The following is a 52,012-nucleotide window of genomic DNA, read 5'->3' as shown; positions in this document are numbered from 1 at the left end:
TGGATCAACAGCTTGAAATGATTCAGTTGAAGCAAGATTTAGGACAAGAGCTAACACCAGAAGAAGGGGACTTGCTGGAGGAGCACAGCTCCACGTATAGCTTGTTGGAGATAGCTCAGGTGAAACATGACTTAGGACAAGTTTTAACCCTAGAGGAACAAGAATGTTTGCGTCAACAGAACCAGTTAAAAGACACAGCTTCCTAACTTTTGAATAGAAATCTCTTAGAAGCTGATGTTTTAATACATTCTGTTTATTTAGAACTGTGTTCTAAATAAACAATAACTAATCATCTACGTAGGAGGAGACTATTATGCCACATAAAATTACCTTAACTGGATCAGCTACAGGACCCTTACGAGAATATGATCGCTACGTTGCTTTTGATATGCGTGAAAAAGGGTCACCATCTGCGCCTAAGGGATTAAAGAAGAGTACCTTTATTTCGTATACAGTGTTTGTTGCGAAGAAAGCCTTTAATAAAACTGGACTCACGAAGAAAAGCATCATGCATGAAAAGATTTTAATTCAAGGGGAACCAACGCTGGATATTCCGATTGATGAATGTCCTGGTGAGGTAGGGGTGATTTGTTTTCAAATTACTGTTCTCCCGAACAAAAATGATAAAGAAAAGAATCAGTCAGATGCGAAAAAAGAACCTAAACAAGAGGCTTCTACGGCTTCTGAAGTGCCACAGAACACAGAATCTAAAAAACAGGAAGAAGAGCAAGTACCTGTTTCTCAACCTGTAACAAAGGAAGAGAAGAAAGAAATAAAGACTATTCAGCCAGAAGTACAACAAGCGCCTACAGAAGAGAAAAAGGCTGTGGAAAAAAAGACAACACTATCCAACCAACCGAAGGGAACTCAAGATCTATTGAACTTTGATGATATTATCGTTCCTGAAGAGTTCTTAAAGACACGCCCAAACCCTGAGAAAACGCAAAAGGTTATCGATTTTGTGAAGCGTACAGGGCGTTTAGATGAGCCGTTGACGATTGAAAAAGGATCGAAGATCTTAAAAGATGGATACCGTCGTTATGTGGTGGCTAAAACAGTCAAAATGGATCAAGTTCCTGTTGTCTATGAATATCAAAAGTAAATAAATTGAGAGTAGAATGGTGTAGAGGGAGAACATCTTGACTTAAGATGAAAAAGAGAGCCAAAATATCAAGACATGGACTTGAATTATCCCATGGCTATGAGAATATAGGGCTGTCAATTATTAACGGTAAAACATGAATTTAAAAAATGTGAACGAAGATGAAAAGTGGTTACGGAAAGAAGCTAATGCAGGAGAAACCATTGCAATGAGGAAGTGTGGCACTCGTTTTTTTCATGAATTAAATAGGTGAACGCACTATCTTATCTGCAGCTAAAACTGTTCCTTAGTGCATTAACGGCAAAAAGACAAAATATCAAATATGGTCCTCTTATTATTTGAAGGTTTTTATGTATATACCTAGAATAGTTCTCTTGATAAGAGGAGGTGATCATATGTTGAGAGTCATAACCGCAGAAGCAGCATATACCACCGAAGAATTAGCCGATATACTTGGTTTGCCCATATCAACTATCCGAAAGTACAACTTCCATTTTGCCAAAATTGGTGTGCAATTTACTAAAAAACAAGGCAGATTAGCTTATACAAATGATGACGTTACCATCTTTCATGAACTAAAAAGAATTTATGCCTATCCTGAAATGACCTTAGAAAAAGCCGTTATAACCGTTGCAAAAAAATTTAACCTATTACAAATACCAGACACTCCACCTAACATTTCAACTGAAAAGCAAACCCTCAGCCTAGAACCACGTGAGATGCAAATGAAAGAGATACAAAGCTATATCGATGCAAAATTTGAGGAACGCGAACGTCAATTAATTTCAATGGCTCGTGAAATTCGGGCGTTAAAAAAAGCACAACAACAAAAGAAGAGTTTTTATAAGTGGCTAAAAACCTTTTTTGAAAAATGATTTGCTAGAATGGTTGTATCTTGTTATCTAATATTTACACAAAAAAACCTTTTCCTCCGCCTAGAGGGAGAGGTTTTTTTTGTGCGAAGTTTAATTTTAAAGAATATCGATAACAAAGACCGCCCAGTATGTATCAGTGTATAAGGCGGTCTTAACTGTATTCATGCTATATGATTATGACAAAAATCTCGACAAGATACATGAAAAGCTTATATTTCTTCTATTCTATGTATAAATTGCCTCTTTATGCTCATTTTCTCTCCAAGTTTGATTAGATTTGATAAGAAATGGACAGGCTAATAAAAAAGGAGAGTGATAGCAGTGTTTTGGTGGAAGAATCCTAAAAGAAGTAAATTTGGACGCTGGCTAGATCAAGAGGGGATAACTCAGGTGGAATTTGCAGAGAGAAGTAAAGTGTCAAGTAATACAATTTGGAGAATTTGCAACAAAAAAGACTATATACCATCGCCTGCAGTTTTGAAGAAACTTATGGATGCAGTAAAGAAAATGGATAAAAATAAGCAAATTCAAGATTTCTTTGATTTATAAACCCCATGTAAATGTTAAATAACATGGGGTTTATTGTTATATGGAAATGTAAATTATGTTGCAATATTCCAATTAAGGATGTTTTCAATAGCTCGCCTTCTTTTCGACTAGAACTACTTAATAAAATTTAATTAAATTAATCTAGAGCTCCTTTTAGAAAGAACTTGTTTATAAATTCTTATCTTTCAAGTTAATGTCCCCATATAATTGTTTTAGAGAAGAAACCTCATTTTCTATCAAATTAACTATCTTCAAGCCGGTATTCCTCCTTCTCCATGCTCAAGGTAAATGCTTTTTCCATTATATATTACATTGGCCATGTCCAGTGAATCTGCAATTTCTTGTGCTCTTTGTGCATCCACCTTTATCTAGACTCCTTTTTATTTATAAAAATGATAATATTGGTTTTTGATTAATTTTTATACATTTAATCTTCTATTTCAAAAAAGAAGGATGATCAATCTCCAATAAATACCTTATATGCTAGGAGCTTAAGTATTATATATACTTATATAATAAAAGCAGGAATTATCCAGATTTAGTTTTTAAAATTTATCTTTCAAGTAAATAGCTAAGTCTAATTATTCCCTATTAAATTCTAGGAGGATAGAGCAATGCGAATAATAATTGCCGATAGAGACTCTACAGAAAGAGTAGGTATTAAATGGTTAATAAATTCTTATTCTATGAAATTTAATGAAGTATGTTTAGTTGAAGATGCAAGGGAGTTTATTAAAGAATTTGAGAAAAGTGAACCAGATATATTGATTTTAGAGTTAGAAATGTTTTCGACTAACAGTTGGGAGATTATCCTAAGAAAAGTGGAAAATTACCAAGGGATTATAATAGCTATCACTACTGAGGCGATTTTTGAACGTGCCTGGCAAGCAATTCAACTTCAAGCTGTTAATTTATTAGTAAAACCATTGTTACCTGAGAAACTAAAAGAATCATTAGAAAAGAGTATGAAAAAGCTATCAAATTTTAAAGGAAAGCCTATTGATTTAGAAAATAAAGATGAAAATTATAGATATTACCAATCATTGATGATAGAAACTGATGTAAAGTTTTCCAAAGATTATAAAGGAATAATGATAATAAAACCAGAATATCCAGACGATTTAAAAGAACTTTATAAGTATATTAATGAGTATATATTTATGGAAACACCCGTTGTTTTATTATTTAGTGATTACATAGTATGTCTTTTTTCTATTTTTGAAATGGACAAGTTGTACATAGATTCTACTAGATTCATAAGTCATTCAATCAAATTACTGAACGGGGGAGTTTTTATTAGCATTGACTCCATAAATAAAGTTGAAGATTCTTTACATGCCTGTTATATGAGATGTATCCAGACGTTAAAAATGGTATTTTACAAGGGATATACACAAGTTATGAAAGCTTCTGAATTCCCGAGCTTTGAAGAATTTGATCCTTTATTAAATTCTGAAGAACAACGAATATGGATTAAAATGTTAGAGGGAGAAAACCTAATACCTATAAAAAATTGGCTTTATGATAAATTCACTAATTTTCCAAACGGATACCCTGAACCTGAGTTAATCCGTATTAGCCTTACTAGTATTCTTGCACAGATACGGAGGCATATGAAATCCTATCGATTAGAAAAAAATCCAGCATTAGAGGAACAATATAGGAACATTTTTAACATTGTTCTTAATTCTCCAGTACTTTTTAAAGTTGTACAAGAATTATTACTTTTTATTGATAAAATTCTAGAACAAGTTAAAACTCAGCAAAAAAATACTCAAAATGACTTTATTGAACTTGGTTTGAGGTTTATTGATGAACACTTCAGTCGGACAGATTTAAACCTCATAGTAGTAGCTGATTATGTTAATAAAAGCCCAAGTTATTTTAGTTATGTATTATCTCAGAGAACATCACAAACGTTTCAGCAATACCTTACGAATGTTCGGATAAATAAAGCTAAACATCTATTATCTACAACATCACTGTCAATTCAGCAAATTTCCTTTTCTATAGGTTTTTCAGACCCAAATTATTTCAGTAGGGTATTTAAAAATCAGACCGGTGTATCACCTTCCAGCTGGAAAAATCAAATATTTATCTAGATATCTAGTTATTTTACTATAATTAATGAAGAATTTGGCAATATTAAAGATTTCTATAGTTTTAATATTACTTATATTCTGATTATTATCTTCTGTTTCTGTTAGTTTTTTTAAAATAAAATATTAATTAACAGAAAGGGGACTATATGATGAATACTCAATCAGTTAACTTGCGCAAATACTGCGCTCCTAAAGGAATTGAATTAAATACAAAAGGTTGGGTCCAAGAGGCTGTTCTTCGTATGTTAATGAATAACCTCGACCCACAAGTAGCCGAACACCCAGAGAAATTAGTAGTATATGGAGGAATAGGGAAAGCAGCACGAAATTGGGATGCCTTTGATCGTATTGTAGCGACTTTAAAAGATTTAGAAGAAGATGAAACACTATTAGTACAGTCTGGAAAACCAGTAGCTGTTTTCAAAACTCATAAAGATGCACCACGTGTGCTTTTAGCTAACTCCAATATTGTTCCAGCCTTTGCTAACTGGGAAAAATTCCATGAACTCGATAAAAAAGGATTGATGATGTATGGGCAAATGACAGCCGGTAGCTGGATTTATATCGGAAGTCAAGGAATTGTACAAGGTACATACGAAACATTTGCTGAATGTGCGAAACAACACTTTAATGGTAGCTTAGCAGGTACCATAACTGTAACGGCAGGATTAGGCGGGATGGGTGGAGCACAGCCATTAGCTGTTACAATGGCAGGTGGCGTAGTCATTGGCATTGATGTTGACCGAACACGCATCGAAAAACGAATTGAAACACGTTATTGTGACATTGTGGTAGAAAGTTTGGACGAGGCAATTAAAATAGCTAAAGAAGCAAAAAAAGAAAAGAAAGCGCTTTCTATTGGGTTGGTTGGAAATGCAGCTGAAGTGCTTCCTCAAATGATTAAACGCGGCTTTATTCCAGACATTGTAACGGATCAGACATCCGCGCATGATCCATTAAATGGATACCTTCCAGTAGGCTTTACCTTAGAGCAAGGGGAAATATTACGTACCGAAAATCCTGAAGAATATGTAAGGAAATCTAAGGCTAGTATGGCTGTTCATGTTCAGGCTATGTTAGATATGCAGAAAGAAGGAGCCATTGCTTTCGATTACGGAAATAATATTCGTCAAGTAGCATTAGATGAAGGCGTAAAAGACGCGTTCAACTTCCCAGGTTTTGTACCTGCTTATATCCGGCCTCAATTCTGTGAAGGAAAAGGACCTTTCCGTTGGGTAGCTTTATCAGGTGATCCAGAAGATATTTATAAAACAGACGAAGTTATTTTACGTGAATTCTCATATAATACTCATCTTTGTAACTGGATTAAAATGGCGAGAGAAAAGATTGAATTTCAAGGATTACCGGCACGTATTTGTTGGTTAGGATATGGAGAACGTGCACGATTTGGAAAAATTATCAATGAAATGGTTGCATCTGGAGAACTTTCAGCACCTATTGTTATTGGTAGAGATCATTTAGACGCGGGATCTGTTGCTTCGCCAAACCGCGAAACAGAAGCAATGAGAGATGGCAGTGATGCTGTAGCAGATTGGCCTATTTTAAATGCACTAGTTAATACAGCTGCAGGGGCAAGTTGGGTATCCGTTCACCATGGTGGTGGCGTAGGTATGGGATATTCTCTTCATGCAGGTATGGTTGTAGTAGCAGATGGCACGGAAGATGCGGCTAAACGTCTTGAACGCGTATTAACAACGGATCCTGGTATGGGGGTTGTTCGCCATTTAGATGCAGGCTATGAGTTAGCCATTCAAACAGCCAAGGAAAAAGGCATGAACATTCCAACATTAGACTAAAGGAAACGGAGTGAATAGTATGTCATCTATTACGTATATTAAACGTGCCTCACAACTGATTACAGTTAGAGGTGGAAGTAAAGAACCAAAACGTGCTCAAGATATGTCCGATATCGGTATTATCGAACACGGCAGTGTTGTAGTGGAAAATGGGCTGATTACATTTGTTGGATCAGATGTTGAAGCAGAACGCTATGTTCATAAGTTGAATGGACATGTCAATACGATTGATGCTTCAGGAAAAATTGTTACTCCAGGTCTAATCGATGCCCATACTCACATTGTGTTTGGGGGAAGTCGTGAAAAAGAGCTAGAGATGCGATTAAACGGAGCTAAATATATTGATATCCTAAAGGCAGGCGGAGGAATTCTCCAAACAACGACAAGTACAAGAGAAGCTACAGAAGAACAATTGATTCAAGAAACCTCCAAACGTCTGAATCGTTTTCTACAATATGGAGTTACAACGGTTGAAGCGAAAAGTGGATATGGTTTGACACTGGAGGATGAATTGAAACAGTTACGAGCAGCCAAAAGGCTGGACGAAAGACACCCTATTGATATAGTTTCTACCTTCATGGGAGCTCATGCTGTTCCAGTTGAATATAAAGAAAATCCAGACGAATTTGTTCGTTTAGTGATAGAGGAAATGATTCCAAGAGTTGCAAAAGAAAATTTGGCTGATTTTTGCGATGTTTTTTGTGAAGAAGGAGTTTTTACAATTGAACAGTCGGAGCAAATTCTTGAGGCAGGAAAAAGGTATGGTTTAAAACCAAAAATACATGCAGATGAAATTGTTCAATTTGGCGGTGCAGAGCTTGCAGCCAAGGTGGGAGCTGTTTCGGCCGATCATTTATTACAAGCATCGGATGAAGGTATTAAACAAATGGCTAAAAGTGGCGTTATTGCAGTCTTATTACCAGGTACAGCGTTCTTTTTAATGGAGAAGCCTGCGAATGCAAGGAAGATGATTGAAGCTGGGGTGCCGGTTGCTCTTTCTACAGATCGGAATCCAGGGTCATCACCTACTGAATCGTTACCTTTCATTATGAATCTAGCATGTCTTACGATGAAGATGACGCCAGCTGAAGTTCTGACAGCATGTACAATTAATGCAGCTCATGCCATTGGAAAAGCTGATGAAGTGGGAAGTATCGAAGTAGGAAAGAAGGGGGATCTTGTTTTATTTGATGCACCGAATTATCAAACGTTGCAGTATAACTATGCAGTGAACCTCGTAGATACTGTCATTAAAAAAGGACAAGTGATTGTGGAAGGTGGGGCTTTACGTGACGTACCCGTACCCACAACTTAATCGTCCCTCTTTTCATTGGGAAAGACAGCGTTCAACTGAACCTAAGGTAAGTGATTGGATCGAGACTTTTGAGGTTCAAGATGAAATAGATTTTCAAGCTGTAGATGTAACCATTTTGGGAGTCCCTCTTTCCAGATCTTCTATTAGTGCATCAGGAGCAAGTGAAACTCCCCTTGCTATGAGACAACTATGGAAATCGTTTAATCCGTATCATATCGAATATGATACGGATTTGACCCCCTTATCGGTTTTAGATTTAGGCGATGTCAAACAGCATGTAACAGATATTTCACTTTCTCATCAGTATATTAAAGAAGCAATGATTTCAATGCGGAAATATCACCCTCATACACTGCCTATCGTGTTAGGGGGAGATCATTCGATTACGGCTATGTTAGTAAAAGGCTGGAAAGAGTCGCATCCAGAACAACGTATAGGGATTCTTCAATTTGATACACATTTCGATTTACGCAGTTTAAAAGATAACGGACCATCAAATGGAACACCCATTCGAAACTTGATTGAGAGTGGTACGGTTGAAGGGAAAAACGTTTGGAATATTGGCCTGCATGGGTTTTATAACTCAAAATCGCTCAAAGAGTATGCAGATACCCACAATATTAATTACGTGACCTTACTTCAAGCTAGAAAAACAGGAATCTCTAATACAGTTGAAAAAGCATTAGACGATTTAGCTAAGAAAGTGGATGTCATCTATCTTACAGTAGATATGGATGTTCTTGATGTTGCTTATGCCCCTGGTGTACCAGCAGGGACTACAGGAGGAATGAGAACGGATGAATTGTTCGAGGCAATATACATTGCGGGCTCACATTCATTAGTCCAAGCGATGGATATTGTATGTTTAGATCCCTTACGCGATAAATCAGGAATCACTGTTAAAGCAGGAGTTCATGTATTCTTGAATTTTTTAACAGGCTTTGCAAATAGAAAATAAACTATTAATTTTCTTATCCTTTTGAAAGTGACAAATCTCTGGCGATTTGTTATGAAACTTTCTTTCCCAGGAAGAAAAGTGACAAATGAGAGAGGAGAGAAGTAATTGATGAAAAACAATTATCGCTACTTTATTATTTTTATGATTGTTATTATAACCATCATAAATTACATAGATAGAGGAGCACTTTCATACGCTCAGGCTGAAATTATTCAAGAATTCAACTTAAATCCGGTAAGCTGGGGAGCAATTTTGGGGTATTTTGGATATGGTTATATTTTCGGTGCACTATTCGGAGGAGCGTTGGCAGATAAGAAAGGTCCTAAGTTTATGTGGATTCTTGCTGGAACCACATGGTCTATATTTGAAATTGGGACAATATTTGCTGGTCACATAGGTGCAGCGTTCTTTGGGGGTTCTGCATTAGCCGGTTTTGCGGTATTTCGTGTGTTATTTGGGCTGGCAGAAGGGCCTACCTTATCTACAATGAACCGAACGATGGCAAATTGGGTGTCCCCAAAAGAAAAAGGTTTTTCTGTAGCACTTGGCTTAGTTGGAACGCCAATTGGAGCATTGGTCACCGCCCCCATCGTAGTGGGTCTTCTCACATTCACTAATTGGAAGGTAACATTTATTATTCTTGGCTTATTAGGTTTTATTTGGATATTAATATGGAGAAAAATATTTACAAATTTACCTGAAGATCATCCAAGAGTTTCACAAATTGAACTTCAAAAAATTCGAAGCACAGATAATTTAATAAAGGGTGAATTACAATTAGATAAAACAAATCCCCAAAATGTTCCTTGGTATTATTTTTTTAAAAACCCAACATTAGTAATGAATGCTATTGGGTACTTTGCATTTTTGTATGTCAATATCTTATTACTAACTTGGACTCCAAAATATCTGCAAGATGAATTTAATTATTCTTTAGCGTCTCTTTCTTATATAGGTATGATTCCATGGGTAGGTGCTATTGTGACAGGATTAGTAGGAGGGAAAATTTCGGATAAGTTACGTGAGAAAACTGGAAATTTACGTATAGCTAGATCCGGGTTCACAGTAGTCTGCTTATTTTTTACAGCTATTTGTTTTATGCTAATCCCCACGGTTGGAAGTGCGACCTCAGTACTTTTATTAATGTGTATAGGTAATGCCTTTAATTACCTACCCAATTCGATCTATTGGACAGTTGTTCTTGATACAGAGCCCAATAAAGCAGGAACTTTTGGGGGAGTAACTCATTTCATTGCGAACCTGGCTACTATTATTGCGCCTACACTAACAGGAAGCCTTGTTGCCACACATGGATATAATGCTATGTTTACTGCTGCTGCCATTGCCGTAATAATTGGAATGGTATCTATGATATTTGTAAAACCAGGACAACGAAGTCATATATCGGATATGCATAATGAGGAAAATATCATATTATAGTAACCATTATTCTTCTATAGGATAAAGAGCTTCTATCAAAAAGAGATACCTAATTTGAGGACGAAGGAATATAAAACCATGAAAATAAATAGCTGTCAACAAACATGCTTCTTAATAAAACAATAGTTTTGTTCTACCCTACTACTCAGGTATCGATCTACTTTATTGTATGCTTTTAAACATATATTTTCTTATATCAAATTATTACTATAGGATAGCCAAGCTTTTCATTTACCAATATAACAAAAATTTTTGAAACATAAGAAAAAGCCAAGGCTTTCTCAAAAAAGCGCTTGGCTACTTATTTATTCCTTCATTTATTTTGAACTTTGGTTAAAATCTTACTTAGTTAGATTTTCTGAGGATAAGTAAATGGAGAATACAATCAATACAAGCTCCTTTTCAAGGTATTACCAATAAAATTATTAGAATATTACTCCAGTTGAAGGAGAGGTAAATTTCTTATGGCGGAACACAAATTTAAAATGGATGATGCTCCACTTAATAAGTTTCATTTAAAGATTACTGCACTTACTTTTGGGTCTAATTTTACCGATGGTTATGCTCTTGGTATTATTGGTATAGCTCTTGCTCTAATTGGACCAGAAATGAAACTTAATTCCATGTGGGAAGGACTAATAGGCAGTTCAGCTTTAATTGGCCTCTTTTTAGGAAGTCTAGTGCTTGGAGGGTTATCCGATCGTGTAGGTAGACAGAAAATATATTTGTTTAATTTTCTAGTAGTTGCTATTGCCTCTGTTCTACAGTTATTCGTAAATGGTCCAGTAGAGCTATTTATTTTACGTCTAATAATAGGATTTGCTCTAGGAGGTGATTATGCCGTAGGCTCAACCTTACTTGCAGAATTTGCGCCTAGAAAATATCGGGGTATCTTACTAGCTTCTTTAAATGTGCTCTGGACAGTTGGGTATGTTGCTGCGACCATAGTCGGCCACTATTTAGGCTCAAATGACAACGAATCATGGCGATGGATGCTTGCTACATCGGCAATTCCTGCAGTTATCGTACTGCTATTAAGAATTGGTACACCTGAATCACCAAGATGGCTTATTAGTATGGGACGTAATGAAGAGGCACGCCAGATTGTTAAAAAATACATTGGGGTGAATGCGGAAATTGATGAAAAGGTAACAGAACATCAGCAAAACCAAGGATACCTATCACTTTTTAACAAAGAAATTTGGAAGCGCACTACTTTTGGTGGGATATTTTATGTTTGCATTGTTATTCCTTATTTCGCTATTTATACCTTTTTACCTTCAATATTAAAAAGCATGGGGTTATCTGAAAATTTTACAGTAGATCTTTGGCTAAATGTATTTCTAATTGTTGGATCGTTGGTTGGACTTTGGCTTATGGAAAAACTTTCTCGGAGAAGTTTCACCATTGCAACGTTTGCATTGATGACCATAAGTTTATTTATGTTGAGTATTTTACAACGGCCTGATATTTTACTTATCACTTTGTTTTTAATGTTTACTTTCATTATATCAGCAGCTTCGAATCTAACATTGACATATCCTGCGGAACTATTCCCAACTGAAATACGCGGGTCGGGAGTAGGTTTTTTGACAGCTTTCAGCCGGATTGGATCGGCTGTCGGAACATTTCTTTTGCCTTTGAGCTTAAATAATATGGGATTAGGTGCAACAATGATTGGAATGTCTGCGATTTTATTATTAGGTACTATTGTTTCAATTATGTGGGCGCCTGAAACAAAATCTCTTTCTCTAAGTGAAGCAAGTAACCCTTTAGAAGATAACCCTTTACATGTAGAAGATAAGACAACCCTAAACTCTATGAATCGTAAAGCTTAAACAAAATAAGGTCAGCTTTTGCTCTCTTATATAGACATTAGATTCTAAAAAGTTAGCACTGTAGAGAGGGAAAGCTGACTACAGAAATTTACTATTAAAAATTAATTTCAGATTAAATACCATCACATTGAGGAGGAGTAACCTTGATTGAAGTAAGAGAAAAGAAAGTAGTAATTGAAGACAACCTTACCATTAAGGATCTGGTAGCAGTAGCTAGGCATCATGCTTCTCTAGAACTCTCTGAGAAAAGGAAGAAGCGTATTATTCAAGCAAGGAAATTAGTGGAGAGATTTGTAGAAGAGAATCAAGTTATCTATGGAATTACGACAGGTGTAGGAGAAAATTCAAAAGTTAGAATTTCAACAACCGAGTCTAAAAAAATGCAAAAAAAATTAATCATGAGCCATGCTTGTGGGGTAGGCGAGCCTTTAAAAACAGAACAGGTCAGAGCTATTATGGTTATGATGATTCAAAACTTTTCACAAGGTTATTCAGGTATAAGACTAGAAACAGTGGAGGCTTTAATTAAACTATTAAATAAAGGAGTTACACCGATTGTTCCTAAAGAAGGATCTTTAGGTTATTTAAATCATCAGGCCCATATTAGTTTAGTTCTTCTTGGAATGGGTGAGGCGAAATACAAAGGGATAGTCATGAGTGGAAAAGAAGCTCTTCAGTCCATAGGTATTTCTGAACTTGAATTGCATGAAAAGGAGGGACTTTCTCTTATTAATGGAACGGTTGATATGACAGGGATTGGAGCCTTAGCAATTTACGATGCTATGAATTTGCTCAAATCTGCCGACATTATATCTATGATGAGTTTTGAGGCTTTGCGCGGAACTTACTATGCGTTCGATCCAAGAATTAGCCAAGTGAAGCTTCATCCAGGACAACAAAAAACAACTTCAAATATACATAAAATTATTAATGGAAGTAAAATTGCTGAGACATTTAAGGAGTATAGAACCCAAGATGCTTTAAGTATTCGATCAATTCCTCAAGTGCATGGAGCCTGTAAAGATGCTATGAATTATGCAAAGGAAGTGGTGGAAAGGGAAATGAATTCAGCAACTGATAATCCTCTGATTTTTCATGAAGGGGAAAAAGGGATTGCTATATCTTCTTCTAATTGTCATGGCGAAGCAGTAGCTTTAGCTATGGACTTTTTAACAATTGCTATCTCAGAGTTAGCAAATATTTCTGAAAGAAGAGTTTTTCGACTTTTATCCCCCCAGCTTAGTGAATTGCCTGCTTTCTTGGTTGAGAAGAGTGGGGTGAATTCAGGGTATATGATCTCACAATATGTGGCAGCAGCATTAGTCTCTGATAATAAGGTATATTCCCATCCATCTTCAGTCGATTCGATCCCTACAACAGCAGGACAGGAAGACCATGTAAGTATGGGAACATCTGCTGCTTTGAAAGCGTTGAAGGTTATTTCGAATACAGAGAAAGTCCTTGGAATTGAGTTGATGTGCAGTGCCCAAGGTTTAGATTTTCTAAAGCCTTTAGAATCAGGAATGGGTACAGAAGCTGCATATCAATTACTTCGACAACACGTTTCGCCACTAGAAGATGACCGAGTCATATCAGAAGATATAAACCAAGCGGAAAATTTAGTCCATACAGGAGCACTGGTTAAACAGGTAGAGATACAAATAGGAGAGTTGCAAGTCTAAAAAAGAATTGATATGAACTATTTCTCTACTTAATATAATATCTCTTAACTGAATCTATGTAATGAAGAATCCTTGGGGTAGTGAATTTCCACCAAGGGTTCTTTTTCCATGTATATGTTAGTTCCTATAAAAAAGTAGGATACTGTATCTTTTTTATCTATATACCCTATAAAAAACCCCTTTGTAAGGCTTCTTATATCTAGATAAAACAATCTTCCTAGAATTAAGATAATAATTCATAAAAACTAAGTTACTCTTCATAGTAGTATCCATGACAACTTTCATTAAATTAATACTTGTCTTAATCAATTATTAAACTTCCCCTCTATATATTTTTAAATTACAAAAAGTAAAAATATATTTATATATATGCTGTAACCTACCTGACATAGTATCGTTATAAAAAGAAACACTACTGCCCCTTTATTGTTATAAAGATATGGTATGATTCATTAGGTCGGTATGGCATGTTTCATCATGCATTTCAGCTCGTAAAAAGATTCTTCTTTCCCCGTCAGGAGTAGGGAGAAATCTTTTTGTATTTACCAATTTCACTCACTATCTATCCATACCGATCTATATGCAAAACATAACGTAGAGGTTTACTTTCATACATGTTAGAATCTATCTTTTGTTTGCGCATATTTTTATATGTGTCTTTTTCTTTCTCCTATCTGACTTCCTATTCCATTTGCTTAAAATTAGATAGGAGCTTTTTTTGTGAGCCACATTTTTAGCATTCTAGGTTAGGTTGATTCTAACCCCACCAGAAGAAGAGGACTGTGTTATTGTTTTTGCTTCCCTCTGTTGTTTAGTAGAACTTTTATATTTCTTCATAAGTTCATGAATACTCGCTACTTGAATAATCCGTATATGCTCTGAAGACACTGCATAACGAACAGGTGTAATCAAAATGACGGAAGGGAAGAGGGCTGGTCGATCTTCTGGCTGCCAATGCAAAGATCTCCACTCATCCGAAAAGAAAAACTCTTCATAGAAGTTAACCTTCGCTTGCATTTTCTGCTCAGTATACTGATTACGTTGAATTTCAATCCAAAAAGGAGATCCTTTAAAAATACAAAAGAGATCCGGTTCAATTCCTCCTTTTCTTCCTGTTGGTTTATCTTCCACAATGACGTGTTTAGGTACACTATACGTATACATTTGCTTATAGACATCCAAAATAGAAAGGAAATGTAATATTTTTTGAGAGTTCTTTTTGATCTTTGCATCTACAGGCAAATAGACGGTCGGAGAGTACTGCTGTGTACGTTCAATTAGCCCTAATCGATATAAACGCACCATCACACTATTACACGCATTTATGGGCGATTTCAGCTGTTTAAAGAATAGGTCAACTAATGAGTCTCGATCCACGGCTCTAAATTGATTGATAAACGCTATGATGGCTTTATCACGTTGAGATAAACGGAAGCTCATCGCTGCTCCTCCGTCTCTAATAACCCAAAGATGGATTGGGATGCCACTTCTAGTTCTGGTTCAGGATCTTTCACAAGCTTTTTATAAGGAGTAAGTATTTCCTTACAAGCTTCTTCATCTAAAAAATAGGCTTGAAACTCTTTTACCTCATCAATTTTAATCTTCATGCGTCCTCTGGCTGCAGCATCAATTTCTTCTGCACCGATGACTCCGGCTACTTTCGCATTTATCGCATCAGCCTGCCTTCCAGAGATCCGAACCCGTAAGTTTGCTTTTAGTGCTGAATTTAACAAATCGGCATCCGGACGCTGCATCGCAATAATCGTATGAACACCTAGTGCACGGCCTTGGCTGGCAAACTGTTGAATCATCTCTACAAGATCGGTTTCTCTCTTCACGATGGACATTTCATCAATGACCACAACAATACGAGGCAGCTTAAAAGGTAGTCTCCTGATATGCGTTACACCATGCTCTAACAACAAATCGCCTCTTCGATACATTTCAGCTCGTAATAAAGCAAAAGGTTTTCTCATATCCTTTGCCTCAAAACAAAGCGCATCCACATGCTCAATCCCATGAAATAACCCCAAATCAGCTCGTTTGAGGTCGACTAATACTAATCGCAGGTCATCAGGCAATGTATATTTCACCCATGTTGTGAGGATTACACGCATGAGACTGCTTTTTCCGGCTCCAATTTCGCCAGATATCAATAAGGTTTCTAAATCCGCAAAATCCCATGAAACGGGATTTCCATAGATATCTTGACCAATGCATACGGGAAGCTCCATTTTCTCAAGATGAGAATAAATGACTTCATAACTATAGTTGAGCATCTTAGGTAGGCTCTTATGATGAACAGTAATACTAAAGTTCTTTAAGCTGCCATTTATCTCGATATTGCTGCCTAATACTTGGCGTAATGCCCATCTTTTTTTATTTAAAAGTTCAGGATCAATGCCATTCAGTAAGGAAAAAGCATACCGAGTGTAGGTGTGCTGATGATCGATCCGATGGATCTTCGGAAATTGATAGGAGGTACGATCCCCACGCTTTATGACCCGATAAATCTCTGCCGTACGAAACGCTTTAATAAGCTTTCCACGCAATTTTAGTTTCTCAAACATCTAAAACCCTCCTCAAAACATAAAGGTCGCAAAAAAGTAAATCAACGCGCTATAGAAGGTGACAGGTAAGATAAACCGCATGACCTTTGCGAACTGATCCACAAGATCAATTACACCCCATCGCTCTAATACCCGTTCGATGATAGCAATTCCTAAGACAATGCCTCCTAGGGTCAGAATAGTGGGGTTAAGCATGGCAAGTGGACTAAAAGGAACAAACGAATAAGCGTTATAAGGACGAGGTTTTATTGAAGAGGTTAAAGAAGGTTTATGAAAGAAGTTTCGAAAGTTAAACCATTGTGTTTTTCTCATGCTGGTACCTACTTTCTTCTTTTTATTTTTTCGTCTTTCATGTCTCAGTTATTTCAGCTCAACACATCCGGTCGCCCCCTTCGCCTCTTCGGCTCAGCTCCCTTACAGATTCTGTGAAGGGCGTCATTATGCATATAAAGCTTGTATAACCGAGGTAACGATACTGAACTAGATACTAATTAGGGAATGGAGTTACAATTCTTTAGATACTATGTAGCGACTGCAGTAAGCTTGCCTGTCCACTCAAAAAATAACAAAGAATCCTTACCGCAGTAGGTAAGGGGTAGTTAATTATGTATGAAATTATGGGATTTTATATATTAGGAGTTGTCCTAATAGCTTATTCTTCTTATGAAATGGACGAGACATTTGAGGTCGTCCAAGAGAACAAAAATAGAGGGCAAGCAAAACTACATGATCTTATGACATAATCAATGGATTTTAGTTGGGGGTAAAGTCAACTAACTATTTTGAGAGGAGAGAATAATGTATGAGTGTTATATGGACACTAATTGTAGGTGGAATCATTGAATGGCTTGCTGGTTTACTTACAGGACGTGACGTTCCTGGAGGTATTATTGGTAATATTATCGCTGGTTTTATAGGTTCTTGGTTAGGTGGTCTGATCTAATGTAGTTAATTCAGCAATTAGTGTTGATATTGATAAATAATTGATATCAAAAAACCTTCTACTCCTGTCAGGTAGAAGGCTTTTTGTGTGATGGAAATGTCATTATATACCCTGCGAGAAAGGTAACACATTTATTCATTACCAATAAAATCATAATTTAAACAGATTACATAGGAAAACCTTCTATCCTATAGATAGAAGGCAAGATAGAAACATACTATAAGCAAAGGTAGATGACTTAGATAACTTTACCTTTATTTTTATACCCAGAAGGAAAGAACTTAAACAAATAAAAAACCCTTCTACTCATAGAGAGTAGAAGGTCACATGGATGACATCTTGCTAAAATCTAGGGTATTACAAATAGCATAAATGAATCCATTTATATAAACCATTTTATATACTAAAAGGAGGAACTACCCTTGACAAAAAATGTAATAGATACGTATGATAATGAGGAAGCAATTGTCAGAGCTATTCAAAACTTAAAAACACAAGGATTTCAGGCGAAGGACCTTTCCCTGGTCACTATCAAAATATTGATAAAGAGGACTATTTAGAAGTAGAAAAAGTGACCATATCAAAAGAACTGGTCGTAACAAAAGAAGTAGTTGTAGGTAAACGACGAAAAGTTCAATAAATAGGCTAAGAATAAAATTCAAGTTTGTGAGCATACTAAGAACATAGGAACCCCAATTCCTGATATTCCCTTAAGTATGTATTTTTAGAAAAGCTACTCATTTGAGTAGCTCTTTTTTAAAAAAGCCAAAGGGAACATGAATGAGCTTACTTAATCTCATTTTATTTTTTAACTCAAATAATCCATCGATAAAAATAAAGGGAAACCTAAAGGGGAACAAACTATGAATAAAATGACTCAAGAATTACATGCTTTTTTATTGCAGCATGTGAATGAAATGGCTCAAGAGTGGCTAGATTCTCGAGAGATAGAAGAGCATTCTGTTTACACAGCTGATGCTTCTTCAGAGGTAACGGAATATCTTCGAGAACAAAATCACTATTTTACCCGTGCGATAGTGCAGGCCCTAGAAGATGGATCTTTTAAAAATCTTAGTGGCTGGGTTCAAAAAATTACGACCAAACGAGCTTGCTTAGGGAATCCTCTGTATCTGAGTATCCGCCATTTTAAAATGTTTCGTTTCATTTTTCTTAACAAGGTTGAAGCATTTGTAAGTCTCCATCAATCTAGTATTATACAAAGAGATATTCTTTTATGGAACAGAACTTTAAACGAAGCCTTTGATCGGATGATTGAACTCTTTACCATGTATTATGGGCAAGTAGCAGAGGCGCAAGCATATGCTCAAAAAATGCTAATTTCAGAACTTAGTACACCGGTTATCAGTATTTCAGATACAGTTGGTGTCCTTCCTCTGATTGGTCAGATTGATGATTATAAGAGCAATGACTTTGTAGAGAGAATTATGGTGCAAGCAAAAGACCTTGAATTATCCTGCCTAATCATTGATTTATCAGGCGTACCTTCCATTGATACAATGATGACCAATGAATTGTTTCAAGTGGTAAATATATTAGAATTGCTAGGAATCGATACAACGATCACAGGTATCCGTCCAGAGATCGCTTTAACAGCCGTTCAATTGGGTATAGACTTTAGTAAAATAAGAACCTATGGAAAACTAAAGGAAGCAGTAAGTAACCTTTGCCATGTAAGGTAAAAGAATTATAGTCTTCTTGTTGTTGGATAGAAAACAGAATGTTTAACATATCACAGCTTAACTAACTTTTGAAAGACCTTCGTGTAAAGAATTGATTATAGATGGCTATTCTGTACGAACATAAATAAAATTTGATTCATAAAGACTTAGCCTTGCCGTGGGTAGGCTTGCGATTAAATACGATGGAAAACAGTATCATTCTCTAATAGCGAAAAAAGCACATGATTGAAAGAAAGGTGCTTTTTGGAGGAAACAATAATATAAATTAATGCGAATCAGTGGCAGCAGTATTATAAACCGTATACCTTAATTTCTAAAGAGAGTTAGAAAAATATTAAATAAAAAAGAGAAGGGGTAAAACCCTTCTCTTTTTACTCTATAACGACCTGGGCCTAGCATAGGGTGACGTCTGTCCAAAAAATTAAAAAATTCATCCATCAACTGTTTGGATTAGTTTCATAAGCTAGTAACTTAAAGGGAACAGGATCTCTATGTTTCTAGTGAATGTTTTTGCACCAGAACCTTACAAATTAACACTGCTCATATCCGGATAACGTTCTCCTGCTGCCACACCTTTTGGGGCTACTTCATTAATACGATAAAGTTCTTCTTTGGATAATTGAATTTTAAGGGCTCCAATATTTTCTTCTAGATATTGAATTCGTTTTGTTCCTGGAATCGGGACAATATCATCTCCTTGAGACAGAATCCAAGCAAGTGCCAGCTGTGAAGGCTGACAGTCTTTTTCTCTTGCAAATTCTCTAATTTGATTCACAAGATCTAAATTTTTTGTGAAGTTTTCTCCTTGAAAGCGAGGAGAAAAGCGACGATAATCATCTTCTGCCAAGTCTTCAAATGTTTGAATTTGCCCTGTTAAAAAGCCTCTTCCTAAAGGACTGTAGGCTACAAATCCAATTCCAAGCTCACGGATAACAGGTAAAATTTCGTCTTCGACATCTCGGCTCCATAGTGAATATTCCGTCTGAATAGCTGTTATTTCATGTACTGTATAAGCACGGCGGATCGTTTGAGGAGCTGCCTCAGACATGCCAAGGTAGCGTACTTTTCCCTCTTGAACTAATTCAGACATCGCACCAATTGTTTCTTCAATTGGAACATTAGGATCTACTCTATGCTGATAATAAAGATCAATATAATCTACTCCTAAGCGGGATAGACTTGCATCACAAGCTTGTTTTACATAGTCTGGATGGCCATTAACTCCTAAAAATGATCCATCTTCCCCTCTTACATTCCCAAACTTTGTAGCAATAATAACTTGATCACGTCGATCTTTAATAGCTTGACCAACTAATTTTTCATTTTGGCCAACGCCATACATATCTGCTGTATCAAGAAAATTGATACCCAGTTCGATGGCACGATGAATGGTTTTTACTGATTGGTCATCATTTCGTCCGCTGTAAAAATCAGACATGCCCATACAGCCTAAACCAAGAGATGAAACCTCTAAATCGGATTTTCCAAGTGTTCTTTTCTTCATATTAATCATCCTTCCTGCTTAAATTAAGGTTTATAATAGTTAAAATTATCTGAATATAACTGATTTTATTATAATCTAGGATTAAGAAATGAGTAAAGAATAAGGGTTTTGGCGCAAAGATAAGTGGTAACATTAAAGGAATAGATACTGATTCATGAATGGATTAGTGATTCCTTAGATACTATGTAGCTACTTCAATAAGCTTGTTTGTCTACTCTCAGAAATAAAAAAGAAACGATACCGCAGAAGGTGATCGTTAGATGGTAATGGAATATGTGCTCTTTTTTCATGCTTGGGATTGACCTAGTGGCTTATATTTTTCATGAAATGGACGAGAGATCTAAAGATGTCCCAAGGACTAAAGTTAAACGTAATAATAAAAAAGGAACTGACAATTGAATGTCAGTTCCTTTGTATTGTATAAATGTAGTCATTCTTCATCTTCATAAATAAATAAGCCATTTACGAATGTTTCGAAATCAGGAGCTAATTCCAAAATAAGTGTGTCTTCTCCCCATTCTAGATCCATATAAATTATAGGAGGAGTATCTTTTGTATGCCGATAATCAAATGCAATCCACCAATGTCCCTCTCCACATAGTAGAACAATATCTTTAGGTAAGTCCCATTCTTCTATATAATAATCACTGGATAAGATGCCTTCTTTTCCTATTCCATAAATTTCAGGAACGTTTACATGATCGTTTGCCCAATTTGTTGGAACAGAGGTAGGATAGTCACAATACTTTAAATTGCCCCCATTCTGTATTTTACATAACTCAATATAGGATTTTGGTAACTTCACACCCAACTTCTTTTCTGCTTCGTTGACCATTTCTTCTGTTAATTTTTTTGATTGACTGTATCCATCATCCCAAATATCTCTCATTTCCCCATCCCTTTCAACCCTTACCAACTAAATGCTTTTCTTCATGCCACATTCCCTGCATTCACGTAAGAAAACGCCACCTTTTACGGAACTTTTGAAGTAAGCTGAGTTGCAGTGATCGCATCTTCCACTAACTTTATCCGGAAATTCATCGTATTCATACACTTTATCAAGATCTATTTCTTGCCGCTCTTTCTCTTCCATGTTGATCACTCTTTTCTAATTGACTGTTATTAGATTACCACAAATAGTGAAGATGAAATTATTTTATGTAAAACGAACATCAATTAGCTCACTTAACTCCATTTTATTCTTCAATTCGAATACTTCATCTTTAAGAATAAATGAACCTCCAAGAGAATAAATAAACTGAACGAAACCCATTTCTGTCATGCACTGTCCTTGCTTATAGTATGTAAAATAGACTTTTAAGTTGAGATTTGCTTATTGACTTTATAAAAAGAATGGAATAAACTAACCTAGTACTCAAATTAAAGTACTTTAATTTAATTACTATGATAAAAGTATTTTAACTAAAAGATATTGCGTTTAAGAAAGGATGCAAACATATGAAATTTACTCAATTCTTAAAAACAAAAGGAGCAATTGGTGCAATTGTAATGGGGATTTTCTACGCGATTGCTATGTTAGGTATTTTCTTACCTGGTTATACAGCTATTCCAGGAAATGTTGATAAACTTCCTATTGCTATTGTTAACGATGATGCTGGTCAATACGGAGAAAAGATCTCCGGTCAATTAAAAGAAAATTTACCATTTAAAGATATCGAGACGGATTTAACTAATAAACAAGCCTTGAAAAATTTAGAAAAGAATGATTTAGCTCTAGTGGTCCATATCCCAGAAACATTCTCTGCGGATATGCAAAAAGGTGAAGTGTCATCAAGTATAGACTTTACAATTAACGAAGCAGGGGCCACGACTGTTTCTTCTACGATGAAATCGGTTGTTGCAGAAATTAACAACCAGTTAAGTGCACAATTCTCGCAGCAAACAGCTGAAGGTGTATTAATGAATTTTAATGTACCGAAAGAACAAGCTGCTGAACTAGCCAAAAAGATTGAAACAGCTTATACAGGAAATGTAGTGACAATTAACGAAATTCCAGACGGTATGAATCAACAAAATCTACCTATGTTCTTAACAATGGCTGGTTATGTTGGTGCTATGATCGGAGGAATGCAATTAGTAAGTGCATTTAAAGCTAGTCGCGGAAGAGCAAGTAAAACACGTTTATTCACTTATGTACAAGTAACTGCATTAATGATTGCCGTTGTTTCATCACTAGCTGCTACAGGGATCACTTACTTAGTGAATGAGCCAAGTGGTAATTTATTCTTGAGTATAGTAGGACAACAAATTTTAAACTATATGGTATGTTTCAACTTCACAGCAATTTTAATATTCCTAGTTGGTGAAGGCGGTATGATTTTAAACTTACCAATTTTATTAACACAAACATTAGCAAACGGTGCAATCATGACACGTGATATGATGCCATTACCATATGAATGGATGAGTCACATCTCACCAATGTATTATTCCGTACAAGCGTATTTTGCAAACCTATATGGCAACATAAGTCCAAGTCCATATATTTGGTCAATGGTTGCAGTTGGTGCTGGAGCGATGTTAATTAACATTGTCATCGTTGCGTTTTTCCACAAGCCAATGCCAGTAGAAGGATTAGACACTACTGAAACTACAAATGTAGAGAAAGCTGCTGAAGCCACAGCGTAGTTTTGCTAAAATAAGAAGATAATTCTTTTTGAAGGAGAATAAAGAATGTCTATTCAAATTTTTATATTAAGCAAACTGATGGAGGATAATACCTATCCTTATAAATTAAAAAAACAGCTTTCAGAACCCATTCCATTAGATCAATTAAGTGGGTTAACAGAAAGTAAACTGTATTACCACTTTGATTCGTTAGCAAAAAAAGGGTTAATCGAGACAGTCGAAATCATAAAAGAAGAACACCGACCTGATAAGCAAATGTTTAGGATTACAGATAAAGGTCGTGAAGAATTACCCAAAAAGATCTACAAGTTGTTTGAAAGTGCGGATGCTATTAGTGATATGGTAGTAGGTTTAGCAAACCTAAAATATGTAGATCGTAATAATGTAGTTGGAATTTTAGAAAAAAAATTAAAGGATTTTACGGATCGTTGGGATTATATTAAGGGTTATGAAAAGCATATTCAGAAAGACAAAGAGAAGGAGAAGTTTGTGGAATTTATGAATGGATATTTTTCAACGAGATCAGAGCATACCATTCATTGGCTTGAAGAGTTAATTAAGGGTATTAAGCAAGGAGAAATATAAGTACTATATACTCTCTAGAGTACATTAATTCTTCACCGTAGCAAAAAGCTCGTAATCGCAAGTAAGATTCTATTCAAGAAAACAAGGATATAACGTAATGAGAATCAATGACAGTAGCATTGAAAAACGTATGCCTAAAGTTCTGAAAAGAGTAAGGATACGGTTAAATTAAAAGAAGAGAAGGTGTAAAAAACCTTCTCTTTTTCTTATATAATCGTCTATACTTAAATACTCTTCTTCATACCACATTCTCTGCATTCACGTAAAAAAACGCCACCTTTTACGGAACTTTTGAAGTAAGATGAATTGCAGTTGTTATATCTGCCACTGACCTTATTATCAAGACCCAAATCGAAAAAAACATAGAAAATAAAGGTTGATACATATTGCACATGAATAATAGGTATTAACCTTTTAATCTTTGCTCAACAACCACGACCGATTGATGAACTTCCTTAAACATCTACGGGCCTAACATCTGAAAACAATATCTAAGCTATCGTTGTAATTATTGGTTGATCCCTTGTAATAATTATTGTGTGCTCATATTGTGCACAAAGACTATTATCGGGCACACATAAAGTCCACCCATCCGAACTTACAACTGTATACTCTGCTCCAGTTGATAAAAAAGGCTCGACAGTAATAACCATACCTTCTTTCAATACCCGTTTATCACCCTTGTCATAGATATGTAAAATATCTTCAGGGGCCTCATGTAAAGACCTTCCAATGCCGTGACTGCAAAGATCCGTAATTACCTTATAACCACCTTTTTGGGCCTCATTTTGAATAATTCTTCCGATTTCATTCAATCTCACCCCATGTTTAAGTGAAGAAATAACTTTCATCATGGTAGTGTGTGTGTATTGACAGAGACGTGTTACAGAAGGGTTATATAAAGGGATCTGAAAGGAATGACCTGCATCGGCAAAGTAACCATTTAACTCAGCAGAGACATCAATATTTATTAGGTCACCTTCTTGAATCTTCCGATTCCCCGGTATTCCGTGAGCAACCTCATGGTTAATGCTAATGCATGTGTTACCGGGAAAATTGTAGGTTATCTTTGGTGCAGAGACCGCACCATATTTTCTTAAAAAACGTCCCCCGATTTCATCCAATTCTTTGGTCGTCATTCCGGCACGTGTCTGATTTTTCATTTCACTTATTGTTAAAGCAACGATTTTGCCGATTTCCTTAAGCCCATCAATATCATCCTTACCTCCAACTGTCATGTATGAACCCTCCAATTTTTTTGATATTTTCATTTTATCCAAAGTAATGTTTCCGATTCTGCATAAACTGGTCCGATTGCTTAATATCACTTATTACAAAGTTACAAAACTCATACCACTCACCCCCTTAATCATGTTAACGCTCGATCTGAAGACCTCATCACGCCTCCATTTGCAACAAACTTAAGATCCTTTATAATCTATACATATTAAACTATATGTATAGTATCTAAATAACGAATCTAATACTTATAAGAAAAGAGGATATATGCTCTTATATTGAACATAATATCCTCTTATTAGTTTAGTCTATTTAATGTTTATCTGGATATTCGGCATAATCATATACTTTAGTGAGATCTATTTCTTGCTCTTTTATTTCTTCCAGGTTGATCACTCTTATCTATTTGGCTTTTATTGAACTAACACAATTACAGCCATATAAAAGGAGCTTGCTAAAACTACTCTGGTTTTTCCACTAGTTGCATCTGAAAAATCTGCGTTTCTTGAATACCTGCTCTTTGGAGTTCATCTTTAAATGATTCTCCTTCTTTTAGCTTAATAATCCTGTTTGAACCGTCACGTAGCGTGTATACTCTAAAATTGTACATGAATGTACCTCCACCCAAATAAATGATTCCTGTACACGATTTCTTCAGGAACTAAGCAAAGCGAACATCGATGAGCTCGCTTAACTTCATTTTATTCTTTAACTCAAATACGTCATCAATGAAAATAAATAAACCCCCAAGAGAATCAACAAACTGAATGAATCCTGTCTCTGTTATGCTTTGGCCTCTCTTATAATAGGCGAGGTACACTTGTTTATTTGTATGTAAGGCTTCAATTGTTGCTACTTTGGGAATATAGCTCTAATAATTCTTGATGGGGCAAATTATTCGTACTATTCGTTTTAGTAAAATATTCCAATTTCCATTTTTGTGTTTCAATAGCTTGTTTGCTAGTTGGTTTATCCCATATCGGATACAATCTAATTGCCATTTTACCTTTTGTGGTAGCCGTTTTAAGGATTTTTTGTTTTAAAAGAACTTCTTTTGGAAAAACGAATTGTCCAAATCCTTTTCTACTAGTGAAGATATTAATAACCAATAAATCGGTAGCTTTTTCATATGAAAAGGCTTGGTTTTTATGATTTTCCTCTTTTTCCCAAGGGGTACAAATTGTCCTACCTTATTAGGTGTAGTTTTCGCCACCCTAAATCGTACAGATTTTGAATTTAGCTGAAGCGCCATAATCTGAATTCTGAACTTCTTCTCGAATAGCTTTTATAACCAAGTGATTTGATTCATAAAAGTTCTCATTTACATATGTTAACGCTTTATAAAATTCATTCATTATTTTTACCCCTTATATTTACATTCCCAGACTTAATACTCTTTAATCCATAGTACATGGTTTGTATTGCTTTTTTCTAGATGGCATCTAAATATCTTAAATAGCTCAGTACTGGTGGTATAGCAAAGCTATCCATGTCTTATAACAGCTCTTTAACCCTTATACGTTGTTATCCTTTAAATATATTATTGAGGATGGTTTAGGATCTAGGTTTATAATCTCTGAAATAGTTAACATCATAGATAATATCACTTGCACTTTTTCCATAAAGATTCTGAAAAACTTGAACAGCGTAGGAGTCCATCATACCGGAGATATAGTCAGCAATCATTCTTTCTTTACTTTCTTTACTTTCCCCTGTTTCTCTAAACTCTACTGGTAACAGTAAATTATCTTTATTAAATGTATTATCAGAGAAGGCATCGAATAAACCTTTAATGATTTTCTCACCCTGTTTTTCATATATTTGTACAACATTTGATCTGTTTATACATTTAAAGGTAAATGCTTTAAGGCTATCTACAAAATTATCTAATGTTACAAAACCTAATTCCCTGTCGTTTTTTGTCCCTGTTTTTTCTATAAATTTTTTGTCAACTTCAACAACACCAATGTCGTTCACTAATCTATTTACCAAGTTAGATGTTAGTTCTTTTCTTAAAAGTAATCCGAATATTTCAGAAGAATGGTAATTAGAAGCTGATCGGGCATATTCCCTTGCAATTTCAACCAATCGCTGGAGAATCATGTAATTCTGACTATTCTTAGTGCTACCTTTAAATTCAAACATAAATTCATCAATATTAAATACTCCTAGACTCAATGCATCTTCTAAGTCATGAGCAGCATAAGCAATTTCATCTGCTAAGTCTACTATTTGAACATCAAGAGTACGAGGAAAAATATTATTTTCAGCTAATATAAAATGGAGTTGTTCAAAATCGTCTTTATATATAAATTTTTCTATATCCATGCTAAAAGGTTTATAATATTTTACAATACTCAGTAATGATCTTACTGTTAAATTTAAACCTCTTTTTTTAGGTAGCTTTTTTTCTAAATTATTTAGGACTCTCAGAGTCTGTGCATTTCCTTCAAATCCACCTTTATCTATCATCAATTTGTTTAGAACTCTTTCCCCATGATGGCCAAATGGTGGATTTCCTATATCATGAGCAAGAGCGCCTGTTTCCACAACATAGGTGTCATTTCTATAGATCTCTTTATTCCCAGACTGATTCCGTAGCCTTTCTACAATACCTCTAGCAATCTGAGCAACTTCTAAACTATGTGTTAATCTATTACGATAAAACTTATCGCTTTGTATCCCTAGAAGTTGCATTTTCCCCTGAAGTTTTCTAAAAGACGTGGAATACAATACCCTAGAATAATCCCTCTGATACTCGTTTCGGGCTCTTTCAGTAGGTTCTTCATTGTGTATTCGGTCACTTAATTGTTCAAGTGGGTAGTAAAATTCTTTTAAGAATTCTTTTAAATCTTTTCTTTTTTTGTTCATTAAAATCCCCCATATTAAAGGTATAGACATTGTATGGTATTTATCTAAAGAAATATAATTTTTAAAAAATTGGAAAGTAAAAAGAAAGCCTACAAAGACTCTATTACATACACAAAACTTGTATAAACCCGGTAACACTAACGAAATAGATAATGTGGGATGGATTCGTGATTCTTTAGATACTATGTAGCTATTGCAATGAACTTTCCTATTCACTCAAGCAATGAGAGAAAAAACCTATTGAAGTAATTGGTAAGTAGGTAGTGATGTTAGGTGTGCTTGGCTTTTATATGCGAGGGGGTAATTTAATAGCTTACCTCTTTCACTAAGTCGACGAGAGAACTTAAGATGTTCTAACGTTTAAATTAGAATGTAAAGGGAAACAGTGACAGAGTGATAAATCGTATACTTCAGATCTTGATAATAAGGAAAACGGGATGAGTTTTATTTTGCTCTTTCTATATTTCCTCAATTTGCTGTACAACAGAGATGCTAGGAAAGAGAGAATGGATGCGAAATTTGAATTGAATAAAATTCCAAGAGATTGATTTTAATTCATTAGTCTCTTTTTCCAAAACAAATAGTCCTTTACGGCCCAAGTAATTTGCGGCAACACTCCCATTTTTCTTTTGTAATTTTTCCATTCTTTTTCATAATCAATATCATAATCAAAAGGTAACAAGTAAATCCATTCATCTATATTAAAAATCCGCATAATCTCCTGTTTATGCTTTTGGGTAAATTGATAAGAATAAGTGTAGGCATCTTTCTCACACCAATGCAATTTATTATATTGATTATCTTTTAATAATTCAGAGTAACCAATAGAATAATCACTTAGCATGATATCAAGTCTTTTTCCAAAAAATAAAGCTTGTCTAAAATGCCTTAATTCATGTGATAACGTAAATGGTATATTGACATAGAACACCCTTGAATTTTCGGAAAAATTTAAAATCCTTTCTTCAATCATAAAAATTACATTCTCTGGATGCATGAATATTGCTGTGGCATTTTCACATGCTAAAAATTTGTTCACTTTGAACTGTAATTCCTTACTCATACTTATGTCTTTAAAATCTCTATCATTTTTCAATATATATATACTTACATTACTCTTTCTTATATCCTGAGAAAATAAATTCATAACTTCATTTATTTGCTTGTTTTTGACAAATTCACTCTTATTGATAATTTTCAACAGACTACCCCCGTTATAAAAGTTTTATGTCCGAATATTTTGATGGGTGGTGAAAGATTAAAACTTCTATTTGAAATAGCTTGCCTCTTTTACATTCTCTGTAGAAAAAGGTCTGTGATTACACTTAGGAAAATTGATGATTTTTACATTCAAAGCATATGTATCTATTTTTCTTTAAACTATATAGACATTACCATTTATAGTATATTCAATATTAAATATACAATTCATTTATTCTATTATTTATTGAATTGAAGTATACACTAATATAAAATTACATAAATTGAATTATTTTTATAAATAGTAGTTTTACCCTCTACTATTTATTAACGACAAATATGGGCTTTTTCTACAAGATAGGTAAATGATATAACTATTTTTAATAAAATATGTTAACTATTACTCTTATATATAAGATAAAATTAATCATTACTTAAAATGTAAAATTAATTCCATAATATTTTTTTACAAATAAGTATTTCTTATTTATTTATCATTTAATGTTTTTGTTTCAACGTTTGTTTGTATAAAAAGGTTAAATTATCCATTCATCTCTTATATACTAAAAATAGAAAGTTACTCAACGTATATAGGGGAGTGATCCAATATCAAGTGTAAAAGAAGCTGTATATATTCATTGTGGAACGAAAAGGGGTGTTTTTAAACCCGAAGAAATCACAAAATTCAGCCACATGCATTCCAGAGGATTTTTTGCTTGCCCAGGTTGTGGTGTAAAGGTCTTTCGTAAAAATCAAAGGGGACAACCAACATTTGTTGTTTCATCCACTAATACTTATGCATATAACTGTCTTTATAAAGAATGATAAAAATGACATATTCTATAGAAGAAGCTCGTCAAAAAAGTAGCCTTTGCTCAACGGGAGCAAAGGCCATTTAAAACTCAGAGAATTGGAAGATACTTTATTAGTTTGGGCCAAATTTACAATATACACACTTTTAAACTAATATAGAGCTCGATTTTACAGTGAATGACTCATAATCATAGAGTTTATTTCGTCACAGAGAAAATCTCAGTTATCTGAGGAAAAACCGAAATTCATCTTCCCTTTACCTAACCTTATTAAGTGACAAGTGTGTAGAAGCTATGATATGTTAGCACTTCTACATATTATTTAAAAATAAGAGGATGAGGTGTTTGAATATGAATAAAACTGAACTAGTAGATGCAGTTGCAACAAAATCTGAATTAACGAAACAGGATTCAAAAAAGGCTGTAGATGCGTTATTTGAAACGATTTCTAATACGCTTGCCCAAGAAGAAAAAATTCAATTAGTTGGATTTGGTACATTTGAAATACGTGAGCGCGCAGAGCGAACAGGTCGTAATCCTCAAACAGGTGAAGAAATGACCATTCCGGCTTCAAAGGCTCCTGCTTTTAAACCAGGAAAAGAATTAAAAGAAGCCGTTAAATAAAGATGCCTTATAAGCAAGCCCCCTCTAGCTTCTAGAGGGGGCTATTTTTTATAGTGAAAAATCCCTAAAGACCTACACCCAAATATTATCTAATCAAGGCTTCTATTTCTTGCGTCGTCTTAGAATTAGAGGTAGGCTCTTTGCCAAGTCTAGGTTTCCAATTACCTAACTTGTCTTTTAAGTAATCTTTTAAAAAATCACGTTTCTTTTTTCGTCTTTTATCCCTGTTTTTCATAAGGAATCACCACCTTTAGGTTACTTAATAGATTCAATTTATCCTTATTATAACTATGTTGAAAAACTCACTCTTTATGCTAAATCTATAAGTAATAAGTAGATCATCTTACTAGTCAAAGGTATACTTTTAGGTATTGTTTCAAAGTATTCCAGAAGACGCTTTCCATTGTAAGAGTAACAAAAGTAGAACGTGAAGAACGACCAGATGATCCTCATATGTATTGTCATAATCAATAATAAAGAAAGCAGGTTAATAAATATTAACCTGCTTTCTTTTCTAACGAGAACTTAAACGGTTTCTCGTTAGAAAGGATTTTATGGTTTCGTAGAAGAAGCATCCTCATTCTCAGAGGTAGAAACTTTCCCTTTGAAATTAGATGGATGTTTTCCATGCACATCATTGATGTTTGCTTTATCAGAAGTATATCCAGCAGTATTAAATCTGTCATCCCCTATTGCAGGCTGAGAATTCTTAGACTGATTTTTCATCGTGTACCTCCTAGTTTGGGTTGGGGTTGGATAGGTTCAGTATGCTCATATTCACCGTATTTTATGAGGATGCACTTAACGTTTTATCTCTATTCAGTCGAAAGAGTTGGATATTTAACCTAAAAATAAAGTTTAATCAAAAACGTTCAACGAACTCATATTCTACGGCACAAAAAGGAAAAAGGATATAAAGTCATACGAATCAGTGGCAGCAACTTTGTAAATTGGGTGCCTTAAATTTTAAAAAGAGTGAAAACACGATTAAACTAACACAAAGGCGTAAGCTCTTTGCTTATGAAATAAATAAAAAAGAACTGACAATTGAATGCCAGTTCTTTTTTATCGTATAAATATAGTCATTCTTCATCTTCATAAATAAATAAGCCATTTACAAATGTTTCGAAGTTAGGAGCTAATTCAAAAATAAGTGTGTCTGCTCCCCATTCTAGATCCATATAAATAATAGGAGGATTGTCTTTTGTATTCCGATAGTCGAATGCAACCCACCAATGTCCTTCTCCACACAATAGAAGAATATCTTTAGGTAAGTCCCATTCTTCTATATAATAATCACTAGATAAAATGCCTTCTTTCCCTATTCCATAAATTTCGGGAACATTTACATGATCGTTTGCCCAATTTGTTGGAACGGAGGTAGGGTAGTCACAATATTTTAAAGATCCTCCATTCTGCATTTTACATAACTCAATATAGGATTTTGGTAACTTCACACCCAACTTCTTTTCTGCATCGTTGACCATTTCTTCTGTTAATTTCTTTGATTGACTGTATCCATCATCCCAAATATCTCTCATTTCCCCCAACCCTTTCGATCAATACCAATTAAATACTTTTCTTCATGCCACATTCGCGGCATTCACGCAAGAAAACGCCACCTTTTACCGAACTTTTGAAGTAAGATGAGTTGCAGTTGTCGCATCTTCCACTAACCTTATCCGGAAATTCAGCATAGTCATACACTTTATCAAGATCGATTTCTTGCTGCTGTTTTTCTTCCATATTGATTACTCTTTTCTAATTGACTCTTATTAGATTACCATAAAATTGAAGGTGAAATTATTTTATGTAAAACGAACATCAATTAGCTCACTTAACCTCATTTGGTTAAACCTTTAATGATTTTCTCACTCTATTTTACATAAATTATCAAATTTAATTTTAGAAATTTATAATTTTTTTGTTGTTTTCTGTATGATTATGTAGTTCCTATTATAGATTAAAGCTATGTTCTTGTTAGAAGAAAATGAAAACGCTTAATTGTATCTATATTTTTATTAATTATACTTTGATGGAGGAATTTCTAATGGACAACTAACTATAGAGAAAAAATTGCTTCCATATTATTAGTATTATATTATTTACAAATTTTCTACATAAAGGAGACAGCTAACTATGAAACTAAAAAAAAACTTAGGAATAACTATTTTATCTGCTGCATTATTATTTTCAGGAATTGGCCTATCTGCTGATGCAACAACCAATAATGCCAAAACAGTCGTAAACCATTCGGAAAAAAAAGATTTACCTAATATAAAAATTTTAGCTACTGGTGGTACAATTGCAGGTTCCTCTGATAGTGATACAGCTACAACTGGATATAAGGCAGGAGCTCTTGGTGTTGAAACGTTAATAAAGGCTGTTCCTCAGATGAAAAAACTAGCAGATGTTAGTGGAGAACAGATTGCAAATATTGGAAGTGAAAATATGGATAATTCAACTTTATTAAAGTTAGCAAAACGAATTAATACTTTATTAGCATCTAAGGATGTTGATGGAATTGTAGTGACTCATGGAACAGACACTTTGGAAGAGACGGCCTACTTTCTAAATCTTGTAGTAAAAAGTGAAAAACCTGTTGTTATTGTTGGTTCAATGAGACCAGCTACGGCTATAAGCGCAGACGGTCCGTTAAACTTATACAACGCAGTGGAGATTGCTTCTAGTAAAGAAGCGAAAAATAAAGGGGTTTTAGTAACTCTGAATGACCGAATTGGTGCAGCTCGCTACATAACAAAAACAAATACAACAGCAACAGATACGTTTAAATCTCCTGAACAAGGATATGTTGGAGAAGTTGCTGGGGGTAAGGTATTGTTTTATAATGAACCTACTCGTAAACATACGACAAAATCAATTTTTAATGTGTCAAAACTTGATAAACTTCCTCAAGTAGACATTCTTTATACATACCAAAATGATAATAGATACCTTTATGATGCTGCTGTAAAAGCAGGGGCAAAAGGAATAGTAGTAGCAGGATCCGGAAATGGGTCAATGTCTGATGCAGCTTTATCAGGAGCTAAAGATGCTGTTAAAAAGGGGGTAATCATTACTAGATCTAGCCGTGCTGGTAATGGGACTGTGACTCATGAAGCTTCAGATGATAAAGATAAGTTTGTCACGTCTGATTCGTTGAATCCTCAGAAAGCGCGTATTCTCTTAATGCTTGCGCTAACTAAAACAAAAGATCCTAAAAAAATACAAGAATATTTTAATGAATATTAATAAGCAAAAAAGAATCCTTTGCTATAAGTAGCAAAGGATTTTCAAATTTATTGAAATAGGGGAACATGTTATTAGTTTAGTTAGTTTTATAGATTAATATACAGAAGGAGGTAAAAGATCTAACCTCTCACACATAAATACAATCATTTTCAAGTTGGCACTGTGTATAGAAAACCGATTCACTTCGTTTTTTGTAGTTTGCTTGTCCTAATAACCGTGATATGTCTAAGAGAGGGGGTAACATGCCCACTTATAAATGTCTCTTCCATTTTGGAACACCTTGCAACTATAACGTAAAAGTTGGCTATGCATAGTTCAATAAAATATTAAATCTTATAAATACTTTATTTACCTTTTGTGTGTTCCCGTAGATTTCTGTTGTATTTTGTAGACGATATTATAGACTAGGCTTAACCTTACATTACAACAAAAAATGAATATCTTGTTTTAATGTAATAGGAAATGAAAGGGGTTACAACATGAAAAAATTCGGATTAGCTACACAGATTTTTATTGGTCTTACGTTTGGGGTTGCGGTAGGTGCTGTTTTTTATGGAAATAGTACAGCGATGGCCATTCTTCAACCTTTAGGGGATATTTTTCTTCACCTAATTAAAATGATTGTCATTCCTATCGTTGTATCCGCACTCATCGTATCTATAGCTGGCGTAGGCGATATTAAAAAGCTCGGCAAGCTAGGTGGAAAAACGATTCTTTATTTTGAAATCGTTACCACAATTGCACTTGCTATTGGTTTATTAGCTGCAAATATATTTCATCCAGGTACTGGTATAGATATGGGGAACCTTGAGAAAGGTGATATATCCAAATATGAAGAAACATCTAAAACAACGGAGAGTACAGGAATAGGAGATCAAATCGTTCATATTATACCAACTAATATCTTTCAATCTCTAACTGAGGGGAATTTATTAGCGATCATCTTTTTCTCAGTCTTATTTGGTCTAGGAGTTGCAGCGATTGGAGAAAAAGGTAAACCTGTTTTGAATTTCTTTGAGGGTGTATTAGAATCCATGTTTTGGATGACAAATTTGGTAATGAAATTTGCTCCATTTGGCGTATTTGCATTAATCGGTGTCAATGTAGCCAAATTTGGAATTGGTTCATTAATCCCTTTAGGAAAGCTAGTACTCGTTATATATCTGACCATGATTTTCTTTGTTTTTGTAGTATTAGGTATTATTGCAAAAATGGCTGGAACTAATGTTTTAGTGCTTATAAAAATCTTAAAAGATGAGTTAATTTTAGCGTTTACAACCGCAAGCTCTGAAGCAGTATTGCCAAGGCTAATGACTAAAATGGAGAACTTCGGTTGTCCGAAAGCTGTCACATCATTTGTTATTCCGACAGGATATACCTTTAACCTTGATGGATCATCCATTTACCAAGCCATTGCTGCCCTTTTCATCGCACAAATGTATGGCATTCATTTATCTTTCATAGAACAAATTACACTTTTACTCGTGTTGATGTTGACTTCTAAGGGAATGGCAGGAGTTGCAGGAGCATCATTTGTTGTTGTATTAACAACACTGGGATCAATGGGATTACCTCTAGAAGGTATGGCATTTATTGCTGGTATTGATCGCATTTTAGATATGCTCCGTACATCTGTCAACGTAGTAGGTAACGCATTAGCTGCTATTGTGATGTCTAAGTGGGAAGGCGGATTCGATAAAGAAAAAGCAAAGCATTATACAGATTCTATTAGAAAATCGGACGTAGCATAAAAAAATTCTTTTTATGTAAAGAAGGAGACCAATGTTATGGTAAATATCGAAACGCCTGAAAAACAAAATGTAAGAATTGAAAAAGATTTCCTAGGAACAAAAGAAGTTCCTACTTATGCTTATTATGGGATTCAAACTTTACGTGCAGTTGAAAACTTCCCAATAACAGGATACCGAATTCACCCAGAACTTATTAAAGCATTAGGAATCGTTAAAAAGGCTGCTGCTCTTGCTAACATGGAAACAAAAAGGTTATATGATGGGTTGGGTAATGCAATTATTGAAGCAGCAGACGAGGTTATTCAAGGAAAAAGAAACGATCATTTTATTGTTGACCCAATACAGGGTGGTGCAGGGACCTCAATGAATATGAATGCAAATGAGGTTATCGCAAACAGGGCTTTAGAGTTACTTGGTCATAAAAAAGGTTCTTATTCCGATTTAAGCCCTAATAGTCATGTAAACATGTCACAGTCAACAAATGACGTATTCCCAACTGCTATCCATATTGCAACCCTTAATCTGTTAAATAAGTTACTAAAAACAATGCATTATATGCACAGTGTATTTCATAAAAAGGCAGAACAATTTGATTCTATTATAAAGATGGGACGTACTCACCTACAAGATGCGGTTCCAATCCGTCTTGGTCAAGAATTTGAATCATATAGTCGTGTTCTTGAGCGCGATATGAAACGTATTAAGCAATCCTATGGACATTTATATGAGGTTAACATGGGAGCAACTGCAGTTGGAACAGGTTTAAATGCAGATCCACGTTATATCGAGAATGTTGTAAGATATCTAGCAAATATTAGTGGTTTACCACTTAAGAATGCCGATCATCTTATAGACGCGACTCAAAATACAGATGCTTATACAGAAGTTTCTGCAGCATTAAAGATTTGTATGGTAAATATGTCGAAAATAGCGAATGACTTACGTCTAATGGCATCTGGGCCCCGTGCAGGACTAGCAGAAATCACTTTGCCAGCTCGTCAGCCAGGATCTTCTATTATGCCTGGAAAAGTTAATCCTGTCATGCCAGAGATGATTAATCAGGTTGCCTTTCAAGTTATCGGTAATGATCATACAATTTGCTTAGCTTCTGAAGCAGGTCAGCTTGAGCTTAATGTTATGGAACCTGTTCTTGTTTTTAATTTACTTCAATCAATTAGCATCATGAATAATGCTTTTCAAACATTTACGGATTATTGCCTGCAGGGGATTGAAGCGAATGAAGAACATTTAAAAGAATACGTAGAAAAAAGTGTAGGTATTATTACGGCTATTAATCCTCATATTGGATATGAAGTGGCTGCTAGAATTGCACGAGAAGCAATATTAAAAGGTGAATCTGTACGTGAATTATGCTTAAGGTATGATGTTTTAACAGAAGAAGAGCTTGATCTTATTTTAAACCCTTTTGAAATGACTAATCCAGGGATTGCTGGAAACTCCCTTTTTGATAGAGAATAAACAGGGTTTAATATGAAATGAAATTCACTACTATCATCTGTTTGATTCTTTAATTAAATAATATTAGTAAAATAACTGCTGATTCATTCGAACTGCCCTCTCATTGTTAGGCAAAAACTAATAATGAGAGGGCAGTTTTTATACTTTAATAATTAAATTGCTCTCTTCTTTTATATTTCAATCAACCTCAATAATGACCATTAAGTGCAAAATAATTTTTAAAGCCTTTGCTTATAATAGAAAGGCTTCTTTTTAACATTAAAATAAGCAAAGTTAAACTTGAAGGGATCACTTGTTAAATCCTGATGTTCCATAATCTTTAATCGTTAATTTCACATCATAGTTAATCGGTACCTCAATAAACGTTTGGTCCCGATTGTCTTTGACCCTCATCCATGCTCTAGGCTGCTTAATTCTCAATCGATTTCCGAATCCTACAACATCAACTTTATATTCTTTTTGCATTTTTTCTACTACGTTTCTCACCAAGTGCTTTACTTCTTTTTCTGAAGTTTTTTTGTGCCTGCTGTAAAAATTGATTTTTTAAAGGATTTCCTGAGACCACCCCATTCTCAGATAGTCTTCCCTCTGATTCAATGTCTACATTATTTTTAGATAGGGGTTTAATTATATACTAATGAATCGAGAACAAGTGATTGAGATGTATAGTGAAGCTTCAGAAGGTAATATAGGGTCTACTTTCTTATCAGATTATTTATATACCTAATTTTATATTTAATTATTAATTCATAAAAATTATAATTTTATGTCATTTTCTGTCGGATTACATAGTTCATAATATAAATTAAAGATAAGATCTTAATAAAAAAAATGAAAGCGCTTAATAAGGTTTTGTATTTTTGTTAATCATACTTCATTGGAGAGATTTCTAAACTAAATACAAAAAAAGTTGCTCTTATTTTATCAGTATTAATGACTTAGGAGCATTCTCACCTTTTCAAGTTACACTGACGTATCAACTTCTATTAAAGCTATGCAAACTGCAATATCTAATATAACCCCTTCGTTATAAGGAACCGGAATGGGAGGATATCGGTTTGGTAAAGATTTAAAAAACACTTCTAACAAAGCTAATTTACGAGATATTAAGAATAAAAGGATTCTGTAAATTGTTGATGTTCTTTTTATAACCACCAAATTTTTTCTAGTTTACAAAATAATATAAATCAACTTATAACCTTTATAGTCGAATTTTTTTACAATAAGGAGACAAAACCATGACAGAAATCGTTACACTTATTAATGATTATTTATGGGCTAAATTAATTGTTATAATCTTAGTTGCAATTGGACTATTTTTAACTATTAATTTTGGTTTTTTACAAATAAGGTTCCTTCCTGAAATGATTCGTTTATTGGGAGATGGACGTAAAAACAAAGATAAAAATAAAAAAAGTGTTTCTTCATTACAAGCATTTATGATTGGAATGGCTGCTCGTATCGGTACAGGTAATATTGCCGGTGTTGCTACAGCAGTAGCACTAGGAGGACCCGGTGCAGTATTTTGGATGTGGATTATAGCATTAATTGGATCTGCTTCAGCTTTTGTAGAAAGTACATTAGCCCAGGTTTATAAGGTTAAAGATGGAGATGCTTGGCGAGGTGGACCTGCTTACTATATGGAGAAAGGTTTAGGAAATAGAAAACTTGGTATTGCATTTAGCATATTAATTACTCTATCTTTTGGCCTTATTTTTAATGCTGTGCAAGCTAATACCATTGCTGCTTCGGTTGAAAATGAATTTGGAATAAACAATACCTTAACCGGTGTTATACTTACCATTATTACTGCTCTAATTATATTCGGTGGTGTTCATTCAGTAGCGAAATTTTCTACAATTTTAGTGCCTATTAAAGCCAGTGCTTATATCTTATTATCAGTGTGGATGATGATTGCAAATTATGAAGTATTACCAAATGTTTTCAGTGCAATCTTTTCAGAAGGTTTGTTTTCATTTAAACAACTATTTAGTGGTGTAATGGGTGCTGCTGTACTTCATGGTATTCGTCGTGGATTATTTTCTAACGAAGCCGGTATGGGTTCTGCTCCGAATGCAGCTGCAGCTGCAGACGTTACTCATCCCGCAAAACAAGGATTTATTCAAGCTTTAGGTGTTATTTTAGATACATTTATAATCTGTTCATCTACTGTAATGATTGTTTTAGTTTCAGGCGAATATCAAACATCAGATTTAACAGGTATTCCATTAACACAAGAATCTTTACGGACGGGAATTGGTAGCTTTGCAGCAACATTTGTATCTATTTCAGTATTTTTATTTGCGCTGAGTACGATAATGGGTAACTATTACTATGGTGAATCAAATATTAGTTTTATGAAGCATAGTAAGAAAACAGTCTTATTATACCGTGTTGCTGTTATCTTGATGGTGTTATTTGGAGCATTATATAGTGCAGAATTGGTATGGTCTCTTGCAGATATCTTTATGGGATTAATGGTTCTAATTAACCTATATGCAATTACTCGATTATCCAAAGTAGCTAAGGCTGTACTGAAAGATTATGTAGCTCAAAAAAAGCAAGGTCGAGACCCTGTGTTTCAGGCAGATAGTATTTCAAATTTACCTGGTCGCGAAAATTTAGAAGCATGGACTGAAGAACAAAAATCTAATAAACAAGTTGTATAAAAAATTACAAAAAAAAAGAAATGATTTCTTTGTCCATCTCCTTGTCTCCCAAGGGGGTGGCTTTTTTTGACCTAGAAAATCACATTATGTTAACTAAGGATGTATACCATATACAAGCTGAAAACAGAAAAAACTACCTCATGAGAGTTGAAATTTGTAGCTCATTAGAGAATTTGTCTTTGGATACAAATAATAGCATGTTTTATTCATATACTTCAAACGCTCTGCCCCACTAGTTTAAACACAAAAACTATCCCAGTCCAAACTACGGACCCATTAACAGGTCTAAAAAGGTACGCCTTTTTAGACAATAAAAAACTAATAAAAAAACGTCTATTTAGATACATCTTTTTAAACGCATAAAAAATAATCGGCCTTATTGTACGTTACGTCATATGCTTGAACTATCTAATAAAAACATAGATAAATAGGACCGCCTTATACACTATAGGTAATAATGCGGTAACATTGAACAAATAGATACTGGTTAATGAGTGAAGTAGTGATCCCTTAGATACTATGTAGCTACAGCAGCAAGGTTGCGTGTCCAATCGAAAAATAAAAAAGACCCCTTACCTCAGTAGGTAAGGGGTAGCTGATTATGTAAGAAGTAAGGGATTGTTATATGCTGTAGGTTGTCCCAGTTGGTTACCTTTTTCATAAAATAGACTAGAGGATCTAAGCTGTCTATACGTCTAAAGAGAACGTAAGAGGACAATTCCTTCATATACTCAATAAAAAATCTAAAGTTTTGCCGATTATTGCTATCACTTATATAGAGTTGATTGTTTGTTAATTACATGCTTTTGCATCTCAATCCCTGTGATTTTGTAGTCGTATCATCAAATGGTTTAACCTATCTGTATCTTTTTTAAAACACTTAAAAATACGAAGCGTTACATGATAGTTTTCTCCACCTCTAGAGGCTACCAGTTCATGTTCTTTCAATTCTTTCTCCACTTCATGTTCAAGCACTGTTACAACATCTAATTCATCTACTTCGTTTAATGCAACTCTGCAAGCAAGTAATGCGATGCAATAGTGATATCCAATGCTATCGTAGCCACGAAAGCAACTGTCCCCAAGCAACTTCAGCTCGTACGGTTGTATAGTATTAATCACAACTTCTGTTATCTCTTTAGAATCAGCAAATGGCGCCATACGTAAACAATGTTTGCGATTGAGTGGGGTAGTAGAAAATGATTTTATTTTTCGTATCAATTTCTTTAACAGTTCTTGATTTTCATCGCTTAGAGAGTTTTTTTTAGTTTCTAATATATCAACTATGTGTTCCATATTCATACTCCTTGTTATCAATGTATCTTTAGTTTACCACTAAATGCTAATGCGAAATTTCCGTTAAAATCAGGAGGAGCAATAATAACGTTTTTTAAGACATAGGTGTAAAATGAGTTCAGATACCGTTAAATAAAAAAGAGAAGGATAAAACCTTCTCTTTTTACTATATAGCTCTTTATGATTAGATACTTTTTTTCATGCCACGTTCTCTGCATTCACGTAAGAAAACGCCACCTTTTACGGAACTTTTGAAGTAAGCTGAATTGCAGTTATCGCAGCGACCACTAACTTTATCTGGAAATTCAGTATAGTCGTACACTTTATCAAGATCGATTTCTTCCTGCTGTTTCTCTTCCATGTTTTTCACTCACTTCTTATGTTATTATCTGAACTTGTCAAATTATATCTTTAAATTAATACAAAGTACAATATATACGTTATAACGACCAACAAGAGGTTAATATTTCGCATAACACAAGTACTGACCCTTTAACAAAACGAATATTTACAACGTTAAAATTTTTCCGATGTTAAAATGTATCCTTAATTAAATAAGAAACTTATTTTATAAGAATTGAGACTGCACTATACATTAATAATAAAGCCATAAGTATATTAAACTGGCTTTTATACTTTGAGAGAAACTTTTGAAAAACCGAACCAAATAAACTCCAACAGAAAGTACTTACAAAGCCCACAAAAGCTAGAAATAAAGAATACATTATTAAACTAAAATTCGAGTTGTGATATGGAAGAATAAAGGTTGCTATAGCCGTTATACCATACAGAATACCTTTTGGATTTATAAATTGTAAAAGCATTCCCATGAAAAAACTGTTATTCCTGTTTTCATCGTTATTTTTATCATCATCTTTACTCAAAATAATCTTTATAGCTAGATAGACCATATAGATTGCTCCTAAGACCGTCATGAAAAACTCAATTTTTGGGATGGAATTTTGGAGTAAAACATTAAAATAACTGCATAACAACATTACTATAAGAAAGCCTGCACCTACGCCTAAACAAAATTTTGTAGTCTTTCTCAAACCGTATTTGTTAGCAAATAACATGGCCATAATATTGTTAGGACCAGGGGTAAAACTGGTCACAAAAATATATAGCAAAAATGATAATAATGGCATATTTGTACCTCCTCTAATATGTATATTATAATGTTCAAAAAGGACGATATAACGTCGTACTTTTTATTTTACATTATGGTCGTTATATTGTACATATTGATAGGAGTGTATTTATGGAGGAAATAAATCTTATTATCGCCAAAAACCTAAAAAATTTTAGAGAAAGTAAGAAATTAAGTCTCGAAAAAGTTGCAGAATTAACTGGGGTAAGCAAGACAATGATAGGGCAAATCGAAAGAGGAGAATCAAGTCCTACAATTACAACTATTTGGAAAATAGCTAATGGATTAAAAATTTCTTTTACTTCATTAATAAATAATCCTCAGCCAGACACCAAAGTCATTTCAAAAACCGACATTCAAATATTATCTGAAGACAACGGAAAATATCAAGTCTACCCTTATTTTCCTTTCGAGGATGATAGGCGCTTTGAAGTTTATTCTGTAGAAATAGAAGAAGGTGGATCTCTAGACGCTGATTCGCATAGGGAAGGGACTGAAGAGTTCATAACTGTCTTTGAAGGCGAACTCACTATAAGTGTAAATAGCAATGAATATACGATAAAGAGTGGGAATGCTATTAGGTTCAAAGCTGATAGAGCTCATTCTTATTATAATCGCGGAAAAACATTAGCTAAATTAAGTATGATTATATATTATCCAGTTTAAATCTCGTTCTTCAAGAACGAGATTTTATTTCTGTGGCCTTACTGGAAACGAACATCAATTAGTTCACTTAACTTCATTTTGTTTTTTAATTCAAATACTTCATCGATAAAAATAAACAAATTCCCCAGGGAATCAACAGATTGGATGAATCCCTTTTCTGTAATACATTGTCCCTTTTTGTAGTATGTAAGGCTTCAATTAAGGTGAAATTGATTTGTTCCATTTGTTCTTCTGTTAAAACAGGTTGAGCTACTTCTAGTTGCTTGTTTATGACTTCCTTTATTTAAACGTAGTGTTCTCTCATTCGGTTTATATCTACTCTAGGTGAAAAGCCAAACATACGTGAATATTCTCGACTGAATTGCGATTGACTTTCGTATCCGACCCTGAATGCGACATCAGCTACATCTGTCGACTCAGCTAATAGCAAGCGCCTCGCTTCCTGTAATCTCAGTTGTTTTTGAAACTGGATGGGACTCATTGCCGTTACTTCTTTAAAATGTCGATGTAGCGATGAAACACTCATATTTGCTATTTCAGCAAGCTCTTCAATACGAAAAGACTCTTCATAATTATTGATGATATGATCTATAACCTCTCTTATTCTAGAAGCATTGCTACCTTCTAATGCCATTTGTTCAAGCGCTTCACCATGTGGACCTTGTAAAATCCAATAGAGAATTTCTTTTTTTAATAATGGAGCAAGAACTGGGATATGTTGTGGCGTTTCTAGCAAAGATGCTAACCTTAATACCGCGTCCAACAAAGATGGCTCTACCTTGCTAACATACATAGCTCGCTTTGCGTTCTTTCCCTGCCCAGTTTTAATATCTGTGCCATTTAAAACCTCTAAAACCTGGCTAGAGGTAAATTCAAGTTTGAAGGCTAAATATGGGGACTCGGTTGAGGCTTTGATGACTTGACCTGTAACTGGCAAGTCAACTGATGCCACAATATAATGACCAGGACCATATAAAAAGCGTTCCTCTCCCAATAAAACCTCCTTCTCTCCTTGGAGGATAATGCAAAAAGATGGCTCATTAACCCGAGAAATGGGTTCAGTAGTATTGGATTCACGGATGAGAAATAAAGATGGAATAGTGGTAGGGTGAACATCGTCCTGCTTTAAAAGGCGTTCAATGAGTTTAACAAGTTCATGTTGCTGTTTATAGGGGTTGTTAGACATAACTTATTCTCCTTTTCCTTATTTTCGGTTCATTATACCTAATAGTTATAGATTTAGTAAGGGGTTTTGAGAGGATTAGGCAAAAACTTGATAATAATAGGTTAAGGATTTTTTGATATTTATGACATAATTAAAAACGTTAAGAAAAAAACAATTTAAAAGAAGTTCACAATCAATCAATTGTAATAAAAGTACCTAATATAAATGTGGACTTATCCAAATTTTTCTGTCAGGAGGCTTGTTTATGAATCGTATCGAAAAGAGCAAAAAAAAATTCAAACAGCTATTTGGTGAAGGAGTACCTAGTACACATGCCACTGATCCTGATTTTCAGGACATTCTGAGCCATTTTATTTTTGGGGAAGTTTTTTATCAAGGTAATCTGGATGACAAACAGCGTGAGTTAATCACCCTGGTGGTTCTTGCTACTAACCAGACATTACCTCAATTAAGAGCACATGTTAGTGCAGCATTGAATGTTGGGCTAACACCTGTAGAAATCAAAGAGGCGGTTTACCAATGTGCTCCGTATATTGGATTCCCGAAAACGTTAAATACTATCAATGAAGTTAATGAGGTATTCAAAGCAAAGGATATCGCTTTACCGATTGAAAGCCAAAAGACGGTAGATGAAGATAATCGCTTTCAAAAGGGTCTTGCAACTCAAGTAGAGATTTTTGGAGATGTCATAAAAAAAATGCAGGAGAGTGCTCCCTCGAATCAAAAGCATATGCAGGAATATCTTTCTGCTTTTTGCTTCGGAGATTTCTATACTCGTGACGGACTCGATTTGAAAACACGAGAGCTATTAACGCTCTGTATTATAAGTGCGTTAGGCGGTGCTGAAGGTCAAGTGAAAGCACATGTGCAGGGTAACATAAATGTGGGCAATAATAAGGAAACATTAATCACTGCTATCACTCATTGCTTACCCTACATGGGCTTTCCGAGAACACTTAACACATTAGCATGTGTCAATGAAATTATTCCTGAAAATTAAGAGATCTTGCTGAAAAGAAAGTTGTACCATTGAGGTCTTTTTTTGAAAAAAGTGCATGACTCATTAGGAAAGTAGGAGGCAATTAAATGGAGTATGTAAAACTTGGTAATACAGGCTTAGATGTATCTCGACTTTGTCTTGGATGTATGGGTTTTGGGGACGCCAACAAATGGCTTCACCAATGGGTGATTAATGAAGAGGACTCTCGCCTTATTATAAAAAAAGCCCTCGACTTAGGGATTAACTTTTTTGATACAGCAAATGTATACTCACTGGGTACAAGCGAGGAATACCTTGGACGAGCTCTTAAAGATTATGCTAGTCGTGATGAAGTTGTCATAGCAACTAAAGTACACGGACAAATGCATAAAGGCCCAAATGGTTCTGGCCTTTCCCGAAAAGCTATTATGAGTGAAATCGATAAGAGTCTTAAAAGGTTGGAAACTGATTATGTAGATCTTTATATCATCCATCGTTGGGATTACAATACTCCTATTGAAGAAACGATGGAGGCATTACATGACGTGGTGAAGGCTGGTAAAGCAAGGTACATTGGTGCATCTGCCATGTACGCTTGGCAATTCCAAAAGGCGTTACATATAGCAGAAAAGAATGGTTGGACTAAGTTTGTGTCTATGCAGAACCATTTAAACCTCATATATCGTGAAGAGGAACGAGAAATGTTACCTCTTTGTAAAGAAGAGAAAATTGCTCTCACTCCATATAGCCCTCTTGCATCAGGGAGGTTAACGCGTGATTGGTCAGTAACAACCCATCGTTCTGAGACAGATCAAATTCAAAAATCTAAATACGATGTGACTGCGGATGCCGATCGGTTGGTTGTAGAGCGAGTGGCATCCATCGCAGAAAAACATGGTATTCCCCGTACACACATTGCACTTGCCTGGTTATTACAGAAAGAAACAGTAGCAGCTCCTATAATTGGTGCTACGAAAATAGCGCATCTTGAGGATGCCGTAGGCGCTTTATCAGTTAAGCTAACACCTGAGGAAATCAAGTTTCTTGAACAGCCATATGTACCACATTCAATAGTTGGCCATAATTAATAGTAGGAAAGCTTTTATAGAAAAAGTGCCTCCATCTCCTTATGCAGGAACTGAGAGCGTGATTTATAAGGTTTTAAGTACTGTCTGATAAAGTTTGCTCTTTTGCTTTAATGCTTGCTTGTCATTTCTCAACATTTCTTTTAGTATTTTAAAAATATAGTTTAGGGTGGCAGTTAGGATATAAAGGGACATTAATCTGGTTCTTCAGCGAGTATCCAAGGAACTGCTATCATTAATTAGGGTATGGTTTGCCAAATGTATTCGACTTTGGGTATCTTTAATCCAACTTAAATAGCAATTCGTAATTATATTTTATTTTGGCTTTAATTTTCATGAAGAAATACGAGTGAAAATATACTCACTCGTATTTCTTTAAAACAATAGCTGCATTATGGCCTCCAAACCCAAATGAATTAGATAAACCAGTATTTATTTTCACTTGGCGAGCAATAGCTGGTACATAATCCAAATCGCATAATGGATCGGGATTTTCTAAGTTAATTGTTGGAGGAACGATGCCTTCTTTAAGGCTCATTGCTAAAGCAATTGCTTCAACTCCACCAGCTGCTCCTAACATGTGACCAACCATAGATTTATTAGCCGTTATTGGAATCTGATACGCTTGTTGTCCAAACAGTTCCTTAATAGCCTTGGTTTCAGAGATGTCACCCACCTTTGTACTTGTGGCATGAGCACTAATAACATCAATCTCCTCAAGGGATATGTTTGCATTTTTTAAAGCTGCTTTCATCGCAAGATAAGCACCCTTACCCTCTGGATGTGTAGCAACCATATGGTGTGCGTCTGAGCTTGCACCATATCCAATGACTTCTGCATGAATGTTTGCTCCTCGACTTAAAGCATGGGATAGCGATTCTAAGATTAGAATTCCAGCTCCTTCTGACATGACAAATCCGTCACGGTCTTCATCAAAAGGACGGCTAGCTTGAGTGGGGTCGTCATTTCTTGTTGATAATGCGGTAGCATTGCCAAAACTGGCTACTGATAAGTCGGTTATAGCAGCTTCTGTTCCACCCGCGAACACAGCATCCACTTCTCCAGAACGAATGAGTCTAAAGGCTTCTCCAATAGCTGTGTTCCCGATGGCACAAGCAGAAACAGGCGACATAGAAGGACCCATTGCATTCCACTTGATGCTAATTTGTGCTGCAGCAGCATTAGAAATCATACCTGGCACGAGAGTTGGGCTGACTCTCCTTGGTCCTTTCTGTCTAAGTGCATCAATGTTTTCAATTAAAGTTTCAATTCCGCCTATACCTGAACCTACGTATACGCCTAATCTTTCTGGATCTATATGATTGAGATCTAACTTAGAATCTTCCCAGGCTTGTTCAGCTGCAGCTAAAGCAAATTGGGAAAAGCGATCTAAACGCCTTGCTTCTTTCTTTCCTAAAACTTTATCCGCATCAAAATCCCGAACAATTCCTGCAATTTTTGCTTTATGATCAGTAATGTCGAATGTATCTATAGAGGAGATACCGGACTCTCCCTTAATTAGGTTGTTCCAAAATGTTCTGATGTTATTTCCTATAGGAGAGACTACTCCCATACCTGTAATCACAACTCTTTCCACTTTTCATCACTCCAAATCAATAATATACTTGTATTTTACAGTCCTTTTATCCTATTACAAGGGATTGTTTATCCTGGTATAACTACTACTAGGGTAAATTGGTATGATGAGGAGTTTTAAAAATGAACGATAAAACTAGGCTTGAAGCCTTGTCTACATTCCTAAAAGCTAAGCGTGCTCAAATTAAACCAGAGTCTGTTGGGTTACCAGCTGGAACCCGGAGAAGGACACCGGGATTGCGACGAGAAGAGGTTGCACAATTAGCAGGAGTAAGTACCACGTGGTACACATGGTTAGAGCAAGGAAGAGATATAAAAGTTTCTTCTATTGTGCTCGACTGTATTTCTACAGCATTACAACTAAACAGCGATGAAAGGGACTATTTGTATGATCTGGCATTAGAAACAAAGTCAGAAATTATTCATCCCAAAAAAGATCAATCAGAGCTTAGCCCTTCTTTAAAGCGAATACTAGCTGAATTAACCTATTGTCCAACCATCGTTACAGATAGACATTGCCATATTGTGGGATGGAACTCCGCAGCTGCCCATGTTTTTCTAGATTTTGAACAAATCCCAAATGACCAAAGAAATCTCATTCAATTAGTGTTCGCCCGAAAAGAATTAAAAGCATTAGCTGTTAATTGGGAGCATTTCGCGAAAGGTTTTCTTGCTATTTTCCGTACCTATTATGGACACTATTTAGGTGATGAATGGTACAACCAGTTTATTAGTCAGATGAGTCATTTACATCCAGAATTCCAGGCCTTATGGAATGAAAGCCAAGTGAGTAAAGCTCCTGAAATGGTTATTGAATTTAGACATGCCAAAGCAGGAAAAATGTTATTTAATTTAACTTCTCTCCAAGTTCAAGGGGATATGGATTTGCGGTGTAGTATCTACACGCCAGTAGAGGAAACGGATACGGAAAATAAGTTAAAACGGCTAATGAAAAGAGTTTCTGTAGAGCCATTTTAAAGAAATTTTATTATATTAAGCAGATTAAGATGACAGTCTCTTACTTCGAGACTGCTTTTTCACTCAAAATAAAAGGATAAAATTAAACGTTTAAAGCAACCTAAGGGCTAGGAATCCCAATTACTACTATTCTTAACGTAGGATATTCTAAAGAAAAAGCTACTTCCATGGGTAAGGAAGTAGCTTTTTTCTTTAGAGATGGGCTTCTTCTTTTCGAGTTTAGTTACCATAAGTTTGATTATAGGAAGTAGACTTTTCAATCTATTACTTTGCTAAAAACGTTCGTAAAACTACTTGTATTTTAAAGAACGTTCGTAAATTATTTTTAAATTTAAACGAACGTCGAGAATGATAAATTTTTTATACAAACTCAAAGTCCGTAAAAGTATACTTTTATGAACGGTATATTTTACGTTATTGTTAAATTTATACAAATAATCCCATTTTAAATTTGGGTTTAAATATTATATCTATAATTGCATAAAAAAACCTATTCCCTGGTGCTGTGATGTGGGAATAGGCTCAATGAGTTAAGATGACATTTCGAAAAATCTCCAATTAACATGCCTTTTTTATTTTACAACAAATCAAAGTAGAAAACGATTACATTTTTGTTTTAACAAAAAAAATCGTAGCTTAGAAAGGATGGCGGACTTGTTAGAGTTTGGTTTGAAGAACCAATATGCACGCGTATATTATTTTTCCTTTATCAATTCCCCTATCTCTTTTTATTATGTATCTTATCAGATTCAGCTCCATCCGTATATAAATCCCATTATTATACATAATAATAAACAAATATACTTTCTCAAAAGGGGCTTTCAATAGTGAATAGAGAACAAGTCATCGATATTTATCAAGATGTTCTAGAAAAGAAAAGAAAACGTTTTCCTAACTATTTCTTTGTAGGTAATGAAGGAAAAAAATATATGCGCTATATGACATGCTATCTACTTGAGCAAAGATTATCGATTCCTATTCACGAGATTCCTCTACAGGTAACGGCAGGCACTTTATGGTCTAACCGTCTTAAACCACCTGCTATGCTTTATGAATGGAATTATTACGAAGTCATTGATAACGCTTATCCAGGAAGATTTAAAGCTTGGCAGTTTCAACAAGTTCCTGATAAATATTGGGATGGAGACGAAGGAAAAAAACGAGCTATTGAAGCAGTAAAGTACGTAATAGAGGAAAAACTAAAAATCCCTCTTAAAGAGATTCCTATTCAGGTTAATATTCACTTTTTTAGTCAACATAGCCTGAGAGGTGTCTTTTCCCTGTTCGGCCAATCCCCTTTTCAAGTAGTAGAGGCTGTTTATCCTGGAGTCTTTAAACCTTGGCAATTTGCTCATGTTCCCATGAATTGTTGGAAAAATGAAGAATACGTTCGGGAGGCAATGGTCGATTTTTTATTCAGACAGCTTCATTTCTCTTCTTATGAGGAGGCTTTTCTCAAATTAAAAGGAAGTCATTTCACCGATTTTCAGTTAACTGGTCTCTTTCAAATGGCGTTTGATTCCAGAATGAACAATGTGAAGGAGTGGATAAAAAACCAATTAATGAATATAGACAATGAATTATCTTATGTGAATCTTGATTAATAAAAGACCCAATTGAAACGAATAGCCTGAACTACATCTCTATTATTTCCATTTCCTTTTTTCAAAAAGCGATTTATAAGTATGCAGTTACTTGCTTTGATTCCTCTTCTTTATAAAAAGATACGCAGATTCAGCGAAAAAAAGAAAAAGAAGAAAAAAGAGCACAAATAATTCGGCAACTTCCATTACTCGAAAAGGACTCAAGGCGTTGTACAACGCCTGAGAAACATCGAATCCTTGAAGAATATCAATGCCTAAAGAAAATCCCATTAAGCATCCCATCATTAAAAGGCTAATACCTATGATTTTCATATCAATCACGCTCCATTTAATAGGTTTTTCTTTTTCTTCTATGATGATACATAAATATTTATTGTTAATTTTTACATAAAAAGTTTCTATATGGTTAAAGTAATAAAAACTTAAAGAAGGGTGCTTAAATCTATGCCTTCGTTTTTTAAAGATCGCAAACCAAAAAAGAAACGATCACAGGGTGAAGAAAATCAAACTCCTGATCATCAAATAGAACGGATACAAGTTTCATTATCAGACAACCTTAACATGATTAAGCAGAAAACCGGAAATAGTTCAGATGTCGTTATTCGTGAGATAAAAATGGGAGGGGATTCCGACATAAAAACAGCGATTGTCTATGTAGAAGGAATTGTAGACAATCAGTCGATTCAAGATTATCTACTGCAATCTATGATGAAGGACGATCATAAAGAAGAATTAAATCAGTACAATGCGATAGACCTGCTTTCTAAAGATATAATGACAATTGGAAACATATCTTCCGTCACTAACTTGGATGACCTTTTTGCATCCTTAATGGCAGGCGATACTCTTATATTAGTGGAAGGGGTAGATCAAGCACTGAGTGCTAGCACTAAAGGGGGAGAAAAACGTTCCATCGCGGAATCTACTACTCAAATGGTGGTGCGAGGACCAAAAGGGGCCTTTATCGAGTCTCTTGGGACCAATACAGCTATGGTACGCCGCATCATTAAAACCCCTGATTTATGGATGGAGTCTTTAAAAGTGGGACGCGTAACAAAGACAGATGTGACATTTATGTACATACATGGCATTGCCAATGATAAAGTTGTTAAAGAAATTCGTCAGCGATTGAAGCGAATTGATATCGATAGCATTTTGGAATCAGGTTATATTGAACAACTAATAGAGGATCAAACATTCACCCCTTTTCCCACTATGTACAACACGGAAAGACCTGACGTTGTAGCAGGAAACCTACTAGAAGGGCGGATTGCTATATTTGTGGATGGAACCCCCTTTGTACTGATTGCGCCTGCTTTGTTCATGCAATTCTTCCAATCGGCTGAAGATTATTATGCGCGTTTTGACATTGCAACCTCAATTCGTCTTTTACGTATTTTTATGTTTATGATTTCGCTTATCGCGCCTGCTACCTATGTCGCGGTAACAACCTTCCATCAGGAAATGGTACCAACCACGCTCATTGTAGCCATTGCGGCACAAAGGGAAGCTGTTCCCTTTCCGGCATTTGTGGAAGCCCTTCTTATGGAGCTAACCTTTGAAATCTTACGAGAAGCAGGGATACGTTTACCTAAAGCTATTGGTTCAGCCGTATCCATTGTCGGGGCCCTTGTAATTGGTCAAGCAGCCGTTCAAGCAAGTATTGTGTCACCAGCAATGGTTATCATTGTATCAATCACAGCTATTGCCAGTTTTGCTACACCTTCTTTCGATATGGCAATTTCAGCTCGCTTAATTCGTTTTTTATTTATGATTGGTGCAGCAACATTTGGTTTCTACGGCATCATTCTGTGCCTTTTAATGATGGTTGTCCATCTATGCAGTTTACGTTCCTTTGGGGTACCCTACATGGCTCCATTTGCTCCCTTCATCCCTGTAAACAATGGAGATACCATTATAAGATTACCGTGGTGGACACTGAGACA

The 52,012-nt window shown here is 35.0% G+C and carries 47 protein-coding genes and 4 pseudogenes; 26 read left to right on the top strand and 25 right to left on the bottom strand.

Annotated elements, in window-relative coordinates; translation table 11 throughout:
- The 4 genes and pseudogenes from LAV82_RS29365 to LAV82_RS29350 all read left to right on the top strand — a co-directional run.
- A pseudogene (locus tag LAV82_RS29365) lies at positions 1-206 on the top strand (replication protein); the annotation flags it as partial.
- A 107-nt stretch (positions 207-313) separates the two neighbouring features.
- A complete protein-coding gene (locus tag LAV82_RS29360) occupies positions 314-1,102 on the top strand; it encodes a ParB N-terminal domain-containing protein (protein ID WP_499717484.1) in 789 nt (262 codons plus the stop codon).
- A 395-nt stretch (positions 1,103-1,497) separates the two neighbouring features.
- Entirely contained in the window at positions 1,498-1,977 is a 480-nt protein-coding gene (locus tag LAV82_RS29355; RefSeq protein WP_499717483.1) for a hypothetical protein, read from the top strand.
- A 321-nt stretch (positions 1,978-2,298) separates the two neighbouring features.
- Positions 2,299-2,526, top strand: coding sequence for a helix-turn-helix domain-containing protein (locus tag LAV82_RS29350; protein WP_098563579.1), 228 nt, complete (start codon positions 2,299-2,301; stop codon positions 2,524-2,526).
- A 251-nt stretch (positions 2,527-2,777) separates the two neighbouring features.
- Here the strand turns inward: LAV82_RS29350 and LAV82_RS29345 are convergent, their stop codons facing one another.
- Complete coding sequence (locus tag LAV82_RS29345; RefSeq protein ID WP_307872080.1) at positions 2,778-2,888, bottom strand: small, acid-soluble spore protein, H family; 111 nt, start codon at positions 2,886-2,888, stop codon at positions 2,778-2,780.
- 252 nt (positions 2,889-3,140) lie between these two features.
- On the opposite strand from LAV82_RS29345, the gene LAV82_RS29340 reads away from it, so the two are divergent.
- From LAV82_RS29340 to hutH, 7 genes are all read left to right on the top strand, one after another.
- Positions 3,141-4,628, top strand: coding sequence for a response regulator transcription factor (locus tag LAV82_RS29340; RefSeq protein WP_211080192.1), 1,488 nt, complete (start codon positions 3,141-3,143; stop codon positions 4,626-4,628).
- A gap of 149 nt (positions 4,629-4,777) precedes the next feature.
- Positions 4,778-6,445 carry a urocanate hydratase gene (gene hutU / locus LAV82_RS29335; protein ID WP_499717482.1) on the top strand — a complete coding sequence of 556 codons (1,668 nt, stop codon included), beginning with the start codon at positions 4,778-4,780 and terminating at the stop codon, positions 6,443-6,445.
- Between the two features lie 19 nt (positions 6,446-6,464).
- On the top strand, positions 6,465-7,760 hold the full coding sequence (hutI, locus tag LAV82_RS29330; protein ID WP_211079447.1) for an imidazolonepropionase: 1,296 nt from the start codon (positions 6,465-6,467) through the stop codon (positions 7,758-7,760).
- On the top strand, positions 7,735-8,718 hold the full coding sequence (locus LAV82_RS29325; protein WP_211079446.1) for an agmatinase family protein: 984 nt from the start codon (positions 7,735-7,737) through the stop codon (positions 8,716-8,718). Before hutI ends, LAV82_RS29325 begins: the two co-directional genes overlap by 26 nt.
- A gap of 108 nt (positions 8,719-8,826) precedes the next feature.
- A complete protein-coding gene (locus tag LAV82_RS29320) occupies positions 8,827-10,158 on the top strand; it encodes an MFS transporter (protein ID WP_211079445.1) in 1,332 nt (443 codons plus the stop codon).
- A gap of 464 nt (positions 10,159-10,622) precedes the next feature.
- Complete coding sequence (locus tag LAV82_RS29315; RefSeq protein WP_499717481.1) at positions 10,623-11,996, top strand: MFS transporter; 1,374 nt, start codon at positions 10,623-10,625, stop codon at positions 11,994-11,996.
- Positions 11,997-12,139: 143 nt separating this feature from the next.
- Positions 12,140-13,678: a histidine ammonia-lyase gene (gene hutH, locus LAV82_RS29310; RefSeq protein ID WP_499717480.1), complete on the top strand. Its 1,539-nt coding sequence runs from the start codon at positions 12,140-12,142 to the stop codon at positions 13,676-13,678.
- A 741-nt stretch (positions 13,679-14,419) separates the two neighbouring features.
- Here the strand turns inward: hutH and LAV82_RS29305 are convergent.
- Genes LAV82_RS29305 through LAV82_RS29295 form a run of 3 tightly spaced genes read right to left on the bottom strand, consistent with a single transcriptional unit; the run spans position 14,420 to position 16,560 of the window.
- Positions 14,420-15,118 (bottom strand): hypothetical protein, encoded by a 699-nt coding sequence (locus LAV82_RS29305; protein WP_499717479.1) that lies wholly within the window; start codon positions 15,116-15,118, stop codon positions 14,420-14,422.
- Positions 15,115-16,248 (bottom strand): FtsK/SpoIIIE domain-containing protein, encoded by a 1,134-nt coding sequence (locus LAV82_RS29300; protein ID WP_499717478.1) that lies wholly within the window; start codon positions 16,246-16,248, stop codon positions 15,115-15,117. Before LAV82_RS29300 ends, LAV82_RS29305 begins: the two co-directional genes overlap by 4 nt.
- A gap of 12 nt (positions 16,249-16,260) precedes the next feature.
- Positions 16,261-16,560, bottom strand: coding sequence for a hypothetical protein (locus LAV82_RS29295; RefSeq protein WP_499717477.1), 300 nt, complete (start codon positions 16,558-16,560; stop codon positions 16,261-16,263).
- Positions 16,561-17,050: 490 nt separating this feature from the next.
- Between LAV82_RS29295 and LAV82_RS29290 the strand changes: the two are divergent.
- Both LAV82_RS29290 and LAV82_RS29285 read left to right on the top strand, forming a co-directional pair.
- A pseudogene (locus LAV82_RS29290) lies at positions 17,051-17,188 on the top strand (GlsB/YeaQ/YmgE family stress response membrane protein); the annotation flags it as partial.
- Positions 17,189-18,054: 866 nt separating this feature from the next.
- Entirely contained in the window at positions 18,055-18,891 is an 837-nt protein-coding gene (locus LAV82_RS29285; protein ID WP_211079440.1) for an STAS domain-containing protein, read from the top strand.
- A 523-nt stretch (positions 18,892-19,414) separates the two neighbouring features.
- Here the strand turns inward: LAV82_RS29285 and LAV82_RS29280 are convergent.
- The 4 genes from LAV82_RS29280 to LAV82_RS29265 all read right to left on the bottom strand — a co-directional run bounded on the left by LAV82_RS29280 (position 19,415) and on the right by LAV82_RS29265 (position 21,677).
- Entirely contained in the window at positions 19,415-20,395 is a 981-nt protein-coding gene (locus LAV82_RS29280) for an aldo/keto reductase (protein ID WP_211079439.1), read from the bottom strand.
- 430 nt (positions 20,396-20,825) lie between these two features.
- Positions 20,826-21,284 carry an SMI1/KNR4 family protein gene (locus LAV82_RS29275; protein WP_016766724.1) on the bottom strand — a complete coding sequence of 153 codons (459 nt, stop codon included), beginning with the start codon at positions 21,282-21,284 and terminating at the stop codon, positions 20,826-20,828.
- Between the two features lie 27 nt (positions 21,285-21,311).
- Positions 21,312-21,488: a DUF8096 family protein gene (locus LAV82_RS29270; protein ID WP_211079438.1), complete on the bottom strand. Its 177-nt coding sequence runs from the start codon at positions 21,486-21,488 to the stop codon at positions 21,312-21,314.
- A 63-nt stretch (positions 21,489-21,551) separates the two neighbouring features.
- Positions 21,552-21,677 (bottom strand): hypothetical protein, encoded by a 126-nt coding sequence (locus LAV82_RS29265; RefSeq protein WP_274609622.1) that lies wholly within the window; start codon positions 21,675-21,677, stop codon positions 21,552-21,554.
- Between the two features lie 176 nt (positions 21,678-21,853).
- On the opposite strand from LAV82_RS29265, the gene LAV82_RS29260 reads away from it, so the two are divergent.
- Both LAV82_RS29260 and LAV82_RS29255 read left to right on the top strand, forming a co-directional pair.
- Positions 21,854-23,044 (top strand): YhgE/Pip domain-containing protein, encoded by a 1,191-nt coding sequence (locus tag LAV82_RS29260; RefSeq protein ID WP_211079437.1) that lies wholly within the window; start codon positions 21,854-21,856, stop codon positions 23,042-23,044.
- 45 nt (positions 23,045-23,089) lie between these two features.
- On the top strand, positions 23,090-23,629 hold the full coding sequence (locus tag LAV82_RS29255) for a PadR family transcriptional regulator (RefSeq protein ID WP_499717476.1): 540 nt from the start codon (positions 23,090-23,092) through the stop codon (positions 23,627-23,629).
- A gap of 224 nt (positions 23,630-23,853) precedes the next feature.
- Here LAV82_RS29255 and LAV82_RS29250 read toward each other — a convergent pair.
- The 6 genes and pseudogenes from LAV82_RS29250 to LAV82_RS29225 form a co-directional block, all read right to left on the bottom strand.
- Positions 23,854-23,958, bottom strand: a pseudogene (locus tag LAV82_RS29250) (DUF8096 family protein); the annotation flags it as partial.
- A gap of 162 nt (positions 23,959-24,120) precedes the next feature.
- A complete protein-coding gene (map, locus tag LAV82_RS29245; protein ID WP_211079435.1) occupies positions 24,121-24,867 on the bottom strand; it encodes a type I methionyl aminopeptidase in 747 nt (248 codons plus the stop codon).
- Between the two features lie 461 nt (positions 24,868-25,328).
- The gene (locus tag LAV82_RS29240; protein ID WP_211079434.1) at positions 25,329-25,478 is read right to left on the bottom strand and encodes a hypothetical protein; all 150 of its coding nucleotides are present in this window, start codon (positions 25,476-25,478) and stop codon (positions 25,329-25,331) included.
- Between the two features lie 232 nt (positions 25,479-25,710).
- Positions 25,711-26,223 (bottom strand): annotated as a pseudogene (locus LAV82_RS29235) (MepB family protein).
- A gap of 199 nt (positions 26,224-26,422) precedes the next feature.
- Complete coding sequence (locus LAV82_RS29230) at positions 26,423-27,739, bottom strand: deoxyguanosinetriphosphate triphosphohydrolase family protein (RefSeq protein WP_499717475.1); 1,317 nt, start codon at positions 27,737-27,739, stop codon at positions 26,423-26,425.
- Between the two features lie 550 nt (positions 27,740-28,289).
- Positions 28,290-28,940 (bottom strand): hypothetical protein, encoded by a 651-nt coding sequence (locus LAV82_RS29225; RefSeq protein WP_499717474.1) that lies wholly within the window; start codon positions 28,938-28,940, stop codon positions 28,290-28,292.
- Positions 28,941-30,102: 1,162 nt separating this feature from the next.
- On the opposite strand from LAV82_RS29225, the gene hbs reads away from it, so the two are divergent.
- Entirely contained in the window at positions 30,103-30,375 is a 273-nt protein-coding gene (hbs, locus tag LAV82_RS29220; protein ID WP_098366594.1) for a non-specific DNA-binding protein Hbs, read from the top strand.
- 85 nt (positions 30,376-30,460) lie between these two features.
- On the opposite strand, the gene LAV82_RS29215 is transcribed toward hbs, so the two are convergent.
- From LAV82_RS29215 to LAV82_RS29200, 4 genes are all read right to left on the bottom strand, one after another.
- Positions 30,461-30,610: a hypothetical protein gene (locus LAV82_RS29215; protein ID WP_211079431.1), complete on the bottom strand. Its 150-nt coding sequence runs from the start codon at positions 30,608-30,610 to the stop codon at positions 30,461-30,463.
- Between the two features lie 317 nt (positions 30,611-30,927).
- Positions 30,928-31,101 carry a hypothetical protein gene (locus tag LAV82_RS29210; RefSeq protein WP_155404216.1) on the bottom strand — a complete coding sequence of 58 codons (174 nt, stop codon included), beginning with the start codon at positions 31,099-31,101 and terminating at the stop codon, positions 30,928-30,930.
- 356 nt (positions 31,102-31,457) lie between these two features.
- Positions 31,458-31,916 (bottom strand): SMI1/KNR4 family protein, encoded by a 459-nt coding sequence (locus LAV82_RS29205; protein WP_029324147.1) that lies wholly within the window; start codon positions 31,914-31,916, stop codon positions 31,458-31,460.
- Between the two features lie 28 nt (positions 31,917-31,944).
- Positions 31,945-32,121 carry a DUF8096 family protein gene (locus LAV82_RS29200; RefSeq protein WP_098197509.1) on the bottom strand — a complete coding sequence of 59 codons (177 nt, stop codon included), beginning with the start codon at positions 32,119-32,121 and terminating at the stop codon, positions 31,945-31,947.
- A 393-nt stretch (positions 32,122-32,514) separates the two neighbouring features.
- On the opposite strand from LAV82_RS29200, the gene LAV82_RS29195 reads away from it, so the two are divergent.
- The 3 genes from LAV82_RS29195 to aspA all read left to right on the top strand — a co-directional run bounded on the left by LAV82_RS29195 (position 32,515) and on the right by aspA (position 36,857).
- Positions 32,515-33,627, top strand: coding sequence for a type II asparaginase (locus LAV82_RS29195; protein WP_098197557.1), 1,113 nt, complete (start codon positions 32,515-32,517; stop codon positions 33,625-33,627).
- A gap of 479 nt (positions 33,628-34,106) precedes the next feature.
- Entirely contained in the window at positions 34,107-35,378 is a 1,272-nt protein-coding gene (locus LAV82_RS29190) for a cation:dicarboxylate symporter family transporter (protein ID WP_211079429.1), read from the top strand.
- Positions 35,379-35,414: 36 nt separating this feature from the next.
- Complete coding sequence (aspA, locus tag LAV82_RS29185) at positions 35,415-36,857, top strand: aspartate ammonia-lyase (protein WP_211079428.1); 1,443 nt, start codon at positions 35,415-35,417, stop codon at positions 36,855-36,857.
- A 288-nt stretch (positions 36,858-37,145) separates the two neighbouring features.
- On the opposite strand, the gene LAV82_RS29180 is transcribed toward aspA, so the two are convergent.
- Entirely contained in the window at positions 37,146-37,343 is a 198-nt protein-coding gene (locus LAV82_RS29180) for a Ger(x)C family spore germination C-terminal domain-containing protein (protein ID WP_307872058.1), read from the bottom strand.
- Positions 37,344-38,095: 752 nt separating this feature from the next.
- On the opposite strand from LAV82_RS29180, the gene LAV82_RS29175 reads away from it, so the two are divergent.
- Complete coding sequence (locus tag LAV82_RS29175) at positions 38,096-39,526, top strand: alanine/glycine:cation symporter family protein (protein WP_211079427.1); 1,431 nt, start codon at positions 38,096-38,098, stop codon at positions 39,524-39,526.
- A gap of 813 nt (positions 39,527-40,339) precedes the next feature.
- On the opposite strand, the gene LAV82_RS29170 is transcribed toward LAV82_RS29175, so the two are convergent.
- The 3 genes from LAV82_RS29170 to LAV82_RS29160 all read right to left on the bottom strand — a co-directional run bounded on the left by LAV82_RS29170 (position 40,340) and on the right by LAV82_RS29160 (position 41,970).
- Positions 40,340-40,822 carry a hypothetical protein gene (locus tag LAV82_RS29170; RefSeq protein WP_098279020.1) on the bottom strand — a complete coding sequence of 161 codons (483 nt, stop codon included), beginning with the start codon at positions 40,820-40,822 and terminating at the stop codon, positions 40,340-40,342.
- A 184-nt stretch (positions 40,823-41,006) separates the two neighbouring features.
- Positions 41,007-41,183: a DUF8096 family protein gene (locus LAV82_RS29165; protein ID WP_499717473.1), complete on the bottom strand. Its 177-nt coding sequence runs from the start codon at positions 41,181-41,183 to the stop codon at positions 41,007-41,009.
- A 202-nt stretch (positions 41,184-41,385) separates the two neighbouring features.
- Positions 41,386-41,970: a LysE family transporter gene (locus LAV82_RS29160; protein WP_499717472.1), complete on the bottom strand. Its 585-nt coding sequence runs from the start codon at positions 41,968-41,970 to the stop codon at positions 41,386-41,388.
- Positions 41,971-42,083: 113 nt separating this feature from the next.
- Between LAV82_RS29160 and LAV82_RS29155 the strand changes: the two genes are divergently transcribed.
- Positions 42,084-42,638: a helix-turn-helix domain-containing protein gene (locus LAV82_RS29155; RefSeq protein ID WP_028409913.1), complete on the top strand. Its 555-nt coding sequence runs from the start codon at positions 42,084-42,086 to the stop codon at positions 42,636-42,638.
- A gap of 283 nt (positions 42,639-42,921) precedes the next feature.
- Here the strand turns inward: LAV82_RS29155 and LAV82_RS29150 are convergent, their stop codons facing one another.
- Positions 42,922-43,824: an AraC family transcriptional regulator gene (locus LAV82_RS29150; RefSeq protein ID WP_211079425.1), complete on the bottom strand. Its 903-nt coding sequence runs from the start codon at positions 43,822-43,824 to the stop codon at positions 42,922-42,924.
- A gap of 244 nt (positions 43,825-44,068) precedes the next feature.
- Here LAV82_RS29150 and LAV82_RS29145 point away from each other — a divergent pair, with 244 nt between their 5' ends.
- Together LAV82_RS29145 and LAV82_RS29140 are read left to right on the top strand one after the other, a co-directional pair.
- A complete protein-coding gene (locus tag LAV82_RS29145) occupies positions 44,069-44,824 on the top strand; it encodes a carboxymuconolactone decarboxylase family protein (protein ID WP_211079424.1) in 756 nt (251 codons plus the stop codon).
- 86 nt (positions 44,825-44,910) lie between these two features.
- A complete protein-coding gene (locus LAV82_RS29140) occupies positions 44,911-45,891 on the top strand; it encodes an aldo/keto reductase (protein WP_211079423.1) in 981 nt (326 codons plus the stop codon).
- Positions 45,892-46,249: 358 nt separating this feature from the next.
- Here the strand turns inward: LAV82_RS29140 and fabF are convergent, their stop codons facing one another.
- Positions 46,250-47,485: a beta-ketoacyl-ACP synthase II gene (gene fabF / locus LAV82_RS29135; protein ID WP_499717471.1), complete on the bottom strand. Its 1,236-nt coding sequence runs from the start codon at positions 47,483-47,485 to the stop codon at positions 46,250-46,252.
- Positions 47,486-47,607: 122 nt separating this feature from the next.
- On the opposite strand from fabF, the gene LAV82_RS29130 reads away from it, so the two are divergent.
- Together LAV82_RS29130 and LAV82_RS29125 are read left to right on the top strand one after the other, a co-directional pair.
- Positions 47,608-48,462: a helix-turn-helix transcriptional regulator gene (locus LAV82_RS29130; protein WP_211079421.1), complete on the top strand. Its 855-nt coding sequence runs from the start codon at positions 47,608-47,610 to the stop codon at positions 48,460-48,462.
- Between the two features lie 827 nt (positions 48,463-49,289).
- Complete coding sequence (locus LAV82_RS29125) at positions 49,290-50,066, top strand: DUF4046 domain-containing protein (RefSeq protein WP_053488497.1); 777 nt, start codon at positions 49,290-49,292, stop codon at positions 50,064-50,066.
- A gap of 87 nt (positions 50,067-50,153) precedes the next feature.
- Here LAV82_RS29125 and LAV82_RS29120 read toward each other — a convergent pair whose 3' ends face one another.
- Entirely contained in the window at positions 50,154-50,378 is a 225-nt protein-coding gene (locus tag LAV82_RS29120) for a YczF family membrane protein (RefSeq protein ID WP_029325680.1), read from the bottom strand.
- 132 nt (positions 50,379-50,510) lie between these two features.
- Between LAV82_RS29120 and LAV82_RS29115 the strand changes: the two genes are divergently transcribed.
- Positions 50,511-52,012 (top strand): spore germination protein (locus LAV82_RS29115; RefSeq protein ID WP_499717470.1); only part of this gene is annotated, 1,502 nt, incomplete at its 3' end.

The sequence above is a fragment of the Bacillus sp. ILBB4 genome (genome assembly GCF_035064545.1).
Classification (GTDB): Bacteria; Bacillota; Bacilli; order Bacillales; family Bacillaceae_H; genus Priestia.
Note: the sequence above shows the minus strand (reverse complement) of the source record. Positions and strands in the feature narration are given on the sequence as shown.

What these genes read in the sequence shown, in the direction of transcription:
- LAV82_RS29160 (WP_499717472.1), bottom strand. Translation starts at nt 41,970, where the DNA reads ATGCCATTATTATCATTTTTGCTATATATTTTTGTGACCAGTTTTACC.
- LAV82_RS29190 (WP_211079429.1), top strand. Translation starts at nt 34,107, where the DNA reads ATGAAAAAATTCGGATTAGCTACACAGATTTTTATTGGTCTTACGTTT.
- LAV82_RS29120 (WP_029325680.1), bottom strand. Translation starts at nt 50,378, where the DNA reads ATGAAAATCATAGGTATTAGCCTTTTAATGATGGGATGCTTAATGGGA.
- LAV82_RS29305 (WP_499717479.1), bottom strand. Translation starts at nt 15,118, where the DNA reads ATGAGCTTCCGTTTATCTCAACGTGATAAAGCCATCATAGCGTTTATC.
- LAV82_RS29215 (WP_211079431.1), bottom strand. Translation starts at nt 30,610, where the DNA reads ATGAAAAACAGGGATAAAAGACGAAAAAAGAAACGTGATTTTTTAAAA.
- LAV82_RS29195 (WP_098197557.1), top strand. Translation starts at nt 32,515, where the DNA reads ATGAAACTAAAAAAAAACTTAGGAATAACTATTTTATCTGCTGCATTA.
- LAV82_RS29170 (WP_098279020.1), bottom strand. Translation starts at nt 40,822, where the DNA reads ATGGAACACATAGTTGATATATTAGAAACTAAAAAAAACTCTCTAAGC.
- LAV82_RS29145 (WP_211079424.1), top strand. Translation starts at nt 44,069, where the DNA reads ATGAATCGTATCGAAAAGAGCAAAAAAAAATTCAAACAGCTATTTGGT.
- hutI (WP_211079447.1), top strand. Translation starts at nt 6,465, where the DNA reads ATGTCATCTATTACGTATATTAAACGTGCCTCACAACTGATTACAGTT.
- LAV82_RS29355 (WP_499717483.1), top strand. Translation starts at nt 1,498, where the DNA reads ATGTTGAGAGTCATAACCGCAGAAGCAGCATATACCACCGAAGAATTA.
- LAV82_RS29340 (WP_211080192.1), top strand. Translation starts at nt 3,141, where the DNA reads ATGCGAATAATAATTGCCGATAGAGACTCTACAGAAAGAGTAGGTATT.
- LAV82_RS29315 (WP_499717481.1), top strand. Translation starts at nt 10,623, where the DNA reads ATGGCGGAACACAAATTTAAAATGGATGATGCTCCACTTAATAAGTTT.
- LAV82_RS29270 (WP_211079438.1), bottom strand. Translation starts at nt 21,488, where the DNA reads ATGGAAGAGAAAGAGCGGCAAGAAATAGATCTTGATAAAGTGTATGAA.
- aspA (WP_211079428.1), top strand. Translation starts at nt 35,415, where the DNA reads ATGGTAAATATCGAAACGCCTGAAAAACAAAATGTAAGAATTGAAAAA.
- LAV82_RS29150 (WP_211079425.1), bottom strand. Translation starts at nt 43,824, where the DNA reads ATGTCTAACAACCCCTATAAACAGCAACATGAACTTGTTAAACTCATT.
- LAV82_RS29255 (WP_499717476.1), top strand. Translation starts at nt 23,090, where the DNA reads ATGTCTATTCAAATTTTTATATTAAGCAAACTGATGGAGGATAATACC.
- LAV82_RS29265 (WP_274609622.1), bottom strand. Translation starts at nt 21,677, where the DNA reads ATGACAGAAATGGGTTTCGTTCAGTTTATTTATTCTCTTGGAGGTTCA.
- LAV82_RS29300 (WP_499717478.1), bottom strand. Translation starts at nt 16,248, where the DNA reads ATGTTTGAGAAACTAAAATTGCGTGGAAAGCTTATTAAAGCGTTTCGT.
- LAV82_RS29130 (WP_211079421.1), top strand. Translation starts at nt 47,608, where the DNA reads ATGAACGATAAAACTAGGCTTGAAGCCTTGTCTACATTCCTAAAAGCT.
- LAV82_RS29155 (WP_028409913.1), top strand. Translation starts at nt 42,084, where the DNA reads ATGGAGGAAATAAATCTTATTATCGCCAAAAACCTAAAAAATTTTAGA.
- LAV82_RS29360 (WP_499717484.1), top strand. Translation starts at nt 314, where the DNA reads ATGCCACATAAAATTACCTTAACTGGATCAGCTACAGGACCCTTACGA.
- hbs (WP_098366594.1), top strand. Translation starts at nt 30,103, where the DNA reads ATGAATAAAACTGAACTAGTAGATGCAGTTGCAACAAAATCTGAATTA.
- LAV82_RS29280 (WP_211079439.1), bottom strand. Translation starts at nt 20,395, where the DNA reads ATGAAGAAAAGAACACTTGGAAAATCCGATTTAGAGGTTTCATCTCTT.
- LAV82_RS29230 (WP_499717475.1), bottom strand. Translation starts at nt 27,739, where the DNA reads ATGAACAAAAAAAGAAAAGATTTAAAAGAATTCTTAAAAGAATTTTAC.
- LAV82_RS29275 (WP_016766724.1), bottom strand. Translation starts at nt 21,284, where the DNA reads ATGAGAGATATTTGGGATGATGGATACAGTCAATCAAAAAAATTAACA.
- LAV82_RS29175 (WP_211079427.1), top strand. Translation starts at nt 38,096, where the DNA reads ATGACAGAAATCGTTACACTTATTAATGATTATTTATGGGCTAAATTA.
- LAV82_RS29320 (WP_211079445.1), top strand. Translation starts at nt 8,827, where the DNA reads ATGAAAAACAATTATCGCTACTTTATTATTTTTATGATTGTTATTATA.
- LAV82_RS29210 (WP_155404216.1), bottom strand. Translation starts at nt 31,101, where the DNA reads ATGAAAAATCAGTCTAAGAATTCTCAGCCTGCAATAGGGGATGACAGA.
- map (WP_211079435.1), bottom strand. Translation starts at nt 24,867, where the DNA reads ATGACAGTTGGAGGTAAGGATGATATTGATGGGCTTAAGGAAATCGGC.
- LAV82_RS29165 (WP_499717473.1), bottom strand. Translation starts at nt 41,183, where the DNA reads ATGGAAGAGAAACAGCAGGAAGAAATCGATCTTGATAAAGTGTACGAC.
- LAV82_RS29205 (WP_029324147.1), bottom strand. Translation starts at nt 31,916, where the DNA reads ATGAGAGATATTTGGGATGATGGATACAGTCAATCAAAGAAATTAACA.
- LAV82_RS29140 (WP_211079423.1), top strand. Translation starts at nt 44,911, where the DNA reads ATGGAGTATGTAAAACTTGGTAATACAGGCTTAGATGTATCTCGACTT.
- LAV82_RS29295 (WP_499717477.1), bottom strand. Translation starts at nt 16,560, where the DNA reads ATGAGAAAAACACAATGGTTTAACTTTCGAAACTTCTTTCATAAACCT.
- LAV82_RS29200 (WP_098197509.1), bottom strand. Translation starts at nt 32,121, where the DNA reads ATGGAAGAAAAACAGCAGCAAGAAATCGATCTTGATAAAGTGTATGAC.
- LAV82_RS29285 (WP_211079440.1), top strand. Translation starts at nt 18,055, where the DNA reads ATGAATAAAATGACTCAAGAATTACATGCTTTTTTATTGCAGCATGTG.
- LAV82_RS29240 (WP_211079434.1), bottom strand. Translation starts at nt 25,478, where the DNA reads ATGTACAATTTTAGAGTATACACGCTACGTGACGGTTCAAACAGGATT.
- LAV82_RS29260 (WP_211079437.1), top strand. Translation starts at nt 21,854, where the DNA reads ATGAAATTTACTCAATTCTTAAAAACAAAAGGAGCAATTGGTGCAATT.
- hutU (WP_499717482.1), top strand. Translation starts at nt 4,778, where the DNA reads ATGAATACTCAATCAGTTAACTTGCGCAAATACTGCGCTCCTAAAGGA.